Source organism: Chitinivorax tropicus, assembly GCF_014202905.1.
GTDB lineage: Bacteria > Pseudomonadota > Gammaproteobacteria > Burkholderiales > SCOH01 > Chitinivorax > Chitinivorax tropicus.
This window is the reverse complement of the sequence record NZ_JACHHY010000019.1, coordinates 57,016-106,899: the sequence shown is the minus strand read 5'-3', so window position 1 is coordinate 106,899 and position 49,884 is coordinate 57,016. Positions and strand designations below refer to the sequence as shown.

The 49,884-nt window shown below is 56.6% G+C and carries 48 protein-coding genes (1 of these 48 only partly in view); 22 read left to right on the top strand and 26 right to left on the bottom strand.

Features of this window, described 5'->3' with window-relative positions:
* Positions 1-83 precede the first annotated feature (83 nt).
* The gene (locus HNQ59_RS14855) at positions 84-893 is read right to left on the bottom strand and encodes a hypothetical protein (RefSeq protein ID WP_184041092.1); all 810 of its coding nucleotides are present in this window, start codon (positions 891-893) and stop codon (positions 84-86) included.
* A gap of 403 nt (positions 894-1,296) precedes the next feature.
* Between HNQ59_RS14855 and HNQ59_RS14850 the strand changes: the two genes are divergently transcribed.
* A complete protein-coding gene (locus HNQ59_RS14850) occupies positions 1,297-3,027 on the top strand; it encodes a dipeptidase (RefSeq protein ID WP_184041090.1) in 1,731 nt (576 codons plus the stop codon).
* Positions 3,028-3,097: 70 nt separating this feature from the next.
* On the opposite strand, the gene HNQ59_RS14845 is transcribed toward HNQ59_RS14850, so the two are convergent.
* The 4 genes from HNQ59_RS14845 to HNQ59_RS14830 form a co-directional block, all read right to left on the bottom strand.
* Complete coding sequence (locus HNQ59_RS14845; protein WP_184041088.1) at positions 3,098-3,472, bottom strand: hypothetical protein; 375 nt, start codon at positions 3,470-3,472, stop codon at positions 3,098-3,100.
* Between the two features lie 63 nt (positions 3,473-3,535).
* Positions 3,536-3,988, bottom strand: a complete 453-nt coding sequence (locus HNQ59_RS14840) for a GNAT family N-acetyltransferase (RefSeq protein WP_184041085.1) — start codon at positions 3,986-3,988, stop codon at positions 3,536-3,538.
* Between the two features lie 145 nt (positions 3,989-4,133).
* Entirely contained in the window at positions 4,134-4,811 is a 678-nt protein-coding gene (locus HNQ59_RS14835; protein ID WP_184041084.1) for a YiaD family glycine zipper/OmpA-like lipoprotein, read from the bottom strand.
* Between the two features lie 145 nt (positions 4,812-4,956).
* Positions 4,957-5,790 carry a flagellin N-terminal helical domain-containing protein gene (locus tag HNQ59_RS14830; protein ID WP_184041082.1) on the bottom strand — a complete coding sequence of 278 codons (834 nt, stop codon included), beginning with the start codon at positions 5,788-5,790 and terminating at the stop codon, positions 4,957-4,959.
* A 500-nt stretch (positions 5,791-6,290) separates the two neighbouring features.
* On the opposite strand from HNQ59_RS14830, the gene ggt reads away from it, so the two are divergent.
* Positions 6,291-8,042, top strand: a complete 1,752-nt coding sequence (ggt, locus tag HNQ59_RS14825; RefSeq protein WP_425491398.1) for a gamma-glutamyltransferase — start codon at positions 6,291-6,293, stop codon at positions 8,040-8,042.
* A gap of 70 nt (positions 8,043-8,112) precedes the next feature.
* On the opposite strand, the gene HNQ59_RS14820 is transcribed toward ggt, so the two are convergent.
* From HNQ59_RS14820 to cysK, 4 genes are all read right to left on the bottom strand, one after another.
* Positions 8,113-8,808 carry an ABC transporter ATP-binding protein gene (locus HNQ59_RS14820; RefSeq protein ID WP_184041077.1) on the bottom strand — a complete coding sequence of 232 codons (696 nt, stop codon included), beginning with the start codon at positions 8,806-8,808 and terminating at the stop codon, positions 8,113-8,115.
* Complete coding sequence (locus tag HNQ59_RS14815) at positions 8,805-10,016, bottom strand: efflux RND transporter periplasmic adaptor subunit (protein ID WP_184041074.1); 1,212 nt, start codon at positions 10,014-10,016, stop codon at positions 8,805-8,807. Before HNQ59_RS14815 ends, HNQ59_RS14820 begins: the two co-directional genes overlap by 4 nt.
* Before the next feature lie 189 nt (positions 10,017-10,205).
* Positions 10,206-11,318: a non-hydrolyzing UDP-N-acetylglucosamine 2-epimerase gene (gene wecB, locus HNQ59_RS14810; RefSeq protein ID WP_343074289.1), complete on the bottom strand. Its 1,113-nt coding sequence runs from the start codon at positions 11,316-11,318 to the stop codon at positions 10,206-10,208.
* A gap of 750 nt (positions 11,319-12,068) precedes the next feature.
* Positions 12,069-13,004, bottom strand: coding sequence for a cysteine synthase A (cysK, locus tag HNQ59_RS14805; RefSeq protein WP_184041071.1), 936 nt, complete (start codon positions 13,002-13,004; stop codon positions 12,069-12,071).
* Positions 13,005-13,372: 368 nt separating this feature from the next.
* Between cysK and HNQ59_RS14800 the strand changes: the two genes are divergently transcribed.
* Both HNQ59_RS14800 and HNQ59_RS14795 read left to right on the top strand, forming a co-directional pair.
* Positions 13,373-14,269 (top strand): ATP-grasp domain-containing protein, encoded by an 897-nt coding sequence (locus HNQ59_RS14800; RefSeq protein WP_343074288.1) that lies wholly within the window; start codon positions 13,373-13,375, stop codon positions 14,267-14,269.
* Positions 14,269-15,108, top strand: a complete 840-nt coding sequence (locus HNQ59_RS14795) for a DMT family transporter (protein ID WP_184041068.1) — start codon at positions 14,269-14,271, stop codon at positions 15,106-15,108. The genes HNQ59_RS14800 and HNQ59_RS14795 overlap by 1 nt, the downstream gene beginning before the upstream one ends.
* A gap of 172 nt (positions 15,109-15,280) precedes the next feature.
* Here HNQ59_RS14795 and HNQ59_RS14790 read toward each other — a convergent pair whose 3' ends face one another.
* Positions 15,281-15,757: a WbuC family cupin fold metalloprotein gene (locus HNQ59_RS14790; RefSeq protein WP_184041064.1), complete on the bottom strand. Its 477-nt coding sequence runs from the start codon at positions 15,755-15,757 to the stop codon at positions 15,281-15,283.
* A 425-nt stretch (positions 15,758-16,182) separates the two neighbouring features.
* Here HNQ59_RS14790 and HNQ59_RS14785 point away from each other — a divergent pair, with 425 nt between their 5' ends.
* The 5 genes from HNQ59_RS14785 (at position 16,183) to HNQ59_RS14765 (ending at position 21,667) form a co-directional block, all read left to right on the top strand.
* On the top strand, positions 16,183-17,274 hold the full coding sequence (locus HNQ59_RS14785; protein ID WP_184041061.1) for a hypothetical protein: 1,092 nt from the start codon (positions 16,183-16,185) through the stop codon (positions 17,272-17,274).
* 121 nt (positions 17,275-17,395) lie between these two features.
* Positions 17,396-18,340: an SMP-30/gluconolactonase/LRE family protein gene (locus tag HNQ59_RS14780; RefSeq protein WP_184041058.1), complete on the top strand. Its 945-nt coding sequence runs from the start codon at positions 17,396-17,398 to the stop codon at positions 18,338-18,340.
* A 162-nt stretch (positions 18,341-18,502) separates the two neighbouring features.
* Complete coding sequence (locus HNQ59_RS14775) at positions 18,503-19,225, top strand: substrate-binding periplasmic protein (protein ID WP_184041055.1); 723 nt, start codon at positions 18,503-18,505, stop codon at positions 19,223-19,225.
* Between the two features lie 131 nt (positions 19,226-19,356).
* Positions 19,357-20,784, top strand: a complete 1,428-nt coding sequence (gene pyk / locus HNQ59_RS14770; protein ID WP_184041052.1) for a pyruvate kinase — start codon at positions 19,357-19,359, stop codon at positions 20,782-20,784.
* 262 nt (positions 20,785-21,046) lie between these two features.
* The gene (locus tag HNQ59_RS14765; protein ID WP_184041049.1) at positions 21,047-21,667 is read left to right on the top strand and encodes a hypothetical protein; all 621 of its coding nucleotides are present in this window, start codon (positions 21,047-21,049) and stop codon (positions 21,665-21,667) included.
* 62 nt (positions 21,668-21,729) lie between these two features.
* Here the strand turns inward: HNQ59_RS14765 and lpcA are convergent, their stop codons facing one another.
* The 4 genes from lpcA to apaG all read right to left on the bottom strand — a co-directional run bounded on the left by lpcA (position 21,730) and on the right by apaG (position 25,779).
* Complete coding sequence (lpcA, locus tag HNQ59_RS14760; RefSeq protein WP_184041108.1) at positions 21,730-22,308, bottom strand: D-sedoheptulose 7-phosphate isomerase; 579 nt, start codon at positions 22,306-22,308, stop codon at positions 21,730-21,732.
* 359 nt (positions 22,309-22,667) lie between these two features.
* The gene (locus HNQ59_RS14755; RefSeq protein ID WP_184041046.1) at positions 22,668-24,458 is read right to left on the bottom strand and encodes an ABCB family ABC transporter ATP-binding protein/permease; all 1,791 of its coding nucleotides are present in this window, start codon (positions 24,456-24,458) and stop codon (positions 22,668-22,670) included.
* Between the two features lie 372 nt (positions 24,459-24,830).
* Positions 24,831-25,310 (bottom strand): DUF1353 domain-containing protein, encoded by a 480-nt coding sequence (locus HNQ59_RS14750; protein ID WP_184041043.1) that lies wholly within the window; start codon positions 25,308-25,310, stop codon positions 24,831-24,833.
* A gap of 85 nt (positions 25,311-25,395) precedes the next feature.
* Positions 25,396-25,779, bottom strand: a complete 384-nt coding sequence (gene apaG, locus HNQ59_RS14745; RefSeq protein ID WP_184041040.1) for a Co2+/Mg2+ efflux protein ApaG — start codon at positions 25,777-25,779, stop codon at positions 25,396-25,398.
* Positions 25,780-25,984: 205 nt separating this feature from the next.
* Between apaG and rpe the strand changes: the two genes are divergently transcribed.
* The 5 genes from rpe to trpE all read left to right on the top strand — a co-directional run bounded on the left by rpe (position 25,985) and on the right by trpE (position 30,578).
* Positions 25,985-26,668, top strand: coding sequence for a ribulose-phosphate 3-epimerase (rpe, locus tag HNQ59_RS14740; protein ID WP_184041037.1), 684 nt, complete (start codon positions 25,985-25,987; stop codon positions 26,666-26,668).
* A 5-nt stretch (positions 26,669-26,673) separates the two neighbouring features.
* Positions 26,674-27,426, top strand: a complete 753-nt coding sequence (locus tag HNQ59_RS14735) for an SDR family NAD(P)-dependent oxidoreductase (RefSeq protein WP_184041034.1) — start codon at positions 26,674-26,676, stop codon at positions 27,424-27,426.
* Positions 27,423-28,301: a GNAT family N-acetyltransferase gene (locus tag HNQ59_RS14730; protein WP_184041032.1), complete on the top strand. Its 879-nt coding sequence runs from the start codon at positions 27,423-27,425 to the stop codon at positions 28,299-28,301. Before HNQ59_RS14735 ends, HNQ59_RS14730 begins: the two co-directional genes overlap by 4 nt.
* Positions 28,298-28,984 carry a phosphoglycolate phosphatase gene (locus HNQ59_RS14725; RefSeq protein ID WP_184041030.1) on the top strand — a complete coding sequence of 229 codons (687 nt, stop codon included), beginning with the start codon at positions 28,298-28,300 and terminating at the stop codon, positions 28,982-28,984. The genes HNQ59_RS14730 and HNQ59_RS14725 overlap by 4 nt, the downstream gene beginning before the upstream one ends.
* A 127-nt stretch (positions 28,985-29,111) precedes the next feature.
* Entirely contained in the window at positions 29,112-30,578 is a 1,467-nt protein-coding gene (gene trpE / locus HNQ59_RS14720; RefSeq protein WP_184041028.1) for an anthranilate synthase component I, read from the top strand.
* A gap of 186 nt (positions 30,579-30,764) precedes the next feature.
* Here trpE and HNQ59_RS14715 read toward each other — a convergent pair whose 3' ends face one another.
* The 5 genes from HNQ59_RS14715 to HNQ59_RS14695 all read right to left on the bottom strand — a co-directional run bounded on the left by HNQ59_RS14715 (position 30,765) and on the right by HNQ59_RS14695 (position 35,335).
* A complete protein-coding gene (locus HNQ59_RS14715; RefSeq protein ID WP_184041026.1) occupies positions 30,765-31,139 on the bottom strand; it encodes a T6SS amidase immunity protein Tai4 family protein in 375 nt (124 codons plus the stop codon).
* Positions 31,124-31,609, bottom strand: coding sequence for a type VI secretion system amidase effector protein Tae4 (locus HNQ59_RS14710; protein WP_184041024.1), 486 nt, complete (start codon positions 31,607-31,609; stop codon positions 31,124-31,126). Before HNQ59_RS14710 ends, HNQ59_RS14715 begins: the two co-directional genes overlap by 16 nt.
* A gap of 451 nt (positions 31,610-32,060) precedes the next feature.
* The gene (locus HNQ59_RS14705; protein WP_184041022.1) at positions 32,061-32,885 is read right to left on the bottom strand and encodes a mechanosensitive ion channel family protein; all 825 of its coding nucleotides are present in this window, start codon (positions 32,883-32,885) and stop codon (positions 32,061-32,063) included.
* A 92-nt stretch (positions 32,886-32,977) separates the two neighbouring features.
* Positions 32,978-34,108, bottom strand: coding sequence for a YbdK family carboxylate-amine ligase (locus tag HNQ59_RS14700; RefSeq protein ID WP_184041020.1), 1,131 nt, complete (start codon positions 34,106-34,108; stop codon positions 32,978-32,980).
* An 18-nt stretch (positions 34,109-34,126) separates the two neighbouring features.
* Positions 34,127-35,335 carry a cation:proton antiporter gene (locus HNQ59_RS14695; RefSeq protein ID WP_184041017.1) on the bottom strand — a complete coding sequence of 403 codons (1,209 nt, stop codon included), beginning with the start codon at positions 35,333-35,335 and terminating at the stop codon, positions 34,127-34,129.
* A 393-nt stretch (positions 35,336-35,728) separates the two neighbouring features.
* Here HNQ59_RS14695 and HNQ59_RS14690 point away from each other — a divergent pair, with 393 nt between their 5' ends.
* From HNQ59_RS14690 to HNQ59_RS19715, 3 genes are all read left to right on the top strand, one after another.
* On the top strand, positions 35,729-36,253 hold the full coding sequence (locus HNQ59_RS14690) for a DUF2799 domain-containing protein (protein WP_221320259.1): 525 nt from the start codon (positions 35,729-35,731) through the stop codon (positions 36,251-36,253).
* Positions 36,254-36,368: 115 nt separating this feature from the next.
* Positions 36,369-36,854, top strand: coding sequence for a YajQ family cyclic di-GMP-binding protein (locus HNQ59_RS14685; protein WP_184041011.1), 486 nt, complete (start codon positions 36,369-36,371; stop codon positions 36,852-36,854).
* Between the two features lie 9 nt (positions 36,855-36,863).
* The gene (locus HNQ59_RS19715; RefSeq protein WP_184041008.1) at positions 36,864-37,511 is read left to right on the top strand and encodes a TIGR02281 family clan AA aspartic protease; all 648 of its coding nucleotides are present in this window, start codon (positions 36,864-36,866) and stop codon (positions 37,509-37,511) included.
* A 64-nt stretch (positions 37,512-37,575) separates the two neighbouring features.
* Here HNQ59_RS19715 and folE2 read toward each other — a convergent pair whose 3' ends face one another.
* From folE2 to HNQ59_RS14660, 4 genes are all read right to left on the bottom strand, one after another.
* Positions 37,576-38,379 (bottom strand): GTP cyclohydrolase FolE2, encoded by an 804-nt coding sequence (gene folE2, locus HNQ59_RS14675; RefSeq protein ID WP_184041004.1) that lies wholly within the window; start codon positions 38,377-38,379, stop codon positions 37,576-37,578.
* 112 nt (positions 38,380-38,491) lie between these two features.
* Positions 38,492-40,345 (bottom strand): 1-deoxy-D-xylulose-5-phosphate synthase, encoded by a 1,854-nt coding sequence (dxs, locus tag HNQ59_RS14670; RefSeq protein WP_184041106.1) that lies wholly within the window; start codon positions 40,343-40,345, stop codon positions 38,492-38,494.
* 127 nt (positions 40,346-40,472) lie between these two features.
* Positions 40,473-41,369, bottom strand: a complete 897-nt coding sequence (locus HNQ59_RS14665; RefSeq protein WP_184041104.1) for a polyprenyl synthetase family protein — start codon at positions 41,367-41,369, stop codon at positions 40,473-40,475.
* Positions 41,356-41,595 (bottom strand): exodeoxyribonuclease VII small subunit, encoded by a 240-nt coding sequence (locus HNQ59_RS14660; RefSeq protein ID WP_184041001.1) that lies wholly within the window; start codon positions 41,593-41,595, stop codon positions 41,356-41,358. Before HNQ59_RS14660 ends, HNQ59_RS14665 begins: the two co-directional genes overlap by 14 nt.
* 433 nt (positions 41,596-42,028) lie before the next feature.
* Here HNQ59_RS14660 and HNQ59_RS14655 point away from each other — a divergent pair, with 433 nt between their 5' ends.
* The 5 genes from HNQ59_RS14655 to HNQ59_RS14635 all read left to right on the top strand — a co-directional run bounded on the left by HNQ59_RS14655 (position 42,029) and on the right by HNQ59_RS14635 (position 47,985).
* A complete protein-coding gene (locus HNQ59_RS14655; RefSeq protein ID WP_184040998.1) occupies positions 42,029-43,135 on the top strand; it encodes an aromatic ring-hydroxylating oxygenase subunit alpha in 1,107 nt (368 codons plus the stop codon).
* A gap of 58 nt (positions 43,136-43,193) precedes the next feature.
* Positions 43,194-44,057 (top strand): DMT family transporter, encoded by an 864-nt coding sequence (locus HNQ59_RS14650; protein WP_246491014.1) that lies wholly within the window; start codon positions 43,194-43,196, stop codon positions 44,055-44,057.
* A 133-nt stretch (positions 44,058-44,190) separates the two neighbouring features.
* Positions 44,191-44,535 (top strand): SpoIIAA family protein, encoded by a 345-nt coding sequence (locus HNQ59_RS14645; protein ID WP_184040995.1) that lies wholly within the window; start codon positions 44,191-44,193, stop codon positions 44,533-44,535.
* Positions 44,536-44,586: 51 nt separating this feature from the next.
* Positions 44,587-46,245, top strand: coding sequence for a hypothetical protein (locus HNQ59_RS14640; protein WP_184040993.1), 1,659 nt, complete (start codon positions 44,587-44,589; stop codon positions 46,243-46,245).
* Between the two features lie 69 nt (positions 46,246-46,314).
* Positions 46,315-47,985, top strand: coding sequence for a hypothetical protein (locus HNQ59_RS14635; protein WP_184040990.1), 1,671 nt, complete (start codon positions 46,315-46,317; stop codon positions 47,983-47,985).
* Positions 47,986-48,079: 94 nt separating this feature from the next.
* On the opposite strand, the gene HNQ59_RS14630 is transcribed toward HNQ59_RS14635, so the two are convergent.
* The 3 genes in view from HNQ59_RS14630 to yjgA are tightly spaced (at most 5 nt apart) and all read right to left on the bottom strand, a layout consistent with a single transcriptional unit that may run on beyond the window.
* Positions 48,080-48,760, bottom strand: coding sequence for an alpha/beta hydrolase (locus HNQ59_RS14630; protein ID WP_184040987.1), 681 nt, complete (start codon positions 48,758-48,760; stop codon positions 48,080-48,082).
* Positions 48,757-49,335 (bottom strand): molybdopterin adenylyltransferase, encoded by a 579-nt coding sequence (gene mog, locus HNQ59_RS14625; RefSeq protein WP_425491397.1) that lies wholly within the window; start codon positions 49,333-49,335, stop codon positions 48,757-48,759. Before mog ends, HNQ59_RS14630 begins: the two co-directional genes overlap by 4 nt.
* Before the next feature lie 5 nt (positions 49,336-49,340).
* Positions 49,341-49,884, bottom strand: partial view of a ribosome biogenesis factor YjgA gene (yjgA, locus tag HNQ59_RS14620; protein ID WP_184040981.1) — the 3' portion only. It continues 5 nt past the right edge of the window; the window shows 544 of its 549 coding nt (coding positions 6-549); the start codon falls outside the window, past its right edge; its stop codon occupies positions 49,341-49,343.

Below are 49,884 nucleotides of genomic sequence, written 5' to 3'. Positions count from 1 at the left end.
ACAATGAAGCGCGTCCGAAGAAGGCACTGGGAGGGCTGACGCCCTCCGAGTATGCCCGACTACTGGCGGAAAGGACTGTTAAACTAACCCCGGACTCCAAAGCGGATTGCTACTGAAGATGGGGGGCGTCGGGTAAGCAAAGCAGTTGCTAACCCAATTAAAGTCAATCCGAGCGTCGCAGGTGCTGGCACTGCGCTGGTTGGGGCGTTGAGCTGGTGGAAGAGATCGAGCTTCGCCAGAACGTCAAACTCCTGAGTATTTACCTCATCCGCAGTCAGAATGGGAAAGTGTACATCAAGTAAACCGGTGGAATCATAAGGTGGGATAACTGCATATGATAATTCCCGAATGATCTCATCCGTTCCAGTTTTCAGTATCTCCAGTGTCAATGTGCCATAGCCCAAGGGTATATCTGAACGCCCGTGTTGGTTGTTTTTGTAATCCATAACCACTCCGAGCTCCAACAGACTAGGCCCGGTAAAGGTAAAGTGCATTCTGTGGTGGACATGTGCATCAACAGCTGCCCACTCAAATGGATTGACCAAGTGATCGGGATGGATTTCTGAAGTTATGGTGAGGGAGTGATCGTTGGCGATGGCTGATGTGGTTGAGTACTCATCGCTATAATTCAGACTGGTGAATTGGTCCGTAGGTAAGGCAGCTACTCCGTTATCTCGGTTGGAGCCTTTGGCCTGAATCAATCCGCTATATTTACTTTTTCCAAAAGTGATTGTGGGTGTCAAGCCATCACCCGGATAGGGATCATGTATTTGGATATTTTTCTGGCTGAAATTTGCATTCAGTGAGAAAAACTGACCAGTGTAGGCGGATGCCCAGGAGGAAAAACCTATTGCCAATACGGAAATAAACCACTTAGTAGGTTTGGAAATCATATTTTTAAGTAGGAAATTGGTTGGATTGTTTTACAAATCGCATCATGCATGTACATGATGCATTTGCGTTATGCATGCTAGCGATCTGTTGCCGATTTGTCGATGCGTGCTGCAGGCTGGTATTCGCTTAACGGGAATATTTGTCTGATGATATGTTTCCCCTTTGGGTTGGGTACGCACCGATCAACGCATCTCTGTTGTTGATCTCATCAGGGTGTCGCTGAGGAGGCTTGCCTAAGAAGGTGGCATCACGTCGGGTGGAGGGTTGACCAACTCAATGGGGGCTGGCGATACTGTCTGGATTTGTCGCTGCTCCCGATCATTGGTCATGTGCCAAAAGCCAGTCAATCAATGTATGGCGGGAGTGCCCTCTTGATGATTCGACCGATTGGGAGCCAATTTGATGAAATACACAGGGTTCGTTGCCACGACATTTTCTCTTGCACTGACACTGGTCTTCAGTCAGCTGACACAAGCAGAAACCCTGAAAAAACCTGCATTGGATCAGCTGATCCAGGTGCCACTATCTGAGCCGCCACCTGAGTTGAAAGTTTGGCTGAAACAGGCTGCAGCTGAGCAGCCTTTGGCCGAGCAGGCTGTCAGCCAATATCTGGCCCGGTCGGCGCTGAGTGGCGACGAGTTGATCAATATTGGGCGGTTATTGGGTGTCTATAACCGCATCAACAATCAGGAAGCGGTGATTCACGCCATTGACAAGATGGTGTCTATCAAGACTGTGCGCAACGAGAAAATTCCACCTTATGAAGACCCGGCCATGTTGGAATTTGGTAAGTTGGTCGAATCAATCGCAAAAGACTTCGGGTTGGCGTTCCGCAATGTTGATAACCGGGTGTTCGAGGTCAGGCTGCAGGGTAAAGGCAAAGAGGAATTTGGTATTTTGACCCATGCAGATGTGGTGCCTGTCGTGGCTGATGAATGGGTGCTGGACGATGGAACGAAGCTCGATCCATTCAAGATGGCAAGGATCGGTGGCCGATTGTATGGTCGAGGTACTATTGATGATAAAGGCTCTGTTGCGGCGGTGTTGTATGCCATGAAGGTGGTCAAAGAGAGTGGTGTACCGCTGGAGCGCACCATTCGCCTGATGATTGATACCACTGAGGAGACGGGTGGCGATGCTATCAAATACTATCGTGAGCATGCTACCTTGCCTGAGTACAATATCGTGCTTGATAGTAAGTATCCGGCGGTGGTGGCTGAAAAGGGGGCGGGGAATCTGAAGGTTTTCTTCCCGGTGGAGGCTGGCGCGGAGGATGAGGTCACCATCGTTGCAATGAGTGGAGCGGGTTCTGCGAATACCGTGCCCGAAACGGCTACTGCGGTCATCAAAGGTGGGGATCTGGCTCAGGTGGCCAGTCGCTTGGCGGCAGCGCGTGAGCCATTTATCAAGCAGATATCGCCAAAGGGTGGGGCATTCAATATTGCGTTTAAAGCGCTGAGCGAGGGGATTGAGGTGAAGGTCACTGGCATATCAGCCCATGGCTCACGACCGGAAGAGGGGATCAATCCTGTGCCCCGTCTGACCATGTTCCTGCAGGCATCTGGCGTCAAATTCGCGCTGAATCACTATTCGCGGGCCGTGCAATATATCAATGACCTGTATGGGCTTGGATACTGGGGTGAGCAAATGGGCTTGGCCTATCAAGACGATTTCATGGGGCCGCTGACCATGTCACCGAATTATCTGCGTGAAAAAGATGGCAAGCTGGAGGTCACCACCAATATCCGCATGCCACGTGGTAGGACGCCAGATGTGCTGAGCAAGGCTGTTGCGGGTAAGGTGAATGCCTGGGCTGAGTCAAACCGGGTCAATCTGGAGATCAGCCACAGCCAAGGCAATTGGATGGCCCGCGACCCGAAAGGTCCTTGGCTGGTTACCTTGTTGAATATCTTTGGTGAGGTCACAGGGCTGGATGCCAAGTCTGTATCGACGGCTGGCAGCACCACCGCCAAGCAGATGCCCAATGCCATCAACTTTGGCCCGGCCATGCCTGGAAAAAAATATACGGCTCACAACGCTAAGGAGTACAAGGAAATCGCGGATTTGGGTAGTGATCTGCAGATGTTCACTGAAATGCTGGTGCGGATCGGTAATCTCGACAAAATGCAATAAGGCTGCACGGTAGCGCCCAGCTAGGCTGGGGCTTGTCCTGCTTGACCCTGTTGGCGTATTGGCAGCAGGGTCAGACTCTCGGGCGTAACTTGGCAAAGAAATGGGTACAGGCCCCGATGCTTATACCGTAGTAAAGGCACAACTCCGTAAATTCGGACCGGTGCAGTAAATACAGGATGAAGCCGGGTATGGCACCAATGATCATGGTAGAGAGGTATGATGCCCTGCCGTGCAGCACGGTCAGTGCGTAGAGTGAGGCTCCCCACAACAAACTTGGCACGATGGCAAACATGGCGGCCATCAGGGTAAACACGATGAAAGTTGCCAACGAAACGGTGTCCTGCAGAGTCACCATGATCACTATGGTGGTGAGTAGACTACCTGCGATGCAGCCGGCCAAGGTTGGCAGTAGCGTTTTCAGTAGGATATGTAAGTAGTTTTTCATAAGCGATGCTGCCCGGCAGCCATGGCTGGTTTGAGTTCGATGTTGGATTGGTTCACCATCGCATCAACGTTGAGTGCTGGCTTGGGTTGATGATGATGCCAGTGCTTTTTCCATATGATACTTGATGATGCCATGGGGAAAGCCGGATCGTTGGTACTGAATTTCGTAACCCAAAGACAGGTAGAGTCTGGGTGCCTGAAAGCTGAATGTTTCCAGATAGACGTTTGAGCACCCCTGCTGGCTGGCGAGTTGCTCAAAGGCGCACACGAGCGAAGACCCCAGGCCCGCACCGCGCCGTTCTGGAAGCACCCACAATTCCTGGAGTTCGCAGCTTTTCCCCCACCAACGGCCCAGCACCCCACCGATGACTTGCCCTGATTCTGATCGGGCAAGGCATGCAAGCTGTTTCACCTCGTGCAGCGGGGCTGCGCTGGCATTCGAATCCTCAAGCCCTTGATCGATGATCAGCGCCTCAGTGGGCCAGCTGTCGTAAGTGGTGAGCGTGGGCTGCGGCATGGTGATCCATCCTGTTTGGTCAAGTGGTTTGTTTGTTGAATCAGCAGCACGGATCAACATACCGTGCGGTCATGGCCTGAGCAGGTCTTTGCCCCTTGGGTCTACCAGCCCAGGCCGTGGCCATGTCAACACAAACCAGTGTCGATCAGCCTTGGATGACCGGCTCAATCAGGATCTCGACGCGACGGTTGAGGGCTCGGCCTGCCTCGTTGTCGTTGCTGGCACGGGGCTGGGTTTCGCCACGGCCATAGGCACGCAGGCGCTCAGGGGCGACCTGTCGGTTCAGCAAATACTCTTCAACTGCATTGGCACGGTTTTCCGACAGCGTCTGGTTGCTGGCGTCCGAGCCGACGTTATCGGTGTGGCCTTCGATTTCCAAAGTGGTCTTGCCATAGGTGTTCAGGACTTTGGCGATTTTATCCATCGTAGGCAGGAAGCCCGGCTTGATGGCGTAGGAATTGGTGGCAAAGGCGGTGGTGTTGGTCATGGTGATGCGTAGATTGTGCTCGCCTACCTTGGTGATCTGGATATTGCCTTGCTGCACTTCACTCGCCAGCACCCGGTTCAGATCCTTGGCTTGGCTGTCCATGTAGTTGCCGACCAGCCCGCCTGCGATACCGCCGCCAATCGCACCAATCAGCGCACCTTTGCCACGGTTTTTGTGGTGGATGGCTGCGCCCGCGACTGCACCACCCACTACGCCGATGATGGCGCCGGTTTCGGCATTGGTCAGTGGGCGTGAGCGACCATATTCATCTGTAGCGCAGGCTGACAGGCCAAGGGTGATGATCAAAGCAGCGGTAAGGGTGGTGCGTAACTTCATAGGTATATTCTCAAATGGTGAATGACGCAAAAGCGGCAGTGTAACCAGCTGTGGAAGCCACGACAATGTGTGCGGGCGGTGGGAGGATGGTAGGTGGGGCAGGGTGAATGTGTGCTGAATCCACCCTGCGAGGGAAGACGAACGATCAGCGGCCCAGTAGGCTCAGCACCTGCTTGGGTTGGGCATTGGCCTGAGCCTGCATGGCCAGGTTGGCTTGGGCGCGGATGTTTTGCGAAGCCAAGTCTGCAGTGGCAGCACCGTAGTCGGTATCACCAATGCGGCTTTTGGCGGCAGACAAATTGACCGAAGCTTGTTCAAGATTGCTGATTGCAGCGCTGAAGCGATTGCTGACCGCACCAAAGTCGCTACGGGTTTTCGACAGGGTGGATAGGTCGCTATCAAGGTTTTGCAATGATTGTGTGGCGCTGGCCTGGCTGGTCAGATCGATGCTGCCTGCCAGTGAGTAAAGCCCGCCTCCCCCGGGTGGGCTCGACAGATTAGTGGCGGTGACGGCGATTTGATCACCTGCGTTGGGGCCTGACTGAAATGCAAGAGTGTTGTTGCCCTGCAACAGTGCGGTGCCGTTGAAATTGGTGTCGGCTACAATCGAAGCATTGGATTGACTGAGCTGATCGGCCTCAGCCTGCAACGCGGAGCGATCCTGGCTGCTCAGGCTGCCGTTGCCCGCCTGCACGGCTAGCTCGCGCAGCCGTTGTGAGTTGGATTGCAACTGCTCCAGCGCGCCGTCCGCTACCTGAGTGAGCGAAATGCCATCATTGAGGTTAGCGCTGGCTCGATTGCTCCCTGCAATCTGGGCGGCAAATTGCTCGATGATGGCGCTGCCAGCCGGGTCAGTGGCAGCACTGTTGATGCGTTTACCGGTGGAGAGGGATTGCAGGGTTTTGTTCTGCGATTGCTGGATGTCATTGAGCTTGTTCTGCGAAAACAAGGACGATGTGCTGTTGATCGAGATGGCCATGATAGGTCTCCTGCCGTGCTGGCCAGTGTGCCAGCTGGGTGAGTTGGAATCCGCTCAATATCGGGGCATGCCGGTCATCGGTGAGGGGAGTCTTGTCCCACCGTTTCAGTTGTCCCTACTCGGGTCATGTCTGATCATTTCACTTTACGCCAATTTCGTCGATAAGTAACCGCTTTGAAAAGCTTTTTTTGCCATGCTTGGTGGCGAACCATGCAGGCGGAGGCACTGGGCGTGTGACTGGGCTCCATACCTACGGTGTGTGGGATAGCCCTGATTAACGACTGACAGGCAAGCTGCTGGAATGCACAAACTGAGCCTACACTTCATTCACATCATCATAGGTGGGGTGGGCGAAGGCATTATGGACTGGGCATGATCCAATCCGTTTGATCTAGGGGATGAATGCCAGAGCCCAGGCACTGTGCCAGGTTCTGTTGGCTGGGCTTCGTGCTCGTAAAGGACTGAATACCAAAGCAGAAGAGATAGAGGATGACATGAAAATGAATGGAATGGGTCGCATGTTTCGCATGGGGGTTTTGGCATTGGGCGTGGCCTGCGCAGTGGGGGCTAGCCAAGCCTGGGCAGACGCCACGCCGGCTGGTTCGATCAAGTATGACTATGAGCAGGACATTTTCCACCCGGTATATGCCAAGTATGGCATGGTGGCCGCTGAGCACGAGTTGGCCAGCAAGGTGGGGGTTGAGATCCTGAAGCGTGGTGGCAATGCGGTGGATGCCGCTGTGGCGGTTGGGTTTGCATTGGCGGTGGTGTTGCCCAATGCAGGTAATCTGGGCGGCGGGGGCTTCATGGTGTTGCATGATGCCAAGACCGGCAAGGCTGTTGCCTTGGATTTCCGCGAGATGGCGCCATTGCAGGCCAGTCGTGATATGTATCTGGATGAAAAAGGGGCGGTGGTCGCTGGGCGCTCGACCTACACCCACCTGGCCATCGGCGTGCCGGGCACGGTGGCAGGTATGGAGTATGCCCTCAAACGCTGGGGTAGTATGAGTCTGGCAGACGTGATCGCCCCGGCCATCAAGCTGGCGGAAGAGGGCATGGTGGTGAGCCCGACCCTGGCCAAGATGTTGATGATCGAGCGGGACAACCTGGGTAAGTGGGATAGTACGCGTGAGATATTTTTCAAGGATGGCCAGCCCCTGAAGATGGGCGAGCAGCTGGTGCAGAAAGATCTGGCCAGGTCATTGCGGCTGATTGCCAAGGCAGGCGCCAAGGCATTTTATGAAGGGCCGATTGCAGACCAGATCGTGGCTGAGATGGAAAAGCATGGGGGCCTGATCTCGAAAGATGACCTGAAACGTTACCAAGTGGCGGAGCGTGCACCCGTCAGCGGCGTGTATCGTGGTTATCAGGTGGTGTCAATGCCACCACCCAGCTCGGGCGGCACACACATCGTGCAGATCCTGAACATGTTGGAGCGCTACCCACTGTCGGAATCCGGCGTCAACAGCGCTCAGACCATCCATTTCTTGGCGGAAGCCATGAAACTAGCCTATGCCGATCGGTCGGAGTACCTGGGCGATCCTGATTTTGTCAAAGTGCCAGTCAAAGGCTTGACGGCCAAGGCTTATGCAGACGAATTGGCGAAGCGGATCAGCCCGACGGCGGTGTTGCCTGCCACCGAGATCAAGCCCGGCAAGCCTCAGCCGTATGAGAGCGATCAGACCACTCATTACTCGGTAGTGGACAACAAAGGTAATGCGGTGGCGGTCACCTACACGCTGAACCTGAATTTCGGCTCGGGCATCGTGGCGCAAGGCACGGGGATTCTGTTGAACAACGAGATGGACGACTTCTCGGCCAAGCCCGGCGTGCCCAATGCCTATGGTTTGATTGGTGGCGAGGCGAACGCCATCCGGGCGGGCAAGCGTCCGTTATCCTCCATGTCGCCGACCATCGTGCTGAAAGACAATAAACCCTGGTTGGTGACCGGCAGCCCCGGTGGTGCCCGCATCATCACCACGACCCTGCAGACCATCGTGAATGCCATCGATTTCGGTATGAACCCAGCAGAAGCAGCAGCCGCACCACGGGTGCATCACCAGTGGTTGCCAGACGAGCTGCGCGTAGAAAAGGGCTTGAGCCCGGATACATTGAAAATCTTGCGTGAGCAGGGATACAAAGTGGCGGTGAAGCCCACCATGGGTCGTACGCAGACCATTCAAGTGCGTGAGGATGGCCTGTATGGGTACTCAGATCCGCGCAATCCGGATGGTGCGACATTGGGGTTCTGATCTGGCCCTGGCAGGCAAAAGCCGCTACAGGCAGCGGCTTTTGTTGGATGGTGCGGGGCGTGGTCTGTCGCTAGTCGTGTAGCTCCAGCGATGACAACTCGCCCTTCTCCAGATGCCGCACTGCATGCGCCCGCTCGGCAGCCCGTTGGTCATGGGTCACCATGATGATGGTCTTGCCCAGTTGGGTGTTCAGCTGATCGAGCATGTCCAGAATCTCACCAGCCGATTTGCGATCCAGATCCCCGGTTGGCTCATCTGCCACGATCAACGCTGGGTCGGTCACGATGGCGCGGGCGATGGCCACCCGCTGTTGCTGTCCCCCAGACAACTCATTCGGGTAGTGATGCATCCGATCCGCCAGCCCGACCATGGCGAGCGCGGCCTCGGCGTGGCTGCGTCTTTCCCTGGTGGTCAGGCCGGTCAGCATCAGCGGCAATTCGACATTCTCCAGGGCATTCAACACCGGCATCAGGTTGTAGAACTGGAAGATAAAGCCGACATTGCTGGCCCGCCAGGTCGCCAGTGCGGATTCGCCCAGTGTCGAGATGTCCTGCCCATTGACCAGAATCTGTCCTGATGTGGGTTTGTCGATGCCGGCAATCAAATTCAGCAGTGTCGATTTGCCAGAGCCCGATGGCCCCATCAGCCCTAGAAAATCACCATGTTTGATGTCGAAACTGATGTCGGTCAGCACCGGGACGATCTGATCGCCTCGCTGGTAAGACTTGGCCACATTGATCAACGACACAGCCACGGCATCACTCATTTTTCAGCCACCACCACGGCGCCGCCGTCCTTCAAGCGCTCAGAGGGTTTGTTGACCACTTTGTCACCGGGTTTGACCGGCCCTCGGATGGTCTGCAGATCACCCAGTTGTTCGCCACGCTCGACTTGAACCTTTTTCGCGTGGCCATCGATCACCTGCCATAACCACGTCTGCTTACCCTCGCCAGACAAAGCGGTGGGGGTGATGGCCACCTTGGGCTGGCGCTCATTGGTATTCAGCTCGCGTGTCAGAAATGCAACCTTGGCGCTCATCTCCGGCAGGACCTGATCATGTTTTTCCACAAAGCGGATCTTGAACATGACCGTGGCTTTGGAGCGATCCACCGACGGCACTTGGCTGGCCACCACCCCTTTCAAGCGCATGTCGGGTAATGCATCAAGCTGGATCTCACACGGCATGCCGACCTTGACCTTGCCAACGCTGGATTCCGCCACATCGGCTTCGACCTCCAGTGTGCTCAAATCCGCCATGGTGACCACGGCTGCCTTGGCTTCGGCGCTGGATGAAAATGGCGCCACCACATCACCAACATTGGCATTCTTGGTCAGAATCACGCCATCGAATGGGGCACGGATTTCGGTATTGGCCACGGCGACTCTGGCTGCTTCTGTACCTGCCACAGCGGCCCCAATGGCTGATCTCGCTCCCGAGACACCAGCCTTGGCGCGATCCAGCCGGGCCTTTACCTGATCCAACTCGGCATTGGAGATGAAATTCTGCTTTTTGAGATCCAGTGCCCGATCATATGCGCGTTGGGCATCCTGCAGCTCGGCCTCAGCCTCTTGCAGGCGGGCACGGGCTATGTCGATATTGGCAGCTGCTTGTGACACATTCGCCTTGAGGTCGGCGTTCTCCAGTTTGGCAATCAGCTCGCCCGCTTTGACGGTCGAGCCCTCACGCACGCCCAGCCATTCCAGCCGCCCTGTCGCTTTGGAGGCAATCGATGCCTTGCGCTGCGCCACCACATAGCCAGTCGCATTCAATACACTGAGGGCCTGTGAAGGATAAGCTTGTGTCACCGAGGTCAGCTGAATCGGGGTGGGCCGGTTCGCCATGCTGATCACCAATCCCCCCACCACAAGAACGGCCAAAGTGCCGCCGATCCAACGACCAAGATGACGGGACTTACGCGGTGTTGCCAACAACGGCTGACGTTCGATTTTCAGCTTCGAGATGTCGTTATCCATGCTTGTGTCCGGCGGATGGGAGGCCCGCACAGTATAACCAATCTGTAGCCTTGTGATGCAGCTAACTTGCCTGAATGTCAATACCAGCTTGGTTTGGCTGCTGTTGACTCGGCTTCAATGCTCCTGTCGGAAAAAGGATGACGGAGGCCGGGGCGGCTGCCCAGGGCCTCTGCGGGCAGTGGCATCTCGTCAGGCACACTGCTTGAAATGGTCGTGCAAGGTCTGCACGATACGTTCCGATGCCCGGCCATCGCCATAGGGGGAAATGCCACGGGCCATCTGGCGGTAGGCCGCGCTGTCATTGAGCAGGCGTTGCGTGTATTCAACGATATTGCGGCAATTAGACCCCACCAGCTTGACCACACCTTGCTCGACTGCTTCGGGGCGCTCTGTTTCATCGCGCAGTACCAGCACTGGTTTGCCCAGGGCAGGCGCTTCCTCCTGTACGCCGCCGGAATCGGTCAGGATCAGATACGCTCTTTTCATGGCGGCGATGAATGGGGCGTAATCCAGCGGCTCACACAGCAAGAAATTAGATAGACCGCCAAGGTATTCATATGCGACGTTCTTGATATTAGGGTTTGGATGAACTGGATATAGGAATTGCACATTCGGATTGTTCTTTGCCAGTATCTGAAGTGCCTGGCAAATATTGCGAAATGGCGCCCCGAAGTTTTCACGACGATGAGAGGTGACCAAAATCAGTCTTTTGCCAGGGTCAATTTCGACACCCAGTGTCAATTCCTTTTGGGTGGCCATCAATAAAGCATCGATCACCGTATTACCAGTAACGGTTATCTCATCGTCAGGAATACCTTCACGCAGCAGATTCTGCCGCGATCCTTCTGTGGGTGCAAAGTGCCATTTGGCAAGATTGCCCGCAATTACCCGATTGGCCTCTTCAGGGAATGGGTTTTGCATGTCCCAGGTACGCAGGCCGGCTTCCACATGACCAACGGGTATCTTGTGGTAGAAACAAGCCAAGGCAACGGTCATGACCGTGGTCGTATCTCCTTGTACCAATACCGCATCAGGCTTCTCGGCTTGAAATATTTCATCCAGATTCAGCAATAACCGAGCTGTCAGCGTGGTCAGTGACTGATTGGGTTGCATGATATTGAGGTCGATGTCGGGCTCGATGCCAAAGAACTGGTTGACTTGATCCAACAGATGCCGATGTTGAGCAGTGGCCAGGACACGGACATTGGCCCATTGCTCGCCTTTCAGTCGTTCGATGACAGGTGCCATCTTGATTGCTTCAGGCCGGGTGCCGACAACACAGAGAATGGTCTTGGGATTCACGTTACTTCCAATGCGAGCTAGTCAAGTCTTTGATTCAAAGCAATGAATGATCTGCACTTGACTGGATCTGATTTCCATGAAACAGATTGCCCAAGTCAGATCAGGCTTTTAATAACATGTTCATTGATAGAGATAAGTAACTCCTGCCATTTGCTGATCTGGAAAAACATAAACAGATCATTTGAAAGCCAATTCAATCGCCAGCTGCATGGATATTGCCAAGCGTCTTTCAATTGACATTCATGTGGTGGAATACACTGTGTTGTGACTACTCATTCCCTATTGGTAATAGGTGAGAGGTTTGACGACGATTTTGTCCATCTATTTGATGGTGGAACCGTATTTTTATTGGATGACGTTATCATGAATAATTAAATATGGGAAGTCCGATGAATATTGATTCGTGTCGGGTTGCCACGGGAAAGCAACGCTAGAATCAATCTGCATGCGGTTTTCGAGGTGAGTTGATTGAATTGACTGTGCTGAAAATCAACTGCGATCGGGATCGGTTGGCCCTGTTTTGTTGCCTGAATCAAAACAGGCTTTGGAACGGGATGAGTGCCATGCCCGTCAGTCTGGCCGAGGGTGTGGGTGGCAGAGGAGGGAGGAGGCCGACCGGATGAACATGAACCCACCTTGGGCTGGCCGTCGCGTCAAATCACTCGTCTGGCTCACCAGAAACGGCGCACTTTGCGCTTGGGGCCAAGCCCAGATCAGGTCAAGGTGGGTTGTGAGGTGGGTGTGTGGTGTCTAGTCCGCAAGGTTGGCAAACAGGGCGGTCGATAGGTAGCGCTCTCCGAACGACGGGATCACGACAACAATCAATTTACCTGCATTGTCTGGGCGCTGTGCGACCTGTAAGGCAGACCAGACCGCTGCGCCAGAGCTGATGCCGACCAGGAGACCTTCTTCACTGGCCATCCGCCTCGCGATGTCAAAGGCGTCTTCATTCTTGACTCGCACGACTTCGTCATAGATGTGGGTGTTCAATACGCCGGGTACAAAGCCCGCGCCAATACCCTGAATCGGGTGAGGGCCTTTAGGGCCGCCTGACAAGACCGGGCTGGCATCGGGCTCGACAGCAATGCATTGCATGCCTGGTTTGCGTTCTTTCAGTACCTCACCCACCCCGGTGATGGTGCCGCCGGTGCCAACACCAGCCACCACAATGTCTACTTGGCCATCGGTGTCCCGCCAGATTTCCTCTGCCGTGGTGGCGCGATGAATGGCCGGGTTGGCTGGGTTGTTGAATTGTTGCGGCATGAAATAGGTCGCAGGGTCGCTGGCCGCGATTTCCTCTGCTTTACGGATGGCGCCACCCATGCCATCTGGTCCCGGTGTCAACACCAGCTCTGCCCCATAGGCGCGCAGCAGCATGCGGCGCTCCTTCGACATGGTTTCCGGCATGGTCAGAATGCAGCGGTAACCGCGCGCCGCGCAGACCATGGCCAGGGCAATGCCGGTGTTGCCGCTGGTCGGCTCGACAATCACCGTACCGGGTTTGATCAGACCTGCTGCTTCGGCGGCATCGATCATGGCGGCACCGATACGGTCTTTGACACTGTGTCCGGGGTTGAAGAATTCCAGCTTGGCGGCGATGGTTGCATGGCAGCCTGCGGTGATCCGGTTGAGCTTGACCAACGGGGTGTTGCCGATCAGCTCAGTGACATTGTTTGCAATACGCATGGAGAGGGTCCTGTAAGTGGGTATCCAACCTGCCAAATGTAGTCGTTTTTTGGGTGTTTGATAATCGATCTCATAGAATGATTTGTTATGTTTATATGTGGAAAGACGTGCTGCATGCTGCTGGTATCGACCGGTGATGCGACTGGGTATCAGCCGCTCTGGGTGCACTCTGGGCAAGTTTGATATGTGTCGGCGGATGCCTTGCATGCAAGCTTTGCCTTGTCAGTGATAGGCGCGCGCAGTGTAATGGTTTGTCGGGCATCGGAGCCGAAGGTGTTGATTTTGCCCACGCCAACTGCCGCTCGCCATTTTGGTCAACAGCTTCTAAGATGGGTGGTTTCGACCTGATTCACCTGCGCTGGATGACCATGCCTAAACTTGATGTAGCCATTTTGACCGACAGCCGGTTCACCTCACCGATTTCCGACAATCCCTATAACTGCCAGATTTTTCTGGAGGAAGCCTGGGTGGCCCACTACCTGCGCGAGCTGGGCCTGACTGTGGCACGGGTGCCGTGGGACGAGCCTGGCTATGATTGGACACAAGTGCGGGCAGCGGTGTTCCGCAGCACATGGGACTACTTCGACCGCTTCGCGGAATTCGAGCCCTGGCTGAATACCGTCGCGAATCAGACGCTACTGGTCAATCGCTTCGACCTGATCACCTGGAACATGGATAAACATTATCTGCGGGATCTGGCTGAGCAGGATGTGGATATCGTGCCGACCAAGTTTGTCGAAAAAGGGGAGTCCATCAACCTGCTCGACGCCTTGCGTGGTTTCATGTGGCAAGAAGCCGTGATCAAACCGGCTGTATCTGGCGCGGCGCGGTTGACATACCGTGTCAATACCACCAATGCCATAGCGTATCAGTCGATACTGGATGAGTGCCTGAAAAACGAAGCGATGATGATCCAGCCCTTCATGGCTTCTGTGCTCGAACAGGGCGAGGTGTCATTGATGGTGTTCGATGGCAAGGTTACTCATGCCATCCGCAAAACGCCCAAGGCGGGTGATTTCAGGGTGCAGGATGATCATGGCGGGGTGGTTCACCCTTATTTTCCAAGCCCTGCCGAAATCGAATTCGCGGAACGCGCAGTGGCCGCCTGCCCGGCCATGCCAAATTATGCGCGGGTGGATGTGGTTCAGCACCATGGCAAATTGCGCATCATGGAGCTGGAACTGTTGGAGCCCGAGCTGTTCTTCCGTTTTTGCCCGCCAGCGGCGGCAAGGTTGGCGGCATCCATTCAGCAAGTGCTGCGCTGATGTCGCTGAGCCTGTCGCTGTGGGTGCTGTTTGGTGCCATGCTGCATGCGGCTTGGAATACCCTGATCAAAGGTGGGCAAGATAAGCTGCTCGACACCTTGCTGGTGGCGGTAGGGGCCATGTTGCTGGCCCTGCCAGGGCTATGGTTGTTGCCACCACCACTACCGGCTGCCTGGCCGTATCTGGTGGGTTCCATCGCCATCCATGTTCTGTATTTCTACTTGATCATCCACGCCTATCGGTATGGTGATCTGAGCGTGGTCTACCCGCTGATGAGAGGGGGCGCTCCGTTGCTGACCAGCCTGGTCGCGGTGCTGTTGTTGGGCGAGCATGTCTCGACAACGGGTTTGCTCGGCATCAGCTTGCTGTGTGGTGGCATTGCGTTGTTGGCTGTCGGGCAATGGCGGCACGGGGCTGATCGGCGGGCCGTCTGGTTTGGTTTGGCGAATGCAGTAGTCATAGTGTGCTACACCTTGTTTGATGGCCTGGGGGCGCGTCAGGCCGGGCATGCTGCGAGTTATACGGCATGGCTGTTTGCTTTCAATGCATTGCCCTTGCTGGCGATCGGGGTCTGGTTGCGGCGCGCTACACTGCTGGGGCAGCTGCGCCAGGGGTATCGGCGCATGCTGATCGGTGGTGGGTGTTCCGTGGGTGCCTATGGGATTGCATTGTGGGCCATGACCCAGGCGCCCATTGCCTTGGTGGCTGCCTTGCGCGAGTCATCTGTGCTGTTTGCAGCCTTGTTTGGTGCTGTTTGGCTCAAAGAGCGATTGAGTATCTGGCGCGCGGCGGCGGCAATGGCGGTCTTCAGTGGGGCTTGGATGATTCGCCAGGGCTGATCAGGCTGGCCTTGTGGCCCGATGTGCGGACGTGGCTTGATCGCCATTTCAGAATCAAGCCAGTGGTCAGCCCCTTTTGCCACTGGCACCTGGTATGACGGTAAGGCATCACCCAGTAGGGGGCTGAAATCAAACCAGTGCAGGCGAATCGCAAGACGGCTGTGCCGTTTGCTCAGCTGAAGAAAGACCGCATGTAGGCAAGATAGGCTGGTGCTTCAGGCGTGTTCTCCAGTGGCGCCCAGCTGGCGCGTTCTGCCTCGGCAGGGGGGGTGTAAGGGCCGCCCTTTGCTTCAAAGAACAACGAGCCCGCTTCCAGCGAAACCAAGCTGTGGAAGGTGCCGGGTGGCAGGTTGACTGCGACGGTATCCCCGCCTGCCTGTAAGACCACATGTTGAGTGACCTGTCCCGCTGTATCGAAGATCAGCACGCCGACCCGCCCACGCAGAATGATGATCGATTCCTCTTTGTTTGGGCTTTGGTGGCAATGGGGCGGAATGTAGGAGCCCGGCTCAATGGCAATCATCAGTCGGTGACAGGCGTCATCACTGTGTTGGTGAAAGTTCTGGTTCAAGCGCTGACGAGGGGCATTGGCAGCCTGAGTGCTCAGCTGACTCATCGTGTCTTGGTTGATGAAGAAGACAGGGCTCATGGTCGTATGAGGTATGTGGCAAAGCGCATCACTTTAGCGCAGCAGTGGGGGAATGCCCAGCAGTGTGTCGAAATGAGCAAAAAAAAGCGCGAAGTTGGATGCTTCGCGCTGCAATCTACAAAGGAGAAATAGAGGAGAAACTATCAAGAACTAAAGCTGTGCTTGATGATTAGAATTATCTAATATTTTAATCTGCCTGTCAAAAAATTGTTGCTCTGCACCATGCCATGGCAGGCCTGTACGGCTGGCTTCGACGGATGGCCGCCCCGTCGGTATAATCATTGGTTTTTCGAATGCACAAGGTGGTCAGTTGTCACGCGCCGCCCAGTCCAGTGAGTGCCGTGCAGCGCCCCGATCTACTGCGTTGCAATGTAACGTTTTGACAGACCTTCGGCCCATGTGGCTGACGTAAGACAGGAAGTGCCATGTATTTGCCTGATCCCCGACGATTTCCCCGTGTTGACCCCAGTAATCCTTTCATCCGTCAGGTGATGCGGGTGCTGACCGCCACTGATGGCGCGGAGCGGAGTGCAGCCGTCCAGGCGTTGCAAGCCGAACTCCGTGAGGTGCTGGCCAGTGATGATGATATGCAACTCCAGGCCGCTTTACGGGATGCCCCCAGCCAGGAGGCCTATAAATACTTATGGAGTGAGCTGCGCGAGGTTTTGGAGCAGCCGATCGAAAGCAGGCAGCGTGTGGTGCCTTTCGCTATTCCAGTATTGCTGGTTGCGGCGGCGAGCAAAGGCCAGCAGCAGGTGGTGCCGGTGTTGAAGGACATGGCGCCGATCATCGAACTATTGCAATCACATCAGGTCCTGGCTGATACCGGCGAGCTGAGTCTCGCATCCAAAATGGTGGATCTGGGTACACTGCAGAGCTGGCAACCTGCCCAACAATGGCGTTGGCTGACCCATCTACAGGATGCTGCCAGGGGTTTGCCGGTGGCATGGGATGAGGCACCCTTCGTGGCCTCGAAAGAGGCGGTGCAGCTGCGGTTCATGATCGGCACTATCATGCACCATGCTGATGAGCCTATGCCAGTCAGAATGACTGCAGATGCAACCAAGTGGGGCATGCCACTGGCCCAGTTGATCAGTGATCAACTCAAGCAGGATGGTCTGTCCCTGTTGGCCATTCCACGGGGGCCGCAGCCCCTGCTGCAAGCGGCGCACAGTGGCCGATTTGCGCGTCTGGAGGCTGGCTTGCAGCTGTTTGCCAGCGCCATGATCCGCCAGTTCCGGCAGGCGGGTGAAACGCCGGTGGCGGTGATTGCGGCCCATGAAGGCAACGAGCTGCGCATCACCTTGTCAGCCAAGGAAAACTCGGAACGTTGGGAGGGTTATGTCTGGCCCTTGCATCCCTTGGATTCAGTTGAATTGATACACGATAACGCGGTAGCGTTGTTTCAGGAGTGCAGGGTTGATGATATCCGTGTGCTGCACGAGGTCCAGGCGGACATGCAAGACGGCCTGCCGTTGTTCTTGAAAGCCTATAACACCACGCCCAGCGGCAGTTGATGATATGGGCAATCAGGTGTGCCGGCCTGCCCCACGCCGGTCGGAAAGGAACGATGCAGGCTGATCGCAGTGGGCGAGCCGCCTGTCGCGTTCAGCAAGGACCCCTATTCACGGAGCACCCATGAAAAGATTATTCACCTTCTGTTTTGCCTTGCTGGCCACATTGACTGCGTGGGCTGGTGATGAGGTGGCGTTGCCAGCGGGGGTGCGGCCAGCAGGCCTGGCCGCAGGGCGTGACGGCAGTCTGTATGTTGCGAGTGCGGCACAAGGTCATCTCTTCCGAGTGGCACCGGGTGCCGGCAAGAGTGAGTTGTTTGTCACCGCCAGCGCCTTGGGGGCCAACGGTAGCTTGGGGGTCGGGGTGGATGACCGGGCTCAGCTGCTCTGGGTGTGTACTCTGACTGGTACGCTGGAAAAGCCGCTTGCCTCCGCCCTGAAGGCCGTGGAATTGCCAGAGGGACGGGTTCGCGGCAGCTATGACCTCCCTGCCGGCTCGGTATGCAATGATTTGACCATTGGGCGGGATGGCACCGTCTATCTGACCGACTCCGCGCAATCCATGCTGCTACGCCTGCGAAAAGGGGAGGATCGGATCAGTGTCTGGTTGAAGGACGATCGCTTCACTACTGATGGATCGGGTGTCGGGATGATCACCGATGGCCGGGGAGCCAATGGCATCACTGTGGATGGCATGGGTGCCATCATGGTGATGGTATCCGGCCCCGGTCGCCTGTTTCGCGTGCCGGTGCGATGGGATGGCTCGGCTGGCGTGCCGGTGGAGGTCAAGCTGAGCCGCACATTGATCCAGGCCGATGGCCTGAGGCTGTGGACGAAGCGCCGCCTGCTGGTGGTGGAGGCGGATGGCGGGCTGGCCCGTATCGACTGGGTGGGTGAAACCGGCAAGGTGCAGACCATGGCGGAGAGCCTGGGTCGCCCGACCGCAGTGATCGTGCGGGGTGGTAAGGCCATTGTGGCTCATGTCCGTACCACTGCGTCTGATGGCGCAAACCCATCCACCACGGTGGAGCAGGCGGGTATCTCCATGGTCGAATTACCGAAGATGTGACGCCGCACGCCAGGTAGTATTGATCGTCCGCAGGGTTTAATCCACACTGAAAGAGGGCGGGTGACGCGGGTGTCTGCACCAGTGATGGGTGTGGCGGTCGATGGTGCCGGTGGGCTTTCCGAAGCTGTTCAATGGTGAATGGTTCGATGGATCGGACATGGAATGATACGAATTCTATTGTGGTGGCTGTCGGTGGGCGTGACAGCGGCATGGGCCGCACCGCCGTTGGTCGGGTTTGGCCTCAACAAACCACCCTATGTATTCGAGCAGGCACAAACCGGCCTGGAGGTGGAGATCATCAGCGCCGCTTTCAAGGCAGCGGGGATCGAGATCAAAATGCACTTTGCACCCCAGAGCCGCCTGCACGCTCAGTTGTCCGCCGGGCAGATCGACGCGATTGTCACGACCTTGGAGCAAAGCGGCGTCAGCGCCTATTACTCAGATAGCTACCTGAGTTATCAAAACTATGCGATATCACTGACCAGCAACAAATTGGATATCCGGTCGCAAGACGACCTGTCCCGCTATTCCGTGACGGCCTTCCAGCGCGCCTCACAGATCCTTGGCGATCGCTTTCATGCCGCCATCCTCAAGTCCCCTGGCTACACTGAGCAGGCGCAACAGCGCACCCGTAATCTGTTGTTGTATCTGGGGCGCGTGGATGTGGTCGTAGGAGATAAGCGTATTTTCAACTATTTCAGCCGCGATATCGCTGATCAGGTGGATACCTCACAAGCGGTGACCTTCCACGACATCTTTCCACCCACGCACTACAAAGTCGGCTTCAAAAACCAAGCCTTACGGGATGCATTCAATCGAGGTCTGGCTACCATCAGGCAGGATGGCACCTACGCCCGCATCGAAAAACGCTATGAGGAGTATTGATCTGGGCCTGGCTGTTTGCCATCCCATGGGGTTTATACTGATATGATGTAGCAAACTTACAAATATAATGAGTGCCTGGCAGGATAATCAGAAATAAAACTACGCCACCAAGAGCGAAAGGAGCTCAGTTCATGCAACGTAGCACAAAAATCGTCGCCACCCTTGGCCCAGCATCCAATGATCAGGCCATTTTGGAGCGATTGATCGCAGCGGGTGTGAATGTCGTTCGTTTGAATTTCTCGCATGGTGCAGCACAAGACCACATCAACCGTGCGGCAGTCGTCCGTGACGTCGCTGCCAAATTGGGTGTGCCTGTTGCCATCATGGTCGATCTGCAAGGCCCGAAGATCCGGGTTGGCAAATTCGAAAAATCCAAGATCACCCTCAATAACGGGGATCGATTCACACTGGATGCCAATTGTGAATTGGGCACGCAGGAGCGTGTCGGCCTGGACTACAAAGAGTTACCCAGTGATGTTGGCCCTGGCAACATGCTGTTGCTGGATGATGGCCGACTGGTGTTGGAAGTGCTGAGCGTCAATGGCCCGGAGATCCACACCGTGGTTCGGGTGGGCGGCGTGTTGTCCAACAACAAAGGCATCAATCGGCAAGGGGGTGGGTTGTCCGCCCCAGCCTTGACAGCCAAGGATATGGAAGACATTAAGGTGGCTGCGCAGCTGGAGGCGGACTACGTTGCAGTGTCCTTCCCCAAGAGCGGAGCCGATATGTATATGGCCCGCACCTTGTTGAAAGCGGCAGGCGGCAAAGGCTTGCTGTTGGCCAAGGTGGAGCGTGCCGAGGCGATTGTCAATCTGGAAGAGGTCATCGAAGCCTCTGATGGCATCATGGTGGCGCGGGGTGATCTGGCGGTGGAAGTCGGGGATGCCGCTGTCCCAGCCTTGCAAAAGCGCATGATCCGGCTGGCGCGTGACAAGAACAAGCTGACGATCACAGCGACTCAGATGATGGAGTCCATGATCACCAGCCCGGTTCCCACCCGTGCGGAGGTATCCGATGTCGCCAATGCTGTTCTGGATGGAACGGATGCAGTGATGCTGTCAGCTGAGACCGCAGCAGGCAAATATCCGGTCGAGACTGTCGAGGCGATGGCGCGGGTCTGCTTGGAAGCCGAAAAGTCTTCTGATTACGTGCTGGATCGTGATTTCCTGCAGCGTGAATTCACCCGGGTCGATCAATCCATTGCCATGGCAACACTGTTCACGGCCAGCCATCTGAAGGTCAAAGCGATTGCCGCATTGACGCAGACAGGCTCGACTGCGTTGTGGATGTCCCGCTTGAACTGCGGTGCGCCAATCTATGCGTTGACGCCGGAGCTGACCGCATATCGCCGTATGGCATTGTTCCGAGATGTGTTCCCGACTCATATGCCTTATCACGCCAAGCATAGTGATGAGTTGATTCAGGAAGCCGAGCTGGAGCTATTGCGGCAAGGGCTGGTGATGCCTGGTGATCTGGTAGTGATGACGGTGGGCGATATCGTCGGTCAGGTCGGGCATACCAACACCATGAAGATCATCAAGATCGGCGAGCGTCGCTGATCGCAAGTTTCATGCCATCTCCTTGTGGGGGCGCCAGGCCGGGGCGTGGGATGGTGTGATCGGCCGACGTGAGGTACGCCGGGCATTTGCCCGGCGTGTCCAAACGTTCATTGTTTCGCCCAGCTGATCTGCCAGGCAGCCTTTCCTACTTGTCACCTCATCCCATTTCTTGATGTTTCGCAATTCATAATTTACTTACTTCGTATTAATATGCGTCCCCCCGGTTGTCTTGCCGGGTCAGTATGAACAGGGATGTCAAAAAATGAAAAAAGCAGTATTGGTTGTATCCGTTGCAGCAGCATTGGTTTCTGTGTCCGTGTGGGCAGATGAAACGAATGCCGGGCGTTCAGTATTTGGTGTGGTGAATACTGGGCTGACCTATGGTGGGGACACGTTGGGCTATCTGGAATACACAGATGGTAAGCGTAGCGATCTCAAAGGGGGGGGCTTGCTTCAATTGGGGGGTGGCTTGGTGATCCGCCCGGTTGGCGCGCCTTATTCCTTGATGACGACAATCAACTATCACGTCAATAATGTCGCCGCCAGCAACGGCGATGCCACATTCAGCCGTATGCCGCTGGAGCTGCTGGGCTATTACCATATCGATTCCAACTGGCGTATTGGCGGTGGTGTGCGCCGTGTGCTGTCACCCAAGGTGAAGATGGAGCTGGATGGGCGGAATCTGGACGTGGATTACAACGATACCACTGGCCTGGTGCTGGAAGTTGGCTATGGCGTGGAACGCCTCTGGGCTGGTTTGCGCTACGTGCATGAGCAGTATGAGGCGAAATCGGTCAGCCGTTATAACCAATCTGTCACAGTGCAGAATGCACCGAAACAGGACGGCTCGCACATCGGTCTGATGGGTTATTTCATGTTCTGATCGGCAATGCCATCTGCAGACGACAGGCCACGTAGAGTGGCCTGTTTGTCTTCAGGGGCCGCTCAGTAACCCATACCTTGTTCGACCAGGCCGATCAGCAGGTGGATCACCTTGATGTGGATCTCCTGAATACGGTCGGCGTAGCCAAAATGGGGAACGATGATTTCCACGTCAGCCAAGCCCTTCATTTTGCCGCCATCCTTGCCGGATAGCACGATCACCTTCATCTCACGCTGGCGGGCAGCTTCGATGGCCAGCAGCACATTCTTGGAATGGCCACTGGTCGAGATCGCGAGCAGCACATCGCCTGGCTGGCCGACGGCCTCGATATAGCGCGAGAAGACCTGATCAAAACCATAGTCGTTACCGACGCACGTCAAATGTGCCGGGTCGGAGATGGCCAGTGCTGCCAGGGCAGGCCGATCATTGCGGTAGCGGCCAGACAGCTCCTCTGCAAAATGCATGGCGTCGCAATGCGAGCCACCATTGCCGCAGGATATGACCTTGTGGCGGGATTGGAACTGGCTGACCAGCAGCTGGGCGGCATCATCGATTGCCTTGATCTGCACCGGGTCGGCCAGGAAGCGGGCCAACAGCTCCGCTGCTTCGTTCAATTGTTTCAGAATCTCTTGTTGATACATGCGATAGGCGGCTGGACGTGTCGCAAGCCGTGCAAGTCGTTGGGGAGCAGGCATTGTACCCCATCTCACGTCCGCTCGAACCCAAAAGCAGGTCAGCGCGTGCCATGAAAACAGGTAGTGCGCGCACTGTGGTCAAGCTGCTTTGACCGGCTGCCGGGCTTGGCTGTATCAATGGTTCGTCCATGATCAATGTCGCGGCGATTCGTCGGTGTAGATGATTGATAGAATGGTCATTTCATAGCCATGCCACCATCAGCCGCGCGGCCATGAAAGGAGAGCAAGATGCGAGTGCTGGAGGGCATTTGGGTGCCGCTGATCACCCCGTTTCAGCAAGGGCAGTGGATCTGCATCAGCCAGCGCTACACCTCTTCACTTTCCTCTTGTTGTTGCAGGGCCCACATTTGTGCGTAATGGCCATTTTTTGCCAGCAGCTCGCGGTGTGTGCCTCGTTCGATGATGCGGCCATGGTCCATGACGATGATCTGGTCTGCTTCCGCGATGGTGGACAGGCGATGTGCGATGACCAGGGTGGTTCGGTTCTTGGCGATGGCTTTCAGCTCGGCCTGGATGGCTTTTTCGGTGCGGGAGTCCAGGGCCGAGGTGGCTTCATCGAAAATAAGGATGGGTGGGTTCTTGAGCACCGTGCGGGCGATGGCGACCCGTTGTTTTTCACCCCCAGACAACTTCAGGCCACGCTCGCCCACCATCGTGTCATAGCCATCTGGTAGAGTGCTGATGAAATCGTGGATATGCGCAGAACGGGCCGCCTCGATGATGTCGTCACGGCTGGCATCGGGCCGGCCATAGGCGATGTTGTAATAGATGGTGTCGTTGAACAACACCGTATCCTGCGGCACGATGCCGATATGGTTGCGCAAGCTGGCTTGGGTGAAATCGCGTAAATCCTGGCCATTGATGGTGACGCACCCTGCGTTGACATCATAAAAACGGAACAGGAGGCGTGACAGGGTCGATTTGCCGGCGCCAGAGCTGCCGACGACCGCCACTGTCTTGCCGGCGGGAATCTCAAAGCTGACCGCGTGCAGAATCTGCCGATTTGGCTCATAGCTGAAATCGACCTGCTCGAATCGGATGGCGGCAGCCTGTGTCTGCAAGCCCTTTGCGGTGGGGCGGTCTTCTACCTCAGTCTGTTCATTCATCAGTGCGAACATTTTTTCCATGTCGGCCAGCGAGTGCTTGATCTCTCGATAGACAAAGCCCAGGAAATGCAGTGGCGAATACAGCTGGATCAGGAAGGCATTCACCAATACCAGGTCACCCAGGGTCATGCTGCCCTGCACCACGCCATGAGCAGCCAGCGCCATCAGGATGGTCACGCCGACCGCGATGATGGCGCTTTGGCCTGCATTGAGGGCGGCTAGCGAGACTTGGTTGCGGATCGCGGCGCTTTCCCAGCGTGACAATGCCTCGTCATAGCGGCCAGCCTCCCATTGCTCGTTTCCGAAATACTTGACCGTCTCATAATTGAGCAGGCTGTCGATGGCCTTGGTGTTGGCTTTTGAGTCCATGTCGTTCATGGTACGGCGAAACACCATGCGCCATTCCGTGATAAAGAGCGTAAAGCTGATGTAGGTGACAATGGTGCCCAAGGTGGTGATCGTGAACCAGATATCGTATTTGGCCAATAGAATGGCCGTGACAAAGGCGATCTCGATCAGCGTCGGTAAGATGTTGAACAAGGTGAAATTCAACAAAAACGAGATGCCACGCGTGCCACGCTCGATATCCCGGCTCATGCCGCCGGTTTGGCGGGATAAGTGAAAGCGTAGGCTCAGCCGATGCAGGTGTTGGAACACCTTCAGCGCAATGGCACGGATTGCACCTTGCGTCACCTTGGCGAATACCGCGTCACGCAGCTCGCCAAAGGCGCTGGATGCAAGCCTTAGCATGCCATAGCCGACAATCAGCACGATCGGTAGGGTAATCAGGGCTTGCTTGGTATCCAGATGGTCCACCACGGCTTTCAGCAACAACGGAACGCTGACCGTGGCTACCTTGGCCAGGATCAGGCAGGACAGCGCGATGATGACCCGATATTTATATTGCCAGAGGTAGGGCAGCAAGGTCTGCAGTGTCTGCCAGTCATTGGAGCGGGTGTTGGTGGTCGCGGCAGTATGGGTGCTTTGCATGGATTCGGGGCTTTCGGCTGGAAAGGGCAATGGCCTTATAGATTAGGCGCAGTTGAAGCGATTTCATAGCCTGCCGTGGATCATGGCTGCACGCGACTGCGGTGACAGCTGGCTTGCCGTATCATATGCCGGCGTTGGCGTTGGCGTTGGCGTTGGCGTTGGCGTTGGCCGTATTCAATCCATCAGGGTTCGAGCCCTGTGGGCATGGGTGCAACAGGGCAGAAGCAGGAGAAAGTCATGATCTGGTTGTTGCTGGAGGCGGGTATTGCTCTAGGCTTGGCGATTTTCATCGTCTGGTGGACGTTGCCGAAAAAGCCCAAAGGGAAATGATGGAAAACAGGGCAGGGCACTTGTGCCTTGCCCGGTGCCTGATCAATGGGTCATGGCTTGGTTCAGCCCGTAGCGTTGCAGGATCTGTGCGTCGCTGAGTCCTTCTGCAATCAACGCAGCATAGATCTCGCGGAGCACGGACTTATCCTCTGGGTCGTTGGCCCACACCGCACCCCCTGCCGCCTTCACGGCCATGGTCATGATCCGACGCTTGGTAGACCCGACGCCGTTACGCCGGAACAGGTCGTCCAGAATATCATCGGCCTGCTCCCGCGAGATGACTTGGGTGCCGATGTGATGGGTGTAGTACAGCCAGTCGTGCACCAGGGCGGGGGCCATCACGTCGGGGTGGAATGGATCATAGGTGATCTGCCACGCCAACGCGGGCACCGATGCGCCGTCATAATGGAAGTGGCGGGGGATGGTGACCGGCCCCGCCGATGTGTCAATCTGGTAGTCGGTCAGCAATTTGTAATGCTCAGCCTCTGGCCAGGGGCTGAGTTGGGGTTGAGCTGATAGCATGGGGCCTCCTTGCATCTACGGTGGGTTGACACGGTTTCCCGGCCTGTACCTGCCCCAGCTCAACGATTGGAATGGAGCGCGGGGCTCAGTGCAGAGTGCGGGGAATGGACAGCACAAATTGCGGAACATCCGCCTCAAACGGAATCCCGTCCTCCGCGACCATCTGGTAGCTGCCTCGCATGGTGCCGACAGGCGTGTTCAGCGATACACCACTGGTGTATTCAAACTGTTGCCCGGGTTTGATGACGGGCTGCTCCCCGATCACGCCCAGGCCACGAACCTCCTGCACCGCGCCGGTGGCATCGGTGATGTGCCAGTAACGGCTGATCAATTTGGCGGGCACCTCGCCGGTGTTGGTCATACGGACTCGGTAGGCGAATACATACTGCTCGGCGGCCTCGTCGGATTGCTCCTCCAGATAGGTCGATTCGGCAGTGACTTCGATTTGATATTTGATGGGTTCACTCATAATAGCCCATTGCACAACAAAATGGCGCCAAGAGCAAGAGGGTGCGGGCCTCGGACGAGATCGACTGCATCCTGGGCAATGGCCTTGGCCCACGTCCAGCTGCTTGGTCTGTGGCCATCCGCTATCCAGTCCTGCATCTTCATCCGGTTGGGGCGGGGGAATGGGTTAAAATACCGCCTTTCTGTGACTTGTGGACGCCCCTTCCATGCGCAACTTCCGTATCGCTCCCTCCATCCTGTCTGCCAATTTTGCCAAGCTGGGCGAAGAAGTCCGGGCGGTCATCGATGCTGGTGCTGACATCATCCATTTCGATGTGATGGACAATCACTATGTCCCCAATCTGACCATCGGCCCGATGGTGTGCGAGGCCATTCGGCCCATCACGCAGGCCCCTATTGATGTGCATCTGATGGTCAAGCCGGTGGATACGTTGGCAGCCATGTTTGCCAAGGCCGGGGCGGATATCATCACCTTCCACCCCGAGGCTTCCGAGCACATTGACCGCACCCTGGGCGTGATCAAAGAGGCGGGCTGCAAGGCCGGGTTGGTATTCAACCCCGCGACCCCGCTGCATTACATGGATTACGTGATGGACAAACTCGACATGGTATTGTTGATGTCAGTCAACCCAGGGTTTGGTGGGCAGAAATTTATTCCAGGCACGCTCGACAAATTACGTGAAGCCCGCCGCCGCATCGATGAATACACTGCGCGCACGGGGCGTGAGATCTGGCTGGAAATCGATGGCGGGGTCAAGATCGATAACATCGCTGAGATTGCAGCCGCTGGTGCCGATACCTTCGTCGCTGGGTCAGCCATCTATAACACGCCCGACTACAAAGCGACCATTGATGCCATGCGCGCCGAACTTGCCAAGGTGAAGGAGTAAGCACGGTGTATTGCTATGTGATCACTGGTGCATCACGCGGGTTGGGCTTGGCGTTGGCCCAGCAGCTGGCCGATGAGGGCCATCATCTGGTGTGCCTGGCCCGCCATGAATCGGCTGGGTTGCAGGCTTTGGCCGGGCGAGCCGCCAGCTATCGCTTCATCGCGCAAGATCTGGCGGACACTTCAGCGGTGAGCCAGTTGGCTGATGAGCTGTTCGGCACCCTGGCGGCGATGCATTGGCACGGGCTGTATCTGATCAACAATGCGGGCATGTTGGCACCCATCGCCAAGGCCGGCCATTATGATGATGCCGGGCTGCAGACGGCCATGGCGGTCAATCTGCTGGCCCCGATGCAGCTGACCAATGCGCTGCTGCGCCATGCTGGGCATCTGGCCATCGATAAACGGGTGATGAACATATCGTCCGGCGCGGCGCGCAAGCCCTATCAAGGCTGGAGCGCCTATTGCACAGCCAAGGCCGGGCTGGATCATTACACCCGCTGTGTCGGTGTCGAGCAGGCCGAGCTGGCAACCGGTACCCGGATCGTATCGATTGCACCGGGTGTGATCGATACCGACATGCAAGGCGCGATTCGAGCGGCCAGCGTGGCGCAGTTCCCGCTGGTCGAGCAGTTCAAGCAATATCAGGCGGCGGGGGCGCTGGCGGCAGCCGGGGTGGTTGCGCACCAGCTGCTGCAGGTCTTGCATGGGGATCGGTTTGGGTTTGGCGATACACTCGACATACGGGACTTCGCATGAGTGATCCGCTTGAAATCCGGCATCCCCAGCAGCGTGATGCCAGCCATCTCAGACAATTCATCGAGACCTATCCGGCCAGTGGGTTTGATGTCGCCACGGCCTGGCGGGTGCTGACGGATGTGGCGCAATCGAATCAGGACGCCATCGAGGTGCATCTGCAAGGACGTCTGTCTGCAGTGTTCACCGTGGTGCCCACGGGCTTTGGAACCTCCATAGCCGATCTGCTGGCATGGAACGGCCACGCCCTGACTGCTGAGGATATCGTGCGCGTGCTACGGGCGTTGGCCGAGCAAGCCCACCGACAGGGCAGCCAGGCGGTGGAGATCGGTGTCGAGCCCTGGTTGGCCGGGGCTGAAACCGTGCTGAACGAGGTCGGTTTTGAATGGCAATACACCATGTATGGCATGAGCCGGCCAGCCGCTTTGCCAGCAGCGGTGTTCGCACCACCTTCGCCGCTGATCTGGCGCCGCTGTCGGGAGGAAGACATCGTGGCGTACCATCGCATGCTGCAGCGGACATTCGTGGTGCCCGGCGTGGTCATTCCGCCCCTGGAATCGACAGCAGAATACCAACGCAAACACCCAAGCTGGGTGCTGGCCGATCAGGATCGGCTGGCAGGCTTTGTCAATGTCAAGGTCTACGAGCAGGATGGCAAGCGGGTTGGCGAAGTGGCCTCAATAGGCCGTGACCCTGACTTTCAAGGCCATCATCTCGGGGAAGTATTGATGAGCAAGGCGTTGAGTGAGCTGCAACAGCAGCCGCTCGATGAGATCTGTCTGGTGGTGGCAGCCATCAACAAGCGAGCGTTGGGCTTGTATCAGCGGTTTGATTTCGCCATCACCGATCAGACGGAATTCTATCGGAAGGCCCTATGACACTACCACGCATTCAAGTCGTCGCACTCGATCTCGATGGCACCTTGCTCGACACCCTCACCGACCTGGCCGGCGCAGCCAACGCCATGCGGCAACAGCTGGGCCTGCCCCCCTTGCCGCTGGAGCGAGTGAAGACCTATGTCGGGGATGGCATGGCCAGCCTGGTCAAGCGGACATTGACTGATCAACGTGATGGTGAGCCCACGCCCGGTTTGTTCGAGCAGGGGCTGGAGGGCTTCAAGCGATGTTACGACCAGTTACTGCATGACGCCACCCGCGCCTACCCAGATGTCGAAGCGGGCCTGCAACAGATGCAGGCGGCAGGTTTGCGGCTGGCCTGTATCACCAACAAGCCCAAGCGCTTTACTGAGCCCTTGCTGGCCTCGACCGGGCTGGCGCCATTTTTCGAGCTGATCCTGTCCGGCGACAGCCTGGCCGAGAAGAAGCCCCACCCTATGCCGCTGCTGCATGCCTGTGAGTTTTTCAAGGTGCAGCCAGCACACATGGCCATGATCGGTGACTCCATCAACGACATCCTGGCAGCGAAACAGGCTGGCTGTCTCAGCATCGCCGTGCCTTATGGCTACCGCCATGCCGGCCCGGTCGAGGCGCTGGGAGCTGATCACGTGGTGGCAGGGCTTGTCGAGGCTGCCGATTTATTGTTGAATATGGGCTCTCATTGAATTTCACACCCAATACGCTCTGATCATGATTTTTCTGCCTGACCGTTTGATCCAGCATTGGCGATGGCGCCGCTAGCCCCTCCGCACCGCCACCCCTACATCATCGAACTGTATTTGCAGGAATATCATGACTGAACAAGAATTCAGCGCGCTGGCTGCGCGTGGCTACAACCGTATTCCCGTCACCCTTGAGCTGCTGGCTGATGTCGATACCCCGCTCTCGGTATACCTGAAACTGGCCAACCGCCCGTACTCATATCTGTTGGAGTCCGTCGTCGGCGGCGAGCGCTTCGGACGCTATTCCTTCATCGGGCTGCCCGCCAAGAAGCGCATCCGCGTGGTGGGGCGCGAAGTGACCGTCGAGACCGACGAGGGCATCGTCGAGCGCTTTGAAGGTGATCCACTGGCCTTCATCGAGCGTTACCAGGCCCAATTCAATGCCGCTCCAACTGTTGGCCTGCCGCGCTTCTGCGGTGGCCTGGTTGGGTATTTCGGCTATGAAACCATCCGCTATATCGAGCGTAAGCTGGCCGACGTGCAAAAGCCTGACCCGATCGGCGCACCGGATATCCTGTTGCTGCAGAGCGAGGAGCTGGTGGTGGTGGACAACCTCTCCAGCAAGCTCTACCTGATCGTCTACGCCGATCCGGCGCAACCCAACGCCTATGCTCAGGCCATGACCCAGCTGCAAGCCTTGCGTATGCAGCTACGCAGGCCAGTGTCGATTCCGTTTCAGCACGCCATCGAAAAGACCTCGGCGGTGTCCGAATGGGGCCAGGACAATTTCAAACAGGCTGTCGAGCGGGCCAAACAGTACATCTTTGATGGCGACATCATGCAGGTGGTGTTGGCGCAACGCATGCAGATGCCCTTCAGCGCCAACCCCATCTCGCTCTACCGCGCCCTGCGCACCATCAACCCCAGTCCTTACATGTTCTACTACGACTTTGGGGATTTCCACGTGGTGGGCGCATCACCCGAGATCCTGGTGCGGCGCGAGCAGGATAGCATTACCGTGCGCCCCATTGCCGGTACCCGCCCACGCGGCAAGACCCGCGAGCAGGACATGGCCTTGGCAGAAGAGCTGCTCAATGACCCCAAAGAGATTGCCGAGCACGTCATGCTGATGGACCTGGGCCGCAATGATGCTGGGCGCGTGGCGCAGACCGGCTCGGTCAAGGTCACCGACCACATGGTCATCGAGCGATACTCACATGTGATGCATATCGTATCGAGCGTCGAGGCCAAGCTGAAACCGCAAGTCGGCAATATGGACATCCTGCGCGCCACCTTCCCCGCAGGAACCGTGTCTGGCGCACCGAAAGTGCGTGCCATGGAAATCATCGATGAAATGGAACCGACCAAGCGCGGCATCTACTCTGGCGCGGTCGGCTACCTGGGGCTGAATGGCGACATGGACGTGGCCATTGCCCTGCGTACCGCTGTCATCAAGAATAAGATGCTGTTTGTGCAAGCCGGCGCGGGCATCGTCGCTGACTCGGTGCCGGAAAGCGAATGGCAGGAAACCCAGAACAAAGCCCGTGCTGTGATCCGTGCCGCTGAGATGGTGCAATCCGGACTGGATGGCGAGTGATGTGGTGCAATACGGCGGGCTCGCCGCTGTCCTGCAGTTAAGGCGCTCTCATTCGACCAAGGCACCCAGATCAACCATGCCGCAGGGGTGTGGTTGATCTGTTGTCTCACTCATGTGGTGAAAGCCTGTGCCTGAGCATTGATCAGGCGAGTTTTGTCTGCTTTGGCCGCCTGCTACACAAGCAGCCTATCTCTTATTGGCATATCTGCGCGCAAGCTGATCCAGCTCTTTGCTGTGATAAAAGTCAATGCACTTCATCAGAACCAACTGAGCACCGCTTTGGCTCTGGTATTGCTTGGCTAGAAACCGCCGCCCTAGCACGGCTGCCTCGTTATAGGCGTCGATATCAAGACTGCCTAATTCCTTGTAGCCATTTGCGCCAGCAACCGCATCATCGACTACATCCTTGGACTGATAGCCATCCGCAATGCAGGCGCTGAGCGCATAGTTTTTCAGGTATTGGATCGGGGTGTAGTGTTTTCTTTCTACCGCATTGCCATGACAAACTGACACAACCAGCGCCAGGCTGCAGCAGAATAGCCCTGCTATTTTAGTAGCCATATCGAAGCCTCTGACGCCACCGGGAAATGACAATGGTCGGAGCAGATACTGCCATCCCATAATGTGGCATGGCCTGTTGCGTCACTCCACTGCACCCCGAAGACGAGTATGCCCATCATTCCAGAAAAGTCACTTGGCTGTGGGTTTTTGACCGTTTTGTCTGGTTGGTCAAAGGTTTGGTTCAGAAATTTAATCAGATCTGAAACTCGATATATGTATTGTTTCTTATCACCGCCAGAGACCGTTTTCCATGGGCCACGAGGGATACCGACGCCACTCTTATTCAAGCTGTAGCTCATACGGATGGCGCAAGCATTGGTAAAGCCAGCCTTCGGATCTTTTGCACCCAATTCAATATTCTCTTGGACTTTTCCTCCAATTTTCATACCGACGCTTAATATGTTTCCATTGCCGTATATTGAAATGAAGTGCTGCCACATTGTCTGAAATGAAGGCTTGGGGTGGGGCATTTGTCTTTCCTGTATGAATGCAGATGTGCTATATGGCGTCAGTGTCTGAATGCGGTGGATCGCTGCTGATCGGTGCAACAGCCCTTGTAAAGACCGCCTATTAGTCAACTGACTCATGTGATGAAAGATCGCTGTTGCATGCAGCAGCCTAAATTATCCATAGTTACACGTCATTAACAACTACATGCGGTATGTCGGACGTGGCTGTCAATGGTGGTTCAATCCTTTGTCTCAATGCCACTCGATGTCTGACCTCTCCGATTCCTGTCGCACCTGCAAGTAGTGCGGCAACCGCTCATCAAAGCGAGTGCTATCCAGCCATCCGGATTTGTTTTCATTGCCATGCATACGATCCCCTGTCAGCAAGAGCCGGCACGTTCTCTGGATGGGCCACTACCCAGGCAATGGCCCATTGTGATGGGAAAGCTGGCTTGACCTGGCTTACATCCGCTCAAGCCTGATTGTGCAGTAGCACTACCTGTGATGGTATCGGCGCGGGCAGGTCGGCTGTCATCGGGGCTTCCTTCAGCATTTTGTTGGTGTCGAAATACACCTGCCAATAGTGGTCGTTATGGCAATAGGGGCGCACGGCCAGCACGGGGCCGACCAGGTTGAATTCCAGGATCTCGACATCTGGCAAAGGGTCTTTCAGTACGTTCGGGATCTTGGCCAGCTCTTGTTTGAAGAGTGCAATGGCGGCGGCGTGGTCGGCATTGCCGGCCAGTTGGCATTTCAGATCGACCCGGCGGTAGGGGTTGTGGCTGAAGTTCTGGATGGTGTCACCAAATACCTTGTTGTTGCCGACAATGGTCATGACGTTGTCCGGTGTGTTGATGGCGGTGGAGAACAGGCCGATCTCTTTGATGGTGCCGGTGACGCCAGCCACGGTGACAAAGTCGCCCACCTTGAATGGGCGGAGTGCGATCAGGAAGGCGCCTGCGGCAAAATTGGCCAGCAGCCCCGACCAGGCCATGCCGATGGCGACGCCGGCTGCGGCGATCAGTGCGGCGAAGGTGGTGGTCTGGATGCCGAAGTAACCCAGGATGCCGATGATCAGAATGATGTTCAGCGTGACCGTGACCATATTGCCGATGTAGCGCAGCATGGTCGGGTCTACTTTTTGGCGCTCCAGCGAGCTGGACAGCAGGCGGGTGGCCAAGCCGATCAGCCAACGGCCAATAATCCAGAAGGCAATGGCGACCAGGATTTTGACGCCGAATTCGGTGACATACTGCTCGATCAGACTGCGCCAATGATTGAGGTTCAGATCTTGCATGGCTGGCTCCGTGGTGAGGGTCGGTATGATGTCCATTCACTATGGATGCCACGTTGCCAATAGGCAAGGCTGTCAAATGGCGGTGACTGACTCTAGAGTACCCAGTCCTCATTGGCTTCCCGCCATTGCTGGCATTGTTGCTGTACCACGGCAGACAGCATGCGATGTTGATGATACTGGTCACGAACCCAGTCAGCGTCGGTTTTCATGCGCATCGCCCTGACCCGCAGGTAGCCGAGTGCATCTTGTGTGCCCAGGCGGGCGGCGGTCTCCACCAGCATGTCGAATGTCGCAAACAGATCTTGGCGTAGCTCAGGCTGGGCGCCGGTGGTGGCATCGGATAAGGTGCCTGCGAGACCGAAACGACAAGCCTGGAAGCGGTTATAGGCATAGGTCAGATATAGATCAGGGTGGGGTTGCAGCTCCGGTCGGGTTAGGAAGTAGGCGGCCAGCGTGCGTGCATAAGCGGCCAGGGCGACGGCGGTTTCCAGCTGCAGTGGGGTGTCGCAGACGCGGATCTCGACCGTGCCATACTCGGGTTTGGGGCGGATGTCCCAATAGAAATCCTTCATGCTGGCCACGATGCCATAGCTGGTCATCTTGTCGAAATAGGCCTGGAAGGCCGCCCAGGAGTCGAGCATCGGCATGAAACCCGACAGCGGAAAGGCGTTGACGCTGGTCAGGCGTGATGATTGGAATGAGGTATCGACGCCTTGATGAAAAGGTGAAGAGGCCGACAATGCGATGAAATGCGGGACGTAGCGCCCCAGCAGCAGTGTCAGTCGGACAGCGGCATCGCCATCGGGCACGCCGATGTGGATGTGTTGCCCATAGACGGTGAATTGCTTGGCCAGATAACCATACAGCTCTGACACCAGCCGGTAGCGTTCCTTGGGGTAGATGCGTTGATCCCCCCAGTGCTGGAAAGGATGGGAGCCGCCACCGGCAATGCCCAGGTTGAGCTTGTCGGCGCAATTCAGCATCAGGCAACGGATCTGGCGCAGCTCCTGCAGCATCTCGTGGTGATTGCGGTGGATGGCGCTGCCCACCTCGATCATGCTCTCGGTGATTTCTGGCTTGATGTCGAAGGTGTGCTTCTTACGGTCGATCAGCGTCAATAAATCCGATGCGCCACGGGTCAGGTTGAAATCGCGCCGGTTGACGAGCTGCAGTTCCAGCTCGACGCCAAAGGTCAACGGTTCGGATGGGGTGAATTGCAGCATTGCATCGCTCCGTTTCAATCAGGATTTGGCTTCGCCGCTGGCTTTGAGTACCAGTCGTAATACCAATGGGCCGGTCAGCTCCAATAAAGCAAGCACCGTGATCATCAAGGCCGACAGTGCAGCGCCCAGGTCGGGGTAGGGCACCGAAACATGCAGCGCCAGCAAAGTGGCCACCCCGGACATCGGGAACAGGCTAACCCCCAGCCACATGCCTTTCTTCCAGCTGATACCGTTGAACCAGGCCAGCAGCCCGGTGGTAGAGGTCATGGCCAGTGTGCGGAGTGCGATGAAGCCGAGCGCACCTGATGCGAAATCCGGCAGATAGCGCAAGGAGATCTGTGCGCCGGTGTACACGAACAGGATGGTGCACAGCATGGCATTGATCGGCGCCAGCTCGTCCTCACGAATGGCCCAGATCGCCAACGTGCTGCGTGTGCTGGCCCCCATCACCAGCAAGGCCATCAGCGAAGACAGCCCCAGCGTGCTGCCCAGGCCGACGACCAGCGCAATCGCGGCGATGATCAGCGTGCTTTGTTGCATGCTGGATTCGATCTTCAATACGGCAGGCAGGGTCAACAGGCGGGCTGCCAGCCCACCCAGCAGGCAGCCGCCAAGAATACGATAGCTTGAGTTCAACATGGCGGTGTACCAGACCGGCTGGTGCTGGATGTAATGCGCGCTGAGGCACACGGCAAATAAAAGGATTGCCAGCACATTACCCAGCACAGTCAGGTGTAGCATCCGCTCGGTCAGCTGGCCTTCGGACTTCAGCTCGCGCACCAGCAACAAGGCAACGGCAGGGGAGCTGGTGATGCCAATGGAGGCAGCCATACCGGCGGGCAAGGTCGCCATGCCAAACCCGGTCAACCCCAGAAACAAAGCCGTGAAGGTCAGCGCCGACACCGATAGCCCGGTGACCAATAACCAGCGCTCGCGTAGCAGCCAGCGTACGTCGATGCGCCTACCCAGCTCGAATAGCACCAGACCCAGCGCGATATCAATGATGAAGCGGAATTCTGACAGCGCGGATTGGGTCAGCAGATTGAGCCCTGAGGGGCCGATCACCAGCCCTGAGATCAGGCACCCTGTAATGAATGGCACGCGCAGCAGACGTCTGCACAGCGATGCCCCCAGCACGCCGGCGGCCAACAGTAGCCCTAGTACCAGCAGGGTCACCACATCCCCGGTCGGCTTTGCGGGAAGCCAAGAGAACAGCTGATCAGGCATGATGCTCCTTTTGATGTGAAGGCTGGCTTGCCAGGCGATCCGGCTGCCGTTGGGGTGATGATCGGCCAACTTGTCTCAGCTTGATCCGGCCCATGGGCTGGATCGGGCCTGTCCATTCCAGCGGTGTTGAAAAGCGCCAGACCGCCCGCGTGTGGCGGCCAATCTATCCTGTGGTGGCGTGTGGCTGCCGGTGGTGTCTGCGCAGGTTGGGCTCCAAGCCACCGGGCCTTGGGTAATTGAAACGATTACAAACTGGATTGGTGCGCGCTGCCGTAGAAATAGTTCCCCTGTTACAATGCTGCAAATGCCCGGCTGGCGGGCGATTGCAGCCATCGACATGTTTCAGCGTGTCTGTTAACCACCGATTCAGGTGATCCATATACACTTCAGCTTATGCAAACATTTCCTTCCTCCTTGTGTCTGGTACTGGCTGCCCTGATGTTGGGCGGCTGCGCATCCATGTCAGAAAACGAATGTCGTCGCGCCGATTGGTATGATCGCGGTGTGCGTGACGGCGCATATGGTTATGAATCCGATCGTGTGGCAGCCCATGCCGAGGCTTGCAGCAAAGTCGGCGTCGTTCCTGATCGCAAAGCCTACTTCGATGGTCGTGAACAAGGCTTGAAACGCTATTGCACGGAGTCCAATGGCTTTGATGCTGGGCGTTATGGCCAGAATTACGGCGGTGTCTGCGTGGGCCGGGGCGAGGCAGATTTTCAGCGCGGCTATCAACGCGGGCGGCAACTGGCCCAGTTGGAGGCAGACCGTAAGCGGCTGATCGAAGAAATCGAACAGCTGGAAAAACAATGGAAACAAACCACCCGCGAATCAGAGCGCAACTTGATCCGCCAGCGCATTTTGTTGCGTGAAGATGAGCGCATGCGGCTCGACCGTGAAATCCGCTATGACGGTCGCTAGAGACTGTTGACGCAATTTCGTGGCTTATGTGTGTCGCTGGAACTTGGCGACCAGGTGACCGCTAAGCCTGAGAATCAAGTAAAATCCCCTGCTTTGGAACAAGCAGGGTTTCTCCATGCCATCATTTGATATCGTCTCTGAAGTCAACGAAGTTGAAGTCCGGAATGCGGTCGATCAGACCAATAAGGAGGTCAGCACGCGTTTCGACTTCAAAGGTAGCGATGCTCGGGTCGAGCAGGCCGAGAAGGTCTTGACCGTGTTTGCGGACAATGACTTTCAGCTGGATCAGGTCAAGGATATTCTGAGGACCAAATTGGCCAAACGCACGGTGGATGTCCGTTGTCTGGACGAAGGCAAGGTCGAGAAGGTCAGTGGCAACAAGGTCAAGCAGGCCATCACCGTCAAGGTAGGGGTCGAAACCGAGTTGGCAAAACGAATCGTCAAATTGATCAAAGACAGCAAATTGAAGGTGCAGGCGTCCATCCAGGGCGATGCAGTGCGCGTGTCCGGTGCCAAGCGGGATATCTTGCAAGATACGATCGCGTTGGTACGCAAGGATGTGACTGATTTTCCGCTGCAGTATCAGAATTTCCGCGACTGAGGTGAGTCTGTGAAGCACATCAAATGGATGTGGGTGGGCATGACACTGTTGTTGGCAGCGACAGCTGGCGCAACCAACGTGGCCCTGGTCGGTATGATGGGCAGCAAAGCAGTGGTGTCGGTCGGTGGTAGCAAAGAAAAGGTGATGTCGATCGGAGAAACCTTCAACGGTGTCAAATTGATATCGGTCGAGTCCGGACGCGCCACCTTTGAGATGGATGGCAAACGCAAGTCCATTGGCCTGGGCGAGGCGCCGATCCGCATCGGTGGTGGGGCGGCCAGCGGCAGCAAGACAACGCTGTATGCGGACTCGGCAGGCCATTTCTTCACTCAGGTCGGCATCAATGGCACGAGTATGCAAGCCTTGGTGGATACTGGTGCCAGCCTGATCTCGATGAGTGCTTCACAGGCGCGTAGTGCAGGGATCGACTACAAGAAGGGTCGCATGGGCATGACCCAGACTGCCAATGGTGTCGCGCCAATCTATGTGGTCAAGCTGAGCTCGGTGAAAGTGGGCGAGATCACGGCCTTTGATGTGGAAGCGGCTGTGTCGGAAGGGGCGCATACCGGTGGCACTGTGCTGCTTGGGATGAGCTTTCTGAATCGGGTGTCGATGGAGCGGGATGGCACCAAGATGATCTTGACCCAGCGCTATTGAGCGTTATCGGTCCAACAATGAAAAAGCGGGCTGATTGCCCGCTTTTCTATTTGGCGAACTGGAATCAGCCGCGTGTCTTGTCGGCTTCGATCAACGCGTAGGCTGAATGATTGTGGATGGATTCGAAATTCTCTGATTCCACCACATAGGCATCAATCCGAGCATCTGCGTTTAGTTGTGCGGCAACGTCACGCACCATGTCTTCCACGAATTTCGGGTTGTCATAGGCGCGCTCGGTGACGTATTTCTCGTCTGGGCGCTTTAACAGACCATACAGTTCGCATGAGGCTTGGGCTTCCACCATCTGCACCAGGTCTTCGATCCACACCAGTGAATTGGTGCGTGCCGTGACCGTGACGTGTGAGCGCTGATTGTGCGCACCGCGCTCGGAGATCTTCTTGGAGCATGGGCAGAGGCTGGTGACGGGCACCAGCACGCGCATGGTCTGGAGATATTTTCCGTCGCGAAGCTCGCCAATGAAGGTCACATCGTAGTCGAGCAGGCTCTGCACACCGGAAACCGGGGCGGTCTTGTTGATGAAATAGGGAAAGCTCATCTCGATATAGCCGGATTCGGCCTCCAGGCGCGCTACCATTTCACGCACCATGGTATCGAATGATTCGACCGAGATTTCCTTTTCATGGCTGTTCAGGATCTCGACAAAGCGTGACATGTGTGTGCCCTTGAAATGCTTGGGCAGGTGCACATACATATTGAACAGGGCGATGGTATGTTGCACGCCACTGGTCTTGTCTGCGACTTTCAGCGGATGGCGGATGGATTTGATACCGACTTTGTTGATGGCCAGATTACGGTGATCAGGCGAATTTTGTACGTCGGCAATGGCTTGTGTTTCTGCGGATGTCATGGCGTTTCCTGTGACGGGTATTGGTTGCTGTGGTGCGACCAATACCCGATTAAACAAGTCGGGTATGAAAAGTTTATCCGATTTACTTTCAGAAAGCGATTGATAATAACTATTAACCCATTCTGTCCAAGCGGGCCTGAATGCGGCTTGCAATGCCTTCTGCGCTCAGGCCGCAGTCCGCCAGCAGTACATTGGGGTCACCATGTTCAACATATTCGTCTGCCAAGCCTAGCTGCAGTACTGGCACGCTGATGCCTGCCTCAAGCAGCGCTTCCACGACGGCTGACCCGGCACCGCCCATGATGCAGCCTTCTTCTACGGTGACCAGTAATGTGTGTGTACTGGCCAGGGATTTGACCAATTCGACATCCAGTGGTTTCACAAATCGCATATTGGCGACGGTCGCGTCCAGCTGGGCCGCTGCAGCCAAGCTGGGGCCAACCATGGAGCCAAACGCCAGGATGGCCACATGCTGCCCTTGTCGCCGGATCTCCCCCTTGCCGATCGGCAGCGTGCTCATGGCTGATTCCGCTGTCACCCCTGGCCCGGTGCCGCGCGGGTAGCGGACGGCGGTGGGGCAGTCTTGTTGGAAGGCGGTATACAGCATCTGCCGACATTCATTTTCGTCAGATGGTGTCAAGATCATCATGTTCGGGATGCAGCGCAGATAGGCGATGTCAAAGGTGCCGGCGTGGGTTGGCCCATCCGCCCCGACCAGGCCAGCACGGTCAATGGCGAAGACCACCGGCAGGTTTTGCAAGGCAACGTCATGGATCAGCTGATCGTAGGCGCGCTGCAGAAAGGTCGAATAGATGGCGACCACCGGCTTCATGCCTTCGCAGGCCAAGCCTGCTGCATAGGTCACAGCGTGTTGCTCTGCGATCCCTACATCAAAGTAACGATCAGGGTGCTCTTTTTCGAAGCGCACCATGCCCGAGCCTTCCCGCATGGCGGGGGTGATGCCGACCAGGCGTGAGTCCTGAGATGCCATGTCACACAACCAGTCGCCAAAGATCTGGGTGTAGGTGGGTTTGCCACCCGCCTTGCCACCAGAAATGCCATTTTCCTTGTCGAATTTGCTGACGCCGTGATAAAGCACCGGATCGTTCTCAGCCAGCTTATAGCCTTGTCCCTTGCGGGTGACGATATGCAGGAATTGTGGGCCTTCCAGCGCATGCAGGTTCTGCAGGGTGGGGATCAGCGCATCCAGATCATGGCCATCGATTGGGCCAATGTAGTTGAAGCCGAACTCCTCGAATAAGGTGCCCGGCGTGAACATGCCCTTGGTGTGTTCCTCCGCGCGCTTCACGAATTCATGGACCGGTGGAACGGCCCCCAGGAGCTTGGAGCCACCCTTGCGGACACTGTTGAAGAATTTGCCGGAAATCAGCTTGGCCAAGTAGTTGTTGAGGGCACCCACATTCGGTGAGATCGACATTTCGTTGTCATTCAGGATGACCAGCATATTGGCATCCATTGCGCCGGCGTTGTTCAGCGCCTCGAAAGCCATCCCGGCTGTCATGGCGCCGTCACCGATGATGGCGATGGCCTTGCGGTCTTCGCCTTTCAGCTTCGCACCCACGGCCATGCCCAGCGCTGCAGAAATCGACGTGGAGGAGTGACCGACGCCAAAGGTGTCATATTCGCTTTCCTCCCGCTTGGGAAAGCCGGCGATGCCGCCTTTCATACGTAGCTTGGACATCGCCTCGCGGCGCCCGGTCAGGATCTTGTGGGGGTAGCTTTGATGACCCACATCCCATACCAAGCGGTCTTCCGGGGTGTTGTACACGTAGTGCAGTGCGATGGTCAGCTCGATTGAGCCGAGGTTGGATGCCAGATGACCACCCGTCTTGCTGACGGACTCAACGATGAATTCACGTAACTCATCCGCCAGCTGGTTGAGCTGTTTGCGGTCCAGCTTGCGTAGGTCTGCTGGACAGGAAATGGTATTCAGTAATTCGTACATCATGGTTTCTCAGGTATACGGGCTATCAGCCTCGATCAGGCACGGGCAGCGAGTTAGGCTAAATGGCTCGGCCATTGCACGCTGTAGGAGCCCAATCCGCCGCCGGGCCGGGTATTCAAAGGCGTTGTCAGAATGGGCGGGCAACAATGAATTCCGCCAGTGACAGCAGATGCTGCGCCGTGTCACCGAAAGGCTGCAGGCTGGCTCGTGCCGCTTGCAGCAATTCCTGGGCTTTTGCTTTGGCGTCCCGCAGCCCCATCAGTGAAACATAGGTAGGCTTGTTCTGTTCGGCATCTTTGCCGGCGGTCTTGCCCAATGTCGCAGAATTGGATTCGGCGTCCAGCACATCATCCACCACCTGGAACGCCAAGCCGATGCACTTGGCAAAGTGGTCGAGTTGCTTTAGCTCCTGTGCTGGCAGGGTATCGCCAGCATAAGCCCCCAGCATGACGCTGGCGCGGATCAAGGCCCCGGTTTTCAGGATGTGCATCTGCTCCAGCTCAGGCAGCGACAGCTGCTGCCCCACCGCCCCCAGATCGATGGCCTGCCCCCCAGCCATGCCGTGTGAACCGGCAGCATGGGCCAATAAACCCACCATCTTGAGTTGTGCGGCTGGCGATGCGGCGGCGGGCAGGTTGCTGAGCAGGTCGAACGCCAGCGTCTGCAGCGCATCGCCGGCAAGCAACGCGGTGGCTTCATCAAACTCGATATGGCAGGTGGGCTTACCACGCCGGAGGGTGTCATTGTCCATACAGGGCAGATCGTCATGAACCAGCGAGTAGGCATGGATCAACTCAACCGCCGTGGCAGCCACGTCCAGGTGGGCTGGCGTAGCCTGGCTCAATAAGCCGCTGGCGTAGGTCAGCAATGGGCGGATGCGTTTCCCTCCACCCAGGCTGGCGTAGCGCATGGCTTCATGCAGTCGGTGTGGTAGAACCTGCTGGCTAGGAATCAATCTGGCCAGTACGGTTTCGATATGCTGCTGGCGTTCGCCCGTCCAGGCGAGGAATTCAGGGTTGCTCATCTTGGCCGAACAGGTGAAGGTTGTCATTTTCCAGAATGCGGACTTGCTGCTGCGCATCCTGTAACGTGGTTTGGCAGAACTGCAACAATGCTGTGCCTTGTTTATAGGCGGATAGCGACGCTTCGAGCGTAAGTTGGCCGCTTTCCATCTCCGCGACCAGTTTCTCCAGATCAGCCAAGGCTGCTTCGAACGAAGCAGGCGCAGCGGGTTTGGGGCTTTTCGGCATGCTGTCTCACAGGTGGGTGGTGCCATCAAGGCAATCCCTGATGATACCGCATGCTTCATGGCTCAACCAACTGTCCGCGCATTAAATGACCGCTGGTCTGACCCAGCTATTTTGTGTGCAGTCCGCCGGCGCATCTAAAATTCATAGGGCTTGCATGCCGGTTTGCAGTCAGCAACGCCCGGAAAAGGAAAGGGATTTTGCAAAGCCCCCTTTTTGGAGGAGTAAGTCCGCCCCGAACGAAAAATGACGGGGTGGATATTGATCCTTATCAAAAAATCTATGGTCTTCATTTGTTGTGGCTTTTCCGGGCAAATTTTGCTTGCCCCGGGGGGTGATTGGGGGCACAATACGCGCCTTCTTTTTTTGGGTATTTGCCACTCCGTATCCTCGCCTGGCGAGACCGGATTGTTTTGGCTTCTAGAGGGGTCTGGACATGTCTGATCTGGCTAACGCAAACGCGTTGCACGTTGCGGCGCAACCGCAACTTCCGGTTCATTGGTATTTTGACGAACGCATCCTTGAGATAGAAAAGGAGGTGCTGTTCAAGAACGGCCCGGGCTATGTTGGCCACGAGCTGATGACACCGGAGATAGGGGATTATCAGACGCTGGAATGGATGGGGCACTCGAAAATGCTGGTACGCAATCAGCAAGGTGTCGAGCTGCTGTCCAACGTCTGTCGCCATCGCCAAGCCATCATGCTCAAGGGAAGTGGCAATGCCACTCACATCGTCTGTCCGCTGCATCGCTGGACCTACGACACTGATGGTCAGCTCAAAGGCGCACCCCATTTCCCGCAGAATCCCTGCTTGCACCTGAACAAATCGCCCTTGCAGAACTGGAATGGCATGTTGTTCAATGGCCCGCGTGATGTCGCCAGAGATCTGGCGGGTCTCGGCGTGGCGCAGGACTTGGATTTCTCGGGCTACAAACTGCATAAGATCGAAATCGATGAGCTGAAGTGCAACTGGAAAACCTTCATCGAGGTCTATCTGGAAGACTACCATGTAGTACCTTTCCACCCTGGGCTGGGCAATTTCGTCAATTGTGATGAGCTCAAGTGGGAGTTCGGTGACTGGTATAGCGTCCAGACTGTCGGTGTGCTGAATGAGCTGAAAAAAGCCGGCTCGGATGTCTACCGCAAGTGGCATGAAGCCGTGCTGAATTACAACAGCGGTGAGACGCCCAGGCATGGTGCGATCTGGATGGTGTACTACCCCAATATCATGGTGGAGTGGTACCCCAACTGCCTGGTGATCTCCACATTGATTCCGGTCGCGGTGGATAAAACGATCAATGTGATCGAGTTTTATTACCCGGAAGACATCGCCCTGTTCGAGCCCGAATACTGTGATGCCGAACGTGCCGCCTACATGGAGACCGGCGTGGAGGACAAGGAGATCGCCGAGCGCATGGATGAAGGTCGTCGTGCGTTGTGGATGGAGGGTCGCAATGAAGTCGGGCCCTATCAATCACCGATGGAGGATGGCATGTTGCACTTCCACGCCTTCCTGCGCCGCGAGATCGAGCCACGCCTCTGATATACTGCACCGGTGATCTTGCCTGATGAAGCGGAGCGCAAGCTCCGCTTTTTTGTTGATGCCGTCTATAAAAACGTCAGCCGGGGCCTTGTGGATGCTGGTCGCCGGTGTGCTGTTCGCCTGTATGGGCGTCTGCGTCAAGCTGGGGGCGGACTATTTCACCCCCGCAGAATTGGTTTTCTACCGGTCATCCGTCGGCTTGTTGGTCATATGGCTGATCGTCTTGGCACGCGGGTACGCCCTCAAGACGCAGCACTGGCGTAGTCATACCTATCGGAGCCTCTCCGGCTTTGCGGCGCTGTCGCTGTACTTCTATACCATCACTGTCTTGCCTTTGCCGACAGCGGTCACGCTCAATTACACCTCCTCTTTGTTCATCGCGCCCTTGCTGGTGCTGCTGTATCGCGAGCGACCGCATCGGGGGCTGATCCTGGCGTTGCTGGTCGGCTTTGTCGGTGTAATCTGTCTGCTGCAGCCCACGCTGGAGCGAGGGGAGTGGCTGGCGGGGTGTCTGGGGCTGGGCTCGGGCGTGCTATCGGCGTTTGCCATGGTGAATGTGCGGACATTGGGCCGGGTGGGCGAGCCAGAGTATCGGGTGGTCTTTTATTTCTCATTGGTATCGACGTTGGCAACTGGGTTGTGGATGTCCTGGCACCAATTCAGCCCGGTTACGGCACGAGGGGGGCTGATCCTGTTGGGGATGGGGGCCTCCGCCACTTTGGCGCAGCTTGCCCTGACAAGAGCCTATTCCACTGGGGCGACGTTGGTGGTGGCCAGTCTGGCCTATTCGACCGTGGTATTTGCAGCTTTGGCCGGGTGGCTGGTGTGGCATCACATTCCGGCCATGTCTGGCTGGCTCGGAATCGGGTTGGTGATCCTGTCCGGCGTGCTGGCCACGCATCTTGCAGTACGTCGCAAATGAGCGTCAGGAAAGGTCTGCATTGGTTGATGTACGGGATTGCACTACAATTGGATAGTTCCAGTGCATGCTTGTGTTATATTTGATTAAGAATATTGACGAGCATGAGCGGCTATCTACAAGATAAGGCTTCAACATGATCACCATTCAACAAACAGGTAAGACGGTCAATGTCGCTGTCTTTGGCGAATTCATGCTGGCTGATTACAAGCAATTTGAAGAAGAAGTGCTGTATGCGATCAAGTTTCATGGCAAACCCAACTTACTGATGGATTTGCGTGACATGACGGGCTACACGCTTGATGTCGCTTGGGAGGAGATCAAATTCACACGCGCCCATGCGGCTGAATTTGGCAAGGTGGCCGTGGTCACCCACGACCAATGGGTTGCCTGGAGCGCATGGATGTCCCGTCTTTTCATCGATTTCGAGGTCCAACTGTTTGATACACTGCAGGCGGCAGAGAGCTGGGTTGCTGAATAGTCTGCTATACCCAATTCATCCCCCTTGTTCTGAATCAGATTGACGAAAACCATGACAAGCTGGTTGCGAAGGATTGCCTCCAAACCCGATCACCCGATGCGAGACATCAAGTCGGCACAAAGACTGCTGGCTGAGTTGCCGACAAGCGACCCATACAAATCACTGCAGGAAATCACGGCATGGGTCGAGTCGGTCATGCAGGCCGAAGGTTATCGCCTATCGGTGCGCACGGGCATTCTCAATTTGCTGGATGAGGCCGGACATGCATTCCAGCGCAAACTGCAGCACGAGTACCTGACCCAGACCCGCGCAGCAAAATTTCGTGAGCGGGCGATCTGGCGCGCGTTGTGCGACTACTGGAAGGCGCTGGTGTCCGCATACATCCTGACGCTGGATGCGCATGCCATGGGCGGGCGCGGGGCCGATGTCACTCCGGCGCAGCTGGCAAGGCTGGCGGCGCGCGGACTGTACGGTGTCGTCATGCTGCACAAGATCATGTTGCTGCAATATGGCCCGGTGGATGATGTCGTCTGGCATGCGCTGTCTCGCCTATGGATGTTCGTCGAGTCGCACCATCTTGAGTCGATTGCCGTATCGATCTATGACCACAGCGAACGACCGACCACAGCGCAAGCGGAGTGCCTGAAGACATTGTTTCTGGCGGCATCGTCGCCAGATAGCCTGTTGCCGCAGCAGATCGATCTGGCCGAGCGGACTATCGATGATTTGTCCGAGTATCTGGAAATATCCGCCACACCTGGTGAAAAAAGCTGCTTCTACTATGACCTGTCTGCCATGCACCCGCCGGGCCGGCTGGTGGCTGGTATGCAATATGGCCCGCGTGTGCGCTTCATCGGTACCGGGCAGGCCACTGCCCGGTTGCAGGAGCTGTCGCGTGCATTGGACAACCCCTCGTCACTATCGGTGGGCGGGGGGGGGATGGGCGCACCGGTATCGAGCCTGCGGCAGGTCTTGCAGCATCTGTTGTTCTACTGGAGCCTGACGCCACCAGAGCGGAAATGGCCACGTCTGCCCGCCTATGGTCGCCTGACGATCGTGCATGGATTCACGGACGTGTTCCGGGCGGTGGTGTTGTCCCGCACCCGTCGGCGCGATGCAGGCCCAAGCGAGCTGGAGTTGTTGGAAAGACAGAAGCGCGAGGTGGAGCAATTCGGTTTCGTGACCGAGGAGACGCAACACCTGCTTGATCAGATGGTATCCATGCCGATCGAGCTGGAGCAGCATGCAGAAAGCTGGTTGGTGCAGGACATCAGCCTGGGTGGCTTTGGCGCACGTCTGCCGCAAAGCCATAGTGATTGGCTCCGGATCGGCAGCTTGATCGGCATCAAAACGGATATGCATGCCGAGTGGCAGGTCGGGGTGGTCAGGCGTCTGCAGGTGAACATGGAGCAGCACAGCGCCATTGGCGTGGAAGTCGTCGGTGCGCGGGTGATGCCGATTGCCATTGATTATGCAGTACCGGATGAAGAACGGCGCCTGGAGAATGAACTGGCGTTGCTGTTCGGCTCCAGCCTGGAGGGCATGGAAGGGTGTTCGGTATTGTTGCGAGGTGGTGTGTATTTGACAGGTCGCCAATATCTGGCCAGCGAAGGGGCGAAACGCTATCGACTGGAACCGATTGCACGGCGCGAGCAGGGGGATGGGTTCGATATTGTTGATTTTACGATTATCAATGTGGTGGAGGACTGAGCATGTCGGGTCGGTCATCACACAAGTGCAACCGGATACGGCTGGCAGCCAGGCAAGCAGGTGGCTGGGATGCTAGGTAAATTCACGCTTCCTTGGAAGAGGGCGGCTGACCCACTGGATGGCGTCAAGGCTGCTCAGAGTTGGTGGAAGGCGATACAAACCGACGATATGGCTTCGCTGCCCAAGTTGGTGGCAGAGGAGGTGAATCGGTTCATTGGCGGCGAGGTGGCGATCACGCCTACTTCCATGCAGTCCTTGATGTGGCTGGACGATCAAGTCCAGTCTGCCTTTGAGACACAATGCCTGCTGTACCTGCAAAACCTGCGCATGCCGAAGACGGTAGAGAGCAAGCTGTGGCATTTGATCATGACCTTGGCGCATCACATGATCCATGCCTACTTGATGATGATCAAGGAAGTCAGGGATGGCGAACGCCCGGATCTGGACCCATTCCTGTCGAGATGCATCGCCCGTACCTTGAATTATCTGGCGGTGCAAGCCAAGTGGCAGTATTTCCGGTTCCTGACGCCGGAAAAGAAATTCTGGTCAACCGTCAACCAGGTCTATCGTCTGGCAGAAGTGAAGGGCGTGGACAGCGACGCATTCCAGCTATACGACTCGACTGCAGTCCGGAATACCTCCTGTGCGGATGAGTTCATCCAGATCATGATGCTGGCCACGTTGAATTCCGGTGCGTTGACGGCGCGGCAGCTGGACATGGCGGATCAGTGGTTGGACCATTGGTCGCACCACGTGGTGATGGAGCGCAAACTGCTCAGCGGTCGATATCAGTATGGGGTCGATTTGACGGGTGTCTCGCCCGCGTTCCGGCTGAATGGCGAGCAGACCGAGCCAGCCAGCCTCGGGCGCTACTGGAGCACCCATGAGCTGGTCGAGCAGATGACCCTTGCCAAGAATGCATTGGATGGGGGGAAGACCATCGGCTTGGATGACATCTTCCGTCAGCCGGGGGCATCTGAGCTGCTGAAGCTGCTCATCCAGTCATGGTCGCCAGAAAGCCAGGGGCATCCCAAGCGAGGCAGCGACCGGGTAGCGGTGCGCAAGATGGTGGATGTCATCCATAGCATGAAGGAAATCTACCATCATGTGAAATATGACAATGAACGCAACACTGATCCGGATCAACGTCATCACGTCAATACCGAAGAGATGCTCGACATGCGCCAATATGGCTTTGTCACAGAGCGGACGCGGCAGCGCCAGGCCCAGGCATTGGCGGCCACTTTGCAGAAGCACACTGTGGGCGTGTTTGAGACTTGGGTGGTCAATAATGAGAGCGATGGTGGCTATGGCGCGATCCTGCCAGTCGTCGAGAATGACTGGATTCGCCTGGATGCGCTATTGGGCTTGCGTCCCGAGAAGACTGACCATTGGCAGCTGGCGATAGTCCGCCGCCTGTCACGGGTGGCAGAGGGCCAGATGTATGCTGGTATCCAGGTGCTGGCTTATGCGCCGATCGCTGTCGAGATCCGGTCACAAGATGGGAAGCTTAATGGTGGGCTTGACGCGGCTGGGGTGTTCCTGGCTAGCCAGGGTATTTTCATCCAGGCCAAATCCAACCCGCAAAAGGTGAATGGTGTAGTCATGCGCTCGGCAGACTACATGCAGGACAAAGCTGTGGTGCTGGTGTCCATGGGGCGGGAGATCCGCGTGCGTTTCCGAGAGGTGCTCGCGCGCGGTGCGGAGTGGGTCTGGGCCCGCGTGGATGCGGATGAATAGTGCTTGATGCTATGCGGCCCTTGGAGCATGCTCATACAATGAAAACAGGACAGCTCGGCTGTCCTGTTTTCATTTGGGGCGGTGTCAATGCTGCCTAGGTCTGGTCGGCAAATCGAGCTTGAATCCATGCTGACAGGTCATGGATTTCATCCCAGCAGACCTCATGCCCCATATCATAAGCATGCCAAGTGGCTGTGTAGCCAGCAGTCCGTAGCCGATTGAATGCGGCATGGCCCAGCTCAGGCCGTACCACGGTATCGACCTCGCCATGTGCGCAAAAGATCGGCACGGCCCGATGGGTCGGGTCGGGTGCCAGGCTGGGGTGCTGCATGTCTGGCCAATAGGTGGATAAGGCTATCAACCCGGCCAGCGGCTCGCGATAGGTCAGCCCGGCACTGAGTGCAATCAACCCGCCTTGGGAAAAGCCTGCCAGCAAGATACGGCTGGGCGGTACGCCCCGGCTGATTTCCGCATCGATCAATTGATGAATCGCTTGTACGGATTCAACGATATTAGCCTCATCCAGCTTGCGGCTCAAATCACCTATCTCCAGGATGTCGTACCAGGCGCGCATTACATAACCGCCATTGATGGTCACCGCGCGCATGGGGGCATGGGGAAATACAAAGCGAATTGCCTGATCGGCGGGTAACTTCAGCTCTGGGACAATCGGTGCAAAACCATGGCCGTCGTCCCCCAGCCCATGCAGCCAGATGATGGTGTGGTGCGGCGTGGCAGGGCCAAGTTCGACAAAGGGTAGGGTGGGCTGGGTCATGTCTGGGGTTTCAAGGCGGATTTCGGACGAAACGCTTTGATGATCTGCTCATCCGTTTCGATATAGGGGCCGCCAATCAGATCAATGCAATAGGGAATCGCCGCAAAGATGCCTGGTACCACGACTTGGCCAGCGTCGCCCCTGACCCCTTCCAGCGTCTCTTTGATGGCTTTGGGTTGCCCTGGTAGGTTCAGGATCAGCGCCTGCCCACGGATTACCCCGACTTGCCTGGACAGGATCGCAGTGGGCACATAGTGCAGGCTGATCTGACGCATCTGCTCACCAAAGCCGGGCATGATCTTGTCGGCCACCGCCAGCGTGGCTTCCGGGGTGACATCACGAGGTGCTGGCCCTGTGCCGCCGGTGGTCAAGACCAAGTGGCAGCCTTCCTCATCCACCAGTTGGCGCAGGGTGGCTTCAATGGTGGATTGGTCATCTGGAATGAGGCGGGTCAGGTCTTCGATCGGGTTTGACACGGCAGCCTTGAGCCAATCCAACAGGGCCGGAATGCCTTTGTCTTCATACACCCCCTGGCTGGCACGATCGCTGATTGAGACCAGCCCGACTCGCAGCATGGCGCTCATGCGTCATCCTCCTGGTCGGATTGCGGGGCTGACTTGGCCCGCCCAGGCAGCGATGGCTCTGGGATCAGCTCCCGCAAGGTCTGGAACAAAGCCCGGAAATGTTTGGGGGGTTTGTTCTCTTCGCGCTCTTTGCGGGCATTGCGGACCATGGTACGCATTTGCTGGATATCCAGTGCCGGATGTTGTGCCAGCAACGCTTGCAGCGCCTCGTCGCTGGCCAGCAGCTTGTCGCGCAGGCGCTCCAGCTGGTGAAGCCAAGCGGTGTGTTCCGAGGATTCGCCCGATAGCCGATCGAGGAAAGCCTGAATGGGTGCAGGATCGACCTCGCGCATGATCTTGCCGATAAATTGAAGCTGCCGGCGAATGGCACCGTGAGCGGTCAGCCGTTGAGCCTCTTTGACCGCCTCCAGCAGTTTTTCAGGGAGATCAAGCTGTTTGAGTTGATCCTTGGAAAGCCTGACCAGCGCAGCGCCCAGATCCTGCAAATCTTGCATTTCCTGTTTGCGACGGGTCTTGCTGATGGGTTCTTGATCTTCTTGA

Coding starts and splice junctions, on each gene's coding strand:
- lpcA (WP_184041108.1), bottom strand. CDS start 22,308: ATGTATCAACAAGAGATTCTGAAACAATTGAACGAAGCAGCGGAGCTG.
- apaG (WP_184041040.1), bottom strand. CDS start 25,779: ATGAGTGAACCCATCAAATATCAAATCGAAGTCACTGCCGAATCGACC.
- HNQ59_RS14700 (WP_184041020.1), bottom strand. CDS start 34,108: ATGCTGCAATTCACCCCATCCGAACCGTTGACCTTTGGCGTCGAGCTG.
- HNQ59_RS14705 (WP_184041022.1), bottom strand. CDS start 32,885: ATGCAAGATCTGAACCTCAATCATTGGCGCAGTCTGATCGAGCAGTAT.
- HNQ59_RS14685 (WP_184041011.1), top strand. CDS start 36,369: ATGCCATCATTTGATATCGTCTCTGAAGTCAACGAAGTTGAAGTCCGG.
- HNQ59_RS14630 (WP_184040987.1), bottom strand. CDS start 48,760: ATGACCCAGCCCACCCTACCCTTTGTCGAACTTGGCCCTGCCACGCCG.
- HNQ59_RS14765 (WP_184041049.1), top strand. CDS start 21,047: ATGAAAAAAGCAGTATTGGTTGTATCCGTTGCAGCAGCATTGGTTTCT.
- HNQ59_RS14715 (WP_184041026.1), bottom strand. CDS start 31,139: ATGGCTACTAAAATAGCAGGGCTATTCTGCTGCAGCCTGGCGCTGGTT.
- HNQ59_RS14775 (WP_184041055.1), top strand. CDS start 18,503: ATGATACGAATTCTATTGTGGTGGCTGTCGGTGGGCGTGACAGCGGCA.
- HNQ59_RS14650 (WP_246491014.1), top strand. CDS start 43,194: ATGCCGTCTATAAAAACGTCAGCCGGGGCCTTGTGGATGCTGGTCGCC.
- HNQ59_RS14640 (WP_184040993.1), top strand. CDS start 44,587: ATGACAAGCTGGTTGCGAAGGATTGCCTCCAAACCCGATCACCCGATG.
- HNQ59_RS14840 (WP_184041085.1), bottom strand. CDS start 3,988: ATGCCGCAGCCCACGCTCACCACTTACGACAGCTGGCCCACTGAGGCG.
- rpe (WP_184041037.1), top strand. CDS start 25,985: ATGCGCAACTTCCGTATCGCTCCCTCCATCCTGTCTGCCAATTTTGCC.
- ggt (WP_425491398.1), top strand. CDS start 6,291: ATGAATGGAATGGGTCGCATGTTTCGCATGGGGGTTTTGGCATTGGGC.
- HNQ59_RS14635 (WP_184040990.1), top strand. CDS start 46,315: ATGCTAGGTAAATTCACGCTTCCTTGGAAGAGGGCGGCTGACCCACTG.
- HNQ59_RS14750 (WP_184041043.1), bottom strand. CDS start 25,310: ATGCTATCAGCTCAACCCCAACTCAGCCCCTGGCCAGAGGCTGAGCAT.
- HNQ59_RS14780 (WP_184041058.1), top strand. CDS start 17,396: ATGAAAAGATTATTCACCTTCTGTTTTGCCTTGCTGGCCACATTGACT.
- HNQ59_RS14835 (WP_184041084.1), bottom strand. CDS start 4,811: ATGAAGTTACGCACCACCCTTACCGCTGCTTTGATCATCACCCTTGGC.
- HNQ59_RS14645 (WP_184040995.1), top strand. CDS start 44,191: ATGATCACCATTCAACAAACAGGTAAGACGGTCAATGTCGCTGTCTTT.
- pyk (WP_184041052.1), top strand. CDS start 19,357: ATGCAACGTAGCACAAAAATCGTCGCCACCCTTGGCCCAGCATCCAAT.
- folE2 (WP_184041004.1), bottom strand. CDS start 38,379: ATGACATCCGCAGAAACACAAGCCATTGCCGACGTACAAAATTCGCCT.
- mog (WP_425491397.1), bottom strand. CDS start 49,335: ATGCTGCGAGTCGGGCTGGTCTCAATCAGCGATCGTGCCAGCCAGGGG.
- HNQ59_RS14710 (WP_184041024.1), bottom strand. CDS start 31,609: ATGCCCCACCCCAAGCCTTCATTTCAGACAATGTGGCAGCACTTCATT.
- HNQ59_RS14820 (WP_184041077.1), bottom strand. CDS start 8,808: ATGAGTGATGCCGTGGCTGTGTCGTTGATCAATGTGGCCAAGTCTTAC.
- HNQ59_RS14815 (WP_184041074.1), bottom strand. CDS start 10,016: ATGGATAACGACATCTCGAAGCTGAAAATCGAACGTCAGCCGTTGTTG.
- HNQ59_RS14730 (WP_184041032.1), top strand. CDS start 27,423: ATGAGTGATCCGCTTGAAATCCGGCATCCCCAGCAGCGTGATGCCAGC.
- HNQ59_RS14690 (WP_221320259.1), top strand. CDS start 35,729: ATGCAAACATTTCCTTCCTCCTTGTGTCTGGTACTGGCTGCCCTGATG.
- HNQ59_RS14785 (WP_184041061.1), top strand. CDS start 16,183: ATGTATTTGCCTGATCCCCGACGATTTCCCCGTGTTGACCCCAGTAAT.
- HNQ59_RS14850 (WP_184041090.1), top strand. CDS start 1,297: ATGAAATACACAGGGTTCGTTGCCACGACATTTTCTCTTGCACTGACA.
- HNQ59_RS14725 (WP_184041030.1), top strand. CDS start 28,298: ATGACACTACCACGCATTCAAGTCGTCGCACTCGATCTCGATGGCACC.
- dxs (WP_184041106.1), bottom strand. CDS start 40,345: ATGTACGAATTACTGAATACCATTTCCTGTCCAGCAGACCTACGCAAG.
- cysK (WP_184041071.1), bottom strand. CDS start 13,004: ATGCGTATTGCAAACAATGTCACTGAGCTGATCGGCAACACCCCGTTG.
- HNQ59_RS14795 (WP_184041068.1), top strand. CDS start 14,269: ATGTCGCTGAGCCTGTCGCTGTGGGTGCTGTTTGGTGCCATGCTGCAT.
- HNQ59_RS14655 (WP_184040998.1), top strand. CDS start 42,029: ATGTCTGATCTGGCTAACGCAAACGCGTTGCACGTTGCGGCGCAACCG.
- HNQ59_RS14830 (WP_184041082.1), bottom strand. CDS start 5,790: ATGGCCATCTCGATCAACAGCACATCGTCCTTGTTTTCGCAGAACAAG.
- HNQ59_RS14855 (WP_184041092.1), bottom strand. CDS start 893: ATGATTTCCAAACCTACTAAGTGGTTTATTTCCGTATTGGCAATAGGT.
- HNQ59_RS14845 (WP_184041088.1), bottom strand. CDS start 3,472: ATGAAAAACTACTTACATATCCTACTGAAAACGCTACTGCCAACCTTG.
- HNQ59_RS14800 (WP_343074288.1), top strand. CDS start 13,373: ATGCCTAAACTTGATGTAGCCATTTTGACCGACAGCCGGTTCACCTCA.
- trpE (WP_184041028.1), top strand. CDS start 29,112: ATGACTGAACAAGAATTCAGCGCGCTGGCTGCGCGTGGCTACAACCGT.
- HNQ59_RS14695 (WP_184041017.1), bottom strand. CDS start 35,335: ATGCCTGATCAGCTGTTCTCTTGGCTTCCCGCAAAGCCGACCGGGGAT.
- HNQ59_RS14790 (WP_184041064.1), bottom strand. CDS start 15,757: ATGAGCCCTGTCTTCTTCATCAACCAAGACACGATGAGTCAGCTGAGC.
- HNQ59_RS14665 (WP_184041104.1), bottom strand. CDS start 41,369: ATGAGCAACCCTGAATTCCTCGCCTGGACGGGCGAACGCCAGCAGCAT.
- HNQ59_RS14755 (WP_184041046.1), bottom strand. CDS start 24,458: ATGCAAAGCACCCATACTGCCGCGACCACCAACACCCGCTCCAATGAC.
- HNQ59_RS14660 (WP_184041001.1), bottom strand. CDS start 41,595: ATGCCGAAAAGCCCCAAACCCGCTGCGCCTGCTTCGTTCGAAGCAGCC.